The sequence below is a fragment of the Psychrobacillus mangrovi genome, from assembly GCF_037104765.1.
In the GTDB taxonomy this organism is placed as follows: domain Bacteria; phylum Bacillota; class Bacilli; order Bacillales_A; family Planococcaceae; genus Psychrobacillus; species Psychrobacillus mangrovi.
The window spans coordinates 1-57,671 of the sequence record NZ_JBAWSY010000020.1 but is presented as its reverse complement, the minus strand read 5'-3'; the positions used below and the strand labels follow the sequence as shown (position 1 = coordinate 57,671).

The 57,671-nt window shown below is 36.7% G+C and carries 52 protein-coding genes, 1 pseudogene and 3 riboswitches (1 of these 56 running past the window's edge); of the genes and pseudogenes, 40 read left to right on the top strand and 13 right to left on the bottom strand.

Features of this window, described 5'->3' with window-relative positions; translation table 11 throughout:
• Positions 1 to 181, bottom strand: the 5' end (the start) of a protein-coding gene (locus WAX74_RS17895; protein WP_336499034.1) for a hypothetical protein. 566 nt of this gene lie to the left of the window's left edge; the window shows 181 of its 747 coding nt (coding positions 1-181); the start codon lies at positions 179 to 181; its stop codon lies off the left edge, out of view.
• 427 nt (positions 182 to 608) lie between these two features.
• Here WAX74_RS17895 and WAX74_RS17890 point away from each other — a divergent pair, with 427 nt between their 5' ends.
• The 6 genes from WAX74_RS17890 (at position 609) to WAX74_RS17865 (ending at position 4,843) form a co-directional block, all read left to right on the top strand.
• Positions 609 to 1,088, top strand: coding sequence for a PTS sugar transporter subunit IIA (locus WAX74_RS17890; protein WP_336499033.1), 480 nt, complete (start codon positions 609 to 611; stop codon positions 1,086 to 1,088).
• Between the two features lie 110 nt (positions 1,089 to 1,198).
• A complete protein-coding gene (gene nagE, locus WAX74_RS17885) occupies positions 1,199 to 2,641 on the top strand; it encodes an N-acetylglucosamine-specific PTS transporter subunit IIBC (RefSeq protein WP_336499032.1) in 1,443 nt (480 codons plus the stop codon).
• 110 nt (positions 2,642 to 2,751) lie between these two features.
• Positions 2,752 to 3,912 carry an N-acetylglucosamine-6-phosphate deacetylase gene (nagA, locus tag WAX74_RS17880; RefSeq protein ID WP_336499031.1) on the top strand — a complete coding sequence of 387 codons (1,161 nt, stop codon included), beginning with the start codon at positions 2,752 to 2,754 and terminating at the stop codon, positions 3,910 to 3,912.
• Between the two features lie 3 nt (positions 3,913 to 3,915).
• The gene (locus tag WAX74_RS17875; protein ID WP_336499030.1) at positions 3,916 to 4,191 is read left to right on the top strand and encodes an HPr family phosphocarrier protein; all 276 of its coding nucleotides are present in this window, start codon (positions 3,916 to 3,918) and stop codon (positions 4,189 to 4,191) included.
• 68 nt (positions 4,192 to 4,259) lie between these two features.
• Positions 4,260 to 4,574, top strand: a complete 315-nt coding sequence (locus tag WAX74_RS17870) for a hypothetical protein (RefSeq protein ID WP_336499029.1) — start codon at positions 4,260 to 4,262, stop codon at positions 4,572 to 4,574.
• 128 nt (positions 4,575 to 4,702) lie between these two features.
• Positions 4,703 to 4,843, top strand: a complete 141-nt coding sequence (locus tag WAX74_RS17865; RefSeq protein WP_336499028.1) for a hypothetical protein — start codon at positions 4,703 to 4,705, stop codon at positions 4,841 to 4,843.
• Positions 4,844 to 4,941: 98 nt separating this feature from the next.
• Here the strand turns inward: WAX74_RS17865 and WAX74_RS17860 are convergent, their stop codons facing one another.
• The 4 genes from WAX74_RS17860 to speD form a co-directional block, all read right to left on the bottom strand.
• A complete protein-coding gene (locus WAX74_RS17860; protein ID WP_336499027.1) occupies positions 4,942 to 5,910 on the bottom strand; it encodes an NAD(P)-dependent alcohol dehydrogenase in 969 nt (322 codons plus the stop codon).
• A 233-nt stretch (positions 5,911 to 6,143) separates the two neighbouring features.
• Positions 6,144 to 6,383 (bottom strand): helix-turn-helix transcriptional regulator, encoded by a 240-nt coding sequence (locus WAX74_RS17855; RefSeq protein ID WP_336499026.1) that lies wholly within the window; start codon positions 6,381 to 6,383, stop codon positions 6,144 to 6,146.
• A 1-nt stretch (position 6,384) separates the two neighbouring features.
• Positions 6,385 to 6,831, bottom strand: coding sequence for a hypothetical protein (locus WAX74_RS17850; RefSeq protein WP_336499025.1), 447 nt, complete (start codon positions 6,829 to 6,831; stop codon positions 6,385 to 6,387).
• 367 nt (positions 6,832 to 7,198) lie between these two features.
• Positions 7,199 to 8,014 carry an adenosylmethionine decarboxylase gene (speD, locus tag WAX74_RS17845; RefSeq protein ID WP_336499024.1) on the bottom strand — a complete coding sequence of 272 codons (816 nt, stop codon included), beginning with the start codon at positions 8,012 to 8,014 and terminating at the stop codon, positions 7,199 to 7,201.
• Positions 8,015 to 8,361: 347 nt separating this feature from the next.
• On the opposite strand from speD, the gene kynU reads away from it, so the two are divergent.
• The 4 genes from kynU to WAX74_RS17825 all read left to right on the top strand — a co-directional run bounded on the left by kynU (position 8,362) and on the right by WAX74_RS17825 (position 11,835).
• The gene (gene kynU / locus WAX74_RS17840; protein WP_336499023.1) at positions 8,362 to 9,633 is read left to right on the top strand and encodes a kynureninase; all 1,272 of its coding nucleotides are present in this window, start codon (positions 8,362 to 8,364) and stop codon (positions 9,631 to 9,633) included.
• Positions 9,634 to 9,647: 14 nt separating this feature from the next.
• Complete coding sequence (gene kynA / locus WAX74_RS17835) at positions 9,648 to 10,502, top strand: tryptophan 2,3-dioxygenase (protein ID WP_336499022.1); 855 nt, start codon at positions 9,648 to 9,650, stop codon at positions 10,500 to 10,502.
• A 12-nt stretch (positions 10,503 to 10,514) separates the two neighbouring features.
• Positions 10,515 to 11,141: an arylformamidase gene (gene kynB, locus WAX74_RS17830; protein ID WP_336499021.1), complete on the top strand. Its 627-nt coding sequence runs from the start codon at positions 10,515 to 10,517 to the stop codon at positions 11,139 to 11,141.
• A gap of 409 nt (positions 11,142 to 11,550) precedes the next feature.
• Entirely contained in the window at positions 11,551 to 11,835 is a 285-nt protein-coding gene (locus WAX74_RS17825) for a DNA-binding protein (protein ID WP_336499020.1), read from the top strand.
• A 10-nt stretch (positions 11,836 to 11,845) separates the two neighbouring features.
• On the opposite strand, the gene WAX74_RS17820 is transcribed toward WAX74_RS17825, so the two are convergent.
• Entirely contained in the window at positions 11,846 to 12,583 is a 738-nt protein-coding gene (locus tag WAX74_RS17820) for a class I SAM-dependent methyltransferase (protein ID WP_336499019.1), read from the bottom strand.
• A gap of 24 nt (positions 12,584 to 12,607) precedes the next feature.
• Positions 12,608 to 13,033 carry a 3-hydroxyacyl-ACP dehydratase FabZ gene (gene fabZ / locus WAX74_RS17815; protein WP_336499018.1) on the bottom strand — a complete coding sequence of 142 codons (426 nt, stop codon included), beginning with the start codon at positions 13,031 to 13,033 and terminating at the stop codon, positions 12,608 to 12,610.
• Positions 13,034 to 13,218: 185 nt separating this feature from the next.
• Here fabZ and WAX74_RS17810 point away from each other — a divergent pair, with 185 nt between their 5' ends.
• The 4 genes from WAX74_RS17810 (at position 13,219) to metH (ending at position 21,340) form a co-directional block, all read left to right on the top strand.
• Positions 13,219 to 14,604, top strand: a complete 1,386-nt coding sequence (locus WAX74_RS17810) for a protoporphyrinogen oxidase (protein ID WP_336499017.1) — start codon at positions 13,219 to 13,221, stop codon at positions 14,602 to 14,604.
• Positions 14,605 to 14,732: 128 nt separating this feature from the next.
• On the top strand, positions 14,733 to 15,686 hold the full coding sequence (locus WAX74_RS17805) for a nuclease-related domain-containing protein (RefSeq protein WP_336499016.1): 954 nt from the start codon (positions 14,733 to 14,735) through the stop codon (positions 15,684 to 15,686).
• A gap of 197 nt (positions 15,687 to 15,883) precedes the next feature.
• Positions 15,884 to 15,988, top strand: a riboswitch (SAM riboswitch).
• A gap of 74 nt (positions 15,989 to 16,062) precedes the next feature.
• Positions 16,063 to 17,922 carry a bifunctional homocysteine S-methyltransferase/methylenetetrahydrofolate reductase gene (locus tag WAX74_RS17800; protein ID WP_336499015.1) on the top strand — a complete coding sequence of 620 codons (1,860 nt, stop codon included), beginning with the start codon at positions 16,063 to 16,065 and terminating at the stop codon, positions 17,920 to 17,922.
• Entirely contained in the window at positions 17,903 to 21,340 is a 3,438-nt protein-coding gene (metH, locus tag WAX74_RS17795; RefSeq protein ID WP_336499014.1) for a methionine synthase, read from the top strand. Before WAX74_RS17800 ends, metH begins: the two co-directional genes overlap by 20 nt.
• Positions 21,341 to 21,712: 372 nt before the next feature.
• On the opposite strand, the gene WAX74_RS17790 is transcribed toward metH, so the two are convergent.
• Positions 21,713 to 22,477, bottom strand: coding sequence for a DUF817 domain-containing protein (locus tag WAX74_RS17790; protein ID WP_336499037.1), 765 nt, complete (start codon positions 22,475 to 22,477; stop codon positions 21,713 to 21,715).
• Between the two features lie 206 nt (positions 22,478 to 22,683).
• Here WAX74_RS17790 and WAX74_RS17785 point away from each other — a divergent pair, with 206 nt between their 5' ends.
• The 10 genes and pseudogenes from WAX74_RS17785 (at position 22,684) to WAX74_RS17740 (ending at position 28,757) form a co-directional block, all read left to right on the top strand.
• Positions 22,684 to 23,007, top strand: a complete 324-nt coding sequence (locus tag WAX74_RS17785; RefSeq protein WP_336499013.1) for a hypothetical protein — start codon at positions 22,684 to 22,686, stop codon at positions 23,005 to 23,007.
• 25 nt (positions 23,008 to 23,032) lie between these two features.
• Entirely contained in the window at positions 23,033 to 23,203 is a 171-nt protein-coding gene (locus WAX74_RS17780) for a hypothetical protein (protein ID WP_336499012.1), read from the top strand.
• Positions 23,204 to 23,207: 4 nt separating this feature from the next.
• Positions 23,208 to 23,978, top strand: coding sequence for a class I SAM-dependent methyltransferase (locus WAX74_RS17775; RefSeq protein ID WP_336499011.1), 771 nt, complete (start codon positions 23,208 to 23,210; stop codon positions 23,976 to 23,978).
• A gap of 16 nt (positions 23,979 to 23,994) precedes the next feature.
• Positions 23,995 to 24,442, top strand: a pseudogene (locus WAX74_RS17770) (NUDIX hydrolase).
• Between the two features lie 21 nt (positions 24,443 to 24,463).
• Positions 24,464 to 24,892: a GNAT family N-acetyltransferase gene (locus WAX74_RS17765; protein ID WP_336499010.1), complete on the top strand. Its 429-nt coding sequence runs from the start codon at positions 24,464 to 24,466 to the stop codon at positions 24,890 to 24,892.
• A gap of 45 nt (positions 24,893 to 24,937) precedes the next feature.
• The gene (locus WAX74_RS17760; RefSeq protein WP_336499009.1) at positions 24,938 to 25,666 is read left to right on the top strand and encodes a class I SAM-dependent methyltransferase; all 729 of its coding nucleotides are present in this window, start codon (positions 24,938 to 24,940) and stop codon (positions 25,664 to 25,666) included.
• Positions 25,667 to 25,700: 34 nt separating this feature from the next.
• Positions 25,701 to 25,901, top strand: coding sequence for a hypothetical protein (locus tag WAX74_RS17755; protein ID WP_336499008.1), 201 nt, complete (start codon positions 25,701 to 25,703; stop codon positions 25,899 to 25,901).
• A 56-nt stretch (positions 25,902 to 25,957) separates the two neighbouring features.
• Positions 25,958 to 27,196, top strand: coding sequence for a M20 family metallo-hydrolase (locus WAX74_RS17750; RefSeq protein ID WP_336499007.1), 1,239 nt, complete (start codon positions 25,958 to 25,960; stop codon positions 27,194 to 27,196).
• A gap of 102 nt (positions 27,197 to 27,298) precedes the next feature.
• Positions 27,299 to 27,922, top strand: coding sequence for a TetR/AcrR family transcriptional regulator (locus tag WAX74_RS17745; protein WP_336499006.1), 624 nt, complete (start codon positions 27,299 to 27,301; stop codon positions 27,920 to 27,922).
• Between the two features lie 328 nt (positions 27,923 to 28,250).
• Positions 28,251 to 28,757, top strand: a complete 507-nt coding sequence (locus WAX74_RS17740) for a GNAT family N-acetyltransferase (protein ID WP_336499005.1) — start codon at positions 28,251 to 28,253, stop codon at positions 28,755 to 28,757.
• 44 nt (positions 28,758 to 28,801) lie between these two features.
• Here the strand turns inward: WAX74_RS17740 and WAX74_RS17735 are convergent, their stop codons facing one another.
• From WAX74_RS17735 to WAX74_RS17720, 4 genes are all read right to left on the bottom strand, one after another.
• Positions 28,802 to 29,008 (bottom strand): twin-arginine translocase TatA/TatE family subunit, encoded by a 207-nt coding sequence (locus WAX74_RS17735; RefSeq protein ID WP_336499004.1) that lies wholly within the window; start codon positions 29,006 to 29,008, stop codon positions 28,802 to 28,804.
• Positions 29,009 to 29,166: 158 nt separating this feature from the next.
• Positions 29,167 to 30,891, bottom strand: a complete 1,725-nt coding sequence (locus WAX74_RS17730) for a GMC family oxidoreductase (RefSeq protein ID WP_336499003.1) — start codon at positions 30,889 to 30,891, stop codon at positions 29,167 to 29,169.
• A gap of 18 nt (positions 30,892 to 30,909) precedes the next feature.
• Positions 30,910 to 31,659, bottom strand: a complete 750-nt coding sequence (locus WAX74_RS17725; RefSeq protein ID WP_336499002.1) for a gluconate 2-dehydrogenase subunit 3 family protein — start codon at positions 31,657 to 31,659, stop codon at positions 30,910 to 30,912.
• Between the two features lie 31 nt (positions 31,660 to 31,690).
• Complete coding sequence (locus tag WAX74_RS17720; RefSeq protein WP_336499001.1) at positions 31,691 to 31,948, bottom strand: hypothetical protein; 258 nt, start codon at positions 31,946 to 31,948, stop codon at positions 31,691 to 31,693.
• Between the two features lie 375 nt (positions 31,949 to 32,323).
• On the opposite strand from WAX74_RS17720, the gene WAX74_RS17715 reads away from it, so the two are divergent.
• The 4 genes from WAX74_RS17715 (at position 32,324) to WAX74_RS17700 (ending at position 37,665) form a co-directional block, all read left to right on the top strand.
• Positions 32,324 to 32,914, top strand: a complete 591-nt coding sequence (locus WAX74_RS17715) for a hypothetical protein (protein ID WP_336499000.1) — start codon at positions 32,324 to 32,326, stop codon at positions 32,912 to 32,914.
• Between the two features lie 128 nt (positions 32,915 to 33,042).
• Positions 33,043 to 34,590: a catalase gene (locus WAX74_RS17710; RefSeq protein ID WP_336499036.1), complete on the top strand. Its 1,548-nt coding sequence runs from the start codon at positions 33,043 to 33,045 to the stop codon at positions 34,588 to 34,590.
• 151 nt (positions 34,591 to 34,741) lie between these two features.
• On the top strand, positions 34,742 to 35,683 hold the full coding sequence (locus tag WAX74_RS17705) for an ATP-grasp domain-containing protein (RefSeq protein WP_336498999.1): 942 nt from the start codon (positions 34,742 to 34,744) through the stop codon (positions 35,681 to 35,683).
• Positions 35,684 to 36,303: 620 nt separating this feature from the next.
• Positions 36,304 to 37,665: an FAD-containing oxidoreductase gene (locus tag WAX74_RS17700; protein WP_336498998.1), complete on the top strand. Its 1,362-nt coding sequence runs from the start codon at positions 36,304 to 36,306 to the stop codon at positions 37,663 to 37,665.
• Positions 37,666 to 37,948: 283 nt separating this feature from the next.
• On the opposite strand, the gene WAX74_RS17695 is transcribed toward WAX74_RS17700, so the two are convergent.
• The gene (locus WAX74_RS17695) at positions 37,949 to 38,734 is read right to left on the bottom strand and encodes an SDR family oxidoreductase (RefSeq protein ID WP_336498997.1); all 786 of its coding nucleotides are present in this window, start codon (positions 38,732 to 38,734) and stop codon (positions 37,949 to 37,951) included.
• A gap of 183 nt (positions 38,735 to 38,917) precedes the next feature.
• Here WAX74_RS17695 and WAX74_RS17690 point away from each other — a divergent pair, with 183 nt between their 5' ends.
• The 12 genes from WAX74_RS17690 to WAX74_RS17635 all read left to right on the top strand — a co-directional run bounded on the left by WAX74_RS17690 (position 38,918) and on the right by WAX74_RS17635 (position 57,245).
• A complete protein-coding gene (locus WAX74_RS17690; RefSeq protein WP_336498996.1) occupies positions 38,918 to 39,442 on the top strand; it encodes a Rossmann-fold NAD(P)-binding domain-containing protein in 525 nt (174 codons plus the stop codon).
• Positions 39,443 to 39,859: 417 nt separating this feature from the next.
• A complete protein-coding gene (locus tag WAX74_RS17685; protein WP_336498995.1) occupies positions 39,860 to 40,612 on the top strand; it encodes an exodeoxyribonuclease III in 753 nt (250 codons plus the stop codon).
• A 100-nt stretch (positions 40,613 to 40,712) separates the two neighbouring features.
• Entirely contained in the window at positions 40,713 to 41,993 is a 1,281-nt protein-coding gene (locus WAX74_RS17680) for an aminotransferase class I/II-fold pyridoxal phosphate-dependent enzyme (protein ID WP_336498994.1), read from the top strand.
• Between the two features lie 139 nt (positions 41,994 to 42,132).
• Complete coding sequence (locus WAX74_RS17675; protein WP_336498993.1) at positions 42,133 to 44,352, top strand: outer membrane protein assembly factor BamB family protein; 2,220 nt, start codon at positions 42,133 to 42,135, stop codon at positions 44,350 to 44,352.
• A 269-nt stretch (positions 44,353 to 44,621) separates the two neighbouring features.
• Positions 44,622 to 46,808, top strand: coding sequence for an outer membrane protein assembly factor BamB family protein (locus tag WAX74_RS17670; RefSeq protein ID WP_336498992.1), 2,187 nt, complete (start codon positions 44,622 to 44,624; stop codon positions 46,806 to 46,808).
• Between the two features lie 126 nt (positions 46,809 to 46,934).
• Entirely contained in the window at positions 46,935 to 48,413 is a 1,479-nt protein-coding gene (locus WAX74_RS17665) for a nicotinate phosphoribosyltransferase (RefSeq protein WP_336498991.1), read from the top strand.
• Between the two features lie 5 nt (positions 48,414 to 48,418).
• A complete protein-coding gene (nadE, locus tag WAX74_RS17660; RefSeq protein WP_336498990.1) occupies positions 48,419 to 49,246 on the top strand; it encodes an ammonia-dependent NAD(+) synthetase in 828 nt (275 codons plus the stop codon).
• Between the two features lie 146 nt (positions 49,247 to 49,392).
• Positions 49,393 to 50,343, top strand: a complete 951-nt coding sequence (locus WAX74_RS17655) for an AAA family ATPase (RefSeq protein WP_336498989.1) — start codon at positions 49,393 to 49,395, stop codon at positions 50,341 to 50,343.
• Positions 50,340 to 51,545 (top strand): DUF58 domain-containing protein, encoded by a 1,206-nt coding sequence (locus WAX74_RS17650; RefSeq protein ID WP_336498988.1) that lies wholly within the window; start codon positions 50,340 to 50,342, stop codon positions 51,543 to 51,545. Before WAX74_RS17655 ends, WAX74_RS17650 begins: the two co-directional genes overlap by 4 nt.
• Positions 51,542 to 53,746: a DUF4129 domain-containing transglutaminase family protein gene (locus WAX74_RS17645; RefSeq protein ID WP_336498987.1), complete on the top strand. Its 2,205-nt coding sequence runs from the start codon at positions 51,542 to 51,544 to the stop codon at positions 53,744 to 53,746. The genes WAX74_RS17650 and WAX74_RS17645 overlap by 4 nt, the downstream gene beginning before the upstream one ends.
• Before the next feature lie 34 nt (positions 53,747 to 53,780).
• A riboswitch (purine riboswitch) is annotated at positions 53,781 to 53,882 on the top strand.
• A 139-nt stretch (positions 53,883 to 54,021) separates the two neighbouring features.
• On the top strand, positions 54,022 to 55,575 hold the full coding sequence (guaA, locus tag WAX74_RS17640) for a glutamine-hydrolyzing GMP synthase (RefSeq protein WP_336498986.1): 1,554 nt from the start codon (positions 54,022 to 54,024) through the stop codon (positions 55,573 to 55,575).
• Positions 55,576 to 55,720: 145 nt separating this feature from the next.
• A riboswitch (purine riboswitch) is annotated at positions 55,721 to 55,822 on the top strand.
• Between the two features lie 91 nt (positions 55,823 to 55,913).
• The gene (locus WAX74_RS17635) at positions 55,914 to 57,245 is read left to right on the top strand and encodes an NCS2 family permease (RefSeq protein ID WP_336498985.1); all 1,332 of its coding nucleotides are present in this window, start codon (positions 55,914 to 55,916) and stop codon (positions 57,243 to 57,245) included.
• Positions 57,246 to 57,671 lie beyond the last annotated feature (426 nt).

Below are 57,671 nucleotides of genomic sequence, written 5' to 3'. Positions count from 1 at the left end.
CGGTAGTTAATCCAAAAGCAAAAAATGAAATAATCATAACTAATACAGAAATACCACTAAATATAAGCATTTTTTTACCTTTTGTCCCGTTTTTCTTAATAAACGAAACTAACGAAATTATTCCGAATATAAAAATTGCAAAAAGACTAACTATCGATATTACTAAAAATAAACTATCCACTCATATCCTCCTATCTCGTTTCACCTAATTGTACGATAGTTATTTCTGCTTTTGTCACGGGAATTAATGGAAATTTAAATATCAAAAGTAATATAAATTCAATTTTACAAAGTAATAATCTGACGTTAAATAAAAGAACTAATAATTTTTAAGAGCTACTTGGTTTACTATTCAATTTACTGACTCTATCCAGTCTACTTTTTATAACTAGGTTACAGGGTTATTCTCACTAGTATCATATTATTTACGTATTCGTTTAACAGAATGAAAAAAGATTTAATCTATATTTAGGTATGGTGGTAAATTGATAAGAATTTTTTTCTTTTCTATTTACCCCATGCTTTTTTATGTTCTGCTTAGCAAGTCCAGACAATATATATTAGGAATACGATTTTTTTGAGTCTTCATTACAAAGGAGCCAATGCAAATGCTGTCCAAATTTTTTAAATCAAAACTACTAATTTATGCACCACTAAATGGAAAAATAATTCCTATCGAAGAAGTTCCAGATCCTGTCTTTAATCAAAAAATGATGGGGAATGGGGTTGCAATCATACCATTTGGAGGTAAGGTTCACTCTCCAATAGAAGGTACTGTAGTTCTTCTATCCGATACCAAACATGCAATCGGTCTTCGTTCAAAGAATGGAACGGAGATATTGATTCATATTGGTTTGGAGACGGTTTCACTCAGAGGAAGTGGTTTTACGGTATTAGTTACAAAGGGTGAATCTGTTTCTGTCGGGCAACCACTAGTTGAAGTTGATTGGGATTATCTACGCGAACACGGCAAAAGTATTGTTACTCCAATTGTTATTACTAATAGTACAGAAAGAGTTATACAATACGAAGATTCAAAAGAAGGTATTGTCGGTGAAACACTATTGATGACTGCATTTCCTAAATAAAGAAGGAGGGGCCAAAGCTAAAGATAGAAATGATAATTATGTGTAGACTGCAATCATTTTATTTTTATACTTTTATTATCCTAAAAATATGAAAAGAGGATGGGCATATTATGATGAAATATCTTCAAAAGCTCGGACGCTCTTTAATGCTACCGGTAGCTGTATTGCCAGCAGCTGCAATTTTAATGGGTATTGGTTATTGGATTGACCCTACAGGTTGGGGTTCTGGAAATGTATTAGCTGCTTTTCTAATTAAAGCAGGGGCTTCTATTCTTGATCATATTCCAATCCTATTTGCGGTTGGTGTTGCATTTGGAATGGCGAAGGAAAGAGACGGCTCTGCAGCAATAAGTGGCTTAGTTGCTTTTCTTGTTGTAACGACAATGTTATCAACTAATTCAGTTGCTTTGTTGCAAGGTGTAGATGCTGCTAATGTAAACTCGGCTTTTGTGAAAATTGATAATGCCTTTATAGGTATCATTTCTGGACTTGTAGCTGCCGCGATGTTTAATCGCTTCAGTCATGTGAAACTACCTGATTTTTTAGCGTTCTTTAGTGGAAAGCGGCTTGTTCCGATTGTGTCTGCGGTAGCGATGTTAGTTGTTTCTGTAGCATTATTCTTTATTTGGCCAATAGTATATGGCTGGTTAGTTTCGTTTGGTGAGTCAATTAGTAGCCTAGGAGCGACTGGAGCAGGTATATATGGCTTCTTTAATCGTCTCTTAATACCAACTGGCTTGCATCATGCGTTAAATGCAGTATTTTGGTTTGATACGATTGGTATTAACGATATAGGGAAGTTCTGGGATGGTTCGGGTGTTAAAGGTGTAACTGGGATGTACCAGGCTGGGTTCTTCCCGATAATGATGTTTGGTTTACCTGCGGCTGCCCTAGCGATGTATCATACGGCGAAGACAAAAAGAAAAAAACAAGTGGCTTCCCTAATGCTTGCAGCGGGCTTTGCATCCTTTTTTACAGGTGTTACAGAACCTATTGAATTTGCATTTATGTTCTTGGCACCAGCACTTTATGTAGTGCATGCAGCGTTAACTGGTCTGTCCTTGTTCATTGCAGCATCGTTCCAGTGGACAGCCGGATTTGGATTTAGTGCAGGATTTATTGACTTTTTCTTGAGTCTTCGTATACCAATTGCAAATTTACCTTTAATGTTAGTTGTTCAAGGACTGGTTTTTGCGGTTATTTACTATTTCTTGTTCCGATTCTTAATTGTGAAATTTGACTTGAAAACACCAGGTAGAGAAGAGGATGACGAAGAAATAGAGGAAGTCGTTGATAGCTCATCTAGTAGTAAATTCTCCATCTTGGCATCTATTATATACGATGGCTTGGGTGGAGATGAAAACGTATCCTCTGTTGACTACTGTGCAACTCGATTACGTGTTGAAGTATTAGACATGGCTTTGGTAGATCAAAAGAAAATAAAAGATACTGGTGTTCATGGTATCAACGTTGTTGGTCCAACAAGTATTCAAGTAATCGTCGGAACAAGCGTACAATTTGTAGCAGATGAGATAGATAAAATTCGTGAATAGATAACTTTACTCAAGCTGTTTAAAGGAGATTATTCCTTCATTAAACAGCTTTTTTCTCCTAATCATTTAGTATAATTGGTATACATAATAATACTAAGGAGAAGTGAATCATGCCAAAAACTATACTAATTTCCAACGTAACAATCGTAAATCATGATAAAGAAGTAGTTGCGGACTTATTTCTTAGTGATGGAAAGATTGAAAAAATAGGAACACGTTTATCAAACGAAGCAGATATTCATATAAACGGAGCTTCTAAAGGGTGGATTGTATTTCCGGGTTTTATAGATATGCATATTCACGGGTCCGCTGGTTTTGATGCGATGGACGCAACAGAGGAAGCGCTAAGAGGGATGGCACGTTCGTTAGTAAAAGAAGGGACCACAAGTTTTTTACCTACTACGATGACACAAACAACTAAAGCGATAGAAACTGCACTGACAAATATCGCAAGTTTTGAAAGTAGGGCAGATGAAGCTGAAGTTCTCGGGATACATGTGGAAGGCCCATATATTTCTCCTAAACGAGCTGGGGCACAACCGATGGAATTTATTTTAGAACCCACTCTTGAGCAGTTTAATCATTGGCAGCAACTAAGTAACAACTGTATCAAGCAAATTACGATTGCTCCTGAAGTAACAGGTGGTTTTGAATTTGTGGAGGCAATTAGTAATCAGGGTATCGTTGTTTCCATCGGACATTCCGATGCATCTTCCGAAGACGTAGAAAAGGCGGTAAAACTAGGTGTAAAACAAGCAACTCATTTATATAATCAAATGCGCCCATTTCACCACCGTGAACCTGGAGTGGTAGGAAGTGTATTGATTACGGATGAAATAAAAACAGAGCTTATTGTTGATTTTATTCATTGCCATCCGAATGCAGTAAAGTTGGCATACCGATTAAAAGGAGGCTACGGAATTATTCTAATCACAGATGCTATGCGAGCAAAAGGTTTGCCTAATGGAAGCTATGATTTAGGAGGACAAACGGTAAGTGTAACGGAGAAGGGAGCACATCTTCCGAACGGAGCATTAGCTGGCAGTATGCTGACGATGGATCAAGCAATTCGTAATTTTCGACAGGCCACAAATTGTTCTTTAATGGAGCTAGTCTCCATGTCTTCTACAAATGCTGCGAAACAATTAAAGCTTTCCAATAAAGGATCTATTGCGGAAGGTTTAGACGCAGACTTAGTAATTCTAAACAAGGATTTACATGTTCAATTAACAATTTGCAGAGGTCAAATCGTATTCGAAAAGGAGACTTGATAAATGGAAAAAATATTTAAAATCACTACTCCTGAAGGTTTACACGCTAGACCTTCCACTTTATTAGTTTCAGCGGTTACACCTTTTAATTCGGAGGTACAGCTTACGTATAATGGAAAATCGGTAAACTTAAAATCCATTATGGGGGTGATGGCTCAGTCCGTTACTACAGGATCGATTGTCACTATTGCAGCTGAAGGGGAAGATGCGGAGGAACTGTTAAGTAAGGTGAAAGAGGTTATTATCTCGAAAGGACTTGGAGAGGAAGTTTTAAAGTAAGAGAGATCTGTCTTTGTGACAGGTCTTTTATTTTGTTTTAAACACTACAATAATTTATCGGAGGTAGCATGAGAATTTTTATTGGTGTGATAACAATTATATTTGGTGTTTTCTTCGTGAGTTTATCTATTAATTCTTTCGGAAAAATAGGCAATATTATATTGCATTTATATGGAATTGCTTTATGTATATTGAGTGCCTTAGTACTTAGTAACAAGAAAGATGGTAGAATACATACAAGATTTTTAGGAATAGCAATTGCCATGATTTTTTTTGGAATTGCCTTTATATTAAATCCTGGAAGTGGAGCAAGAATCTTTGGATTTATTACTATTATTATGGGTGCTATTTTTTACATAATTGACTATGTTGAAAGAATATAAGCATTTTTAATTTCAGTATTGTTTTTAAATAGATACAGTAGACCATTCAGTGATGGTGAAAAAATAACTTTTGTATAATCAAATTCATCCAGGATAAACTATTTTTTAAAGAAAGGATGAATAGTGAAATGAACGAAAGTAAATTTGCAGAACTAGATCGTGAGCAGTTGCAGGAACTGAATGAACTGGAAGAAAAACTTGGAGTTACGCTAATTGCGTATGACACCGCAACGACAGGTAATTCCTCTTCAAGTCAGCAGTATAATTAATAAAAATAATCTTTTAAACTATGTTTATGAATCTCAACCTCAAGCAGCTTGCAGCCAGTAAATATTTTGCTTCAGCTGCTAGGAGGTTGGACTCCTCATTACATTGTAATGACTATTTTTCCTTGATTGTGACCTTCTTCAAAATACCTGAAAGCCTCTGGAACCTCACTCAGCTTATAACTTCTTTCAATTACAGGTTTAACTTTACCGGCCTCTATTAGATCTTTGATAAAAATCAAATCTTTTTGATTTGCTCTTTGTAAAAAGCTACCCATCTTTTTACTTCCCGTCATTGAAAAGAAAGGTCCTAAAACCATAGCTTGAGTGAATTGGGCACCGGAACCTCCGACCATAACATAATTTCCATTCGGACTAAGAGCACGTTTATAGGCTGAAATAGGTTGATACCCGTTCACAGCAAGAATTAGGTCATAATGTTGCGTATTTTTGGTGAAGTCTTCCTTAGTATAATCAATGACATAGTCTGCACCAATTGACTTTACAATGTTTAAATTTCTCGTGCTGCATACCCCAGTTACCTCAGCCCCAAATGATTTGGCAATCTGGACAGCAAAAGTCCCTACACCACCAGAGGCACCATTAATCAAAACTTTTTGTCCTGATTCAATACTGCCTTTATTTCGTAAACTTTGAAGAGCGGTGGTCGCTGCCATAGGCACTGCAGCAGCTTCCTCAAATGAAAGATTAGACGGTTTTAGTACTAATACGTCTTCAGGGACTGCGACATACTCAGCGAAAGCTCCCCAACCACATCCGGATAGGTCTCCAAACACTTCATCGCCTGGTTTAAATTGCTTAACATTTTTGCCAACCGATTCTATCCGCCCTGCAATGTCACCTCCAGGTATGGAGTATTTTGGTTTCAAAATACCAAACGCAAAGCGGGCAAGAAACGGTTCCCCTTTTAATAGAACCAGGTTTCCATAATTCAAGGATGCTGCATGAACTTTTACCAGAACTTGATTATCGTCCGGAATCGGCGTTTCCACCTCTTTTAATTTTAGAATGTCAGGTGAACCATATTTGTTAGAAATTATAGCCTTCATAACTATTCCTCCTTTCTTAATTTTATGAGAGTACTGGTTTTTTTAGGTTTTTATTTCTTATAAATAAAAGACAAAATATCAACCTAAACTAAGCAGCAAGTAATGCAAAGTTCTTATTTACCTGTTTTAACAAAGCATAAAGTGACCAGGCTACCAAAACATCTAGAATTGAAGTAACCCAAATCCTGCTAATCTAGCATGAGAAAGTAATGATTTTTCTAATATTCCATTAGTCAATTCAATTCCTCCGGATTATTATTCTTTAAATCAAAAGAGAATACTTCCTCCAACGGTAAGTTGAAGACAAAAGCAATACGAAAAGCTAATTCCAAAGAAGGGGAGTAATTCCCTTTTTCAATGGCAAAGATGGTTTGTCGTGTTACGCCTACTTTATCTGCTAGTTGTTGTTGCGTCATTTCACCATGGTTAAAACGCAAGCTCCGAATGTTATTATTAATTAAACATTTTCCCATCTTAGAATCCTCTCCGATATAGATATATCTCCGTGATCAGTCCAACTATTTCAGAGATAACTCCTGAAAGGATAAGTATTATGAACATAACATACGGTGACACATCCATGACCAATGATCCCATTGCTAGAAAAAAGCCCCCTACAAACACATAATGAGAGATTGTTGTCGCTTTCAGTTTTATTAATTTGTCTAGTTCATCAGAAAAAGCAGGCTCTTTTTCATTCGTAGTTATTCGATAGATGATATTGAAAATTATATAAATGATGATTTTTACTGCGATTGATACTGCGATCAAAATGACGATGAAGGTACCCCAAAAACTGAAAACATCTGTTGTATGAAACTTTCCTTCTTGGTACATATGAAACACATACATGGAATAGAGCGAAAAAATTAATAAAGTGCTAATTAAAGAGACGATATTTTTCTTTTCTTGATAGGACATTAACACTCCTCCTTATTACTGAAAATTTTAAAAAGTAAAACTTCTTATACGTAGTGTATTGTTTACTTTACAATATGTATACTATATTTTACATATGATGCAAAAATTTTTTATTATTACTTCCTGCTTATACAACTAGAAAAACAATTACTCGCTGTATAAAGTAAAGTATCCAAGACCTTCTTACTTCTGTTGAAATAGAGAGCAAGTCATTTAGCATCGGTAATCTCATTAGCTGGATTAACGAATGTGCTATTAAACGTAATACAGGAAAGCTGGTAGTTATTTTTTTGGTTTATTTCCATTCTTAATCAATGATAAATAATTGAAGCAAATAAAAAAGGACCAAAAATTTGGTCCTACACATTTATTCTTCTCTTGCCATGTTTTTAGCGTAAAAAATCTCATCCATTTCTGTTTTTAACTTCTTCGTAATGGATATTTTTTCTTCATCGGTTAACTCGTCTTCTGTATAACCGAATAGGTAGTTGTTTAAATCAAACTTTTTGAGTTTACATTTTGTATGAAAAATATTTTCCTGGTATACATTTACATCGATCATTTGATAATACTCTTGTAAGCCAATCGGAATATAGTTTTGAATGGAATTAATGTCATGATCGATAAATAACTTATGACCCGTTACATCTCTAGTAAAGCCTCGTACACGATAATCCATTACCATAACATCTGTCTCAAATGAATGAATCAAATAATTCAACGCTTTCAAAGGAGAAATTTCTCCACAGGTGGAAATATCAATATCCGCACGGAATGTACTAATCCCTTCATCCGGGTGATATTCAGGATAAGTATGTACGGTTATATGACTTTTATCTAGATGGCCAACTAATGTTTCAGGTAGCGGGCCTGGTGATTCTTTAAATGAATCGACTGGAGAATCATCAACAGGTCCTTCCGAAACCAAAATGGTTACACTTGCTCCCTGTGGTTCATAATCTTGCTGTGCAATATTTAAAATATTTGCCTCAATAATATCCGACACTTTGGTTAATATTTTAGTTAAACGTTCCGCATTATATTGTTCATCGATATAGTCAATATAAGCCTCTCGTTCTTCTTTCGTTCTTGTGTAGCAAATATCGTACATATTAAAACTTAAGGTTTTTGTCAGGTTGTTAAAACCATGTAATTCAATCCTTTGTTTAGGAGTTAAACTCATTATTTTGAACTCCTCTCTTTGACTTAAATTTCAGGACTAGTTGAAACAATATATAAAGTATGTGTTAAAACTAGTATTACATTCCCTATAGCTTTATTTTTCCACAAAAACCTTTTCTGAAACATACAATTTACACCTTTTCTCTATAATGAAAAGTGTAAAGAATTAGAAGATGCAAGGATTCATTATGTACAAAGGATATCGGATAAAAAATTATACCTACATAAATTTTTACATATTAGACCGCGTTGAAAGATTATGTCTTGTTTCATTGACACTACTTATCTTAATGCCTATGATTTATTTAAATAGAAAGAAAATTTAGATAAGGGAAGGTGCTTCATCGAATGGATATTGCATTGCATTATGCGAAGAAATTAGATAATCAGGATATTTTAAATCGCTATCGAGATGAATTTTATTTGCTGCCAGATATCATGTATATGGATGGGAATTCTTTGGGGTTATTGTCTAAAAGAGCGGAGCTGTCACTTTTATCGATACTTGATTCATGGAAGAAATACGGGATTGATGGGTGGACACAAGGTGAGCATCCTTGGTATTACTTTTCGGAAACGTTAAGTGAGATGTGTGCACCGCTTGTTGGTGCGATGAAAGAAGAAGTTATGATTACAGGTTCAACTACTACGAATTTACATCAGTTAGTTGCAAGTTTTTATCGCCCCGAAGGAAAACGGACTAAAATATTGGTGGATGAATTGAACTTTCCTTCTGATTTGTACGCCATAAGTAGTCAGCTGTTGTTACATGGATATAACCCAGAAGAACATATGAAGTTCGTAAAAAGCCGTGACGGGAATACTCTAATAGAAGAAGACATAATAGAATCGATGACCGACGATATAGCTCTAATCGTGTTACCGAGTGTGCTGTATCGGAGTGGACAAATATTAAATTTGAAAGCGCTTACTAAAGCTGCGCACGAAAGAAATATCATTATTGGATTTGATTTGTGTCATTCTATTGGGTCCATCCCTCACTATGTGGATGATTGGAACGTAGATTTTGCATTTTGGTGTAATTATAAGCATCTTAACGGAGGTCCTGGTGCAGTTGGTGGATTATTCGTCAATCGGAAGCATTTTGGACAAAAGCCTGGACTCGCTGGTTGGTTCGGGTCTCATAAAGAGAAGCAGTTTGACTTGGAAACTGAAATGTCACCAGCACCAGATGCAGGTGCATATCAAATCGGTACGCCGAATATATTAAGTGCTGCGCCATTATATGGTTCGTTACAAATGTTTGCGGAGGTGGGCATTGAAGCTATTCGTGAGAAATCATTAAAGTTAACAGACTACATGATGTATTTAATAAAGGAAGAGTTGAGGGATTTTCATTTTAAAATTGCCAATCCAGTTGACCATGAGGAGCGGGGAGGACATATTTATCTTGTTCATGAAGAGGCTGCTCGCATTTGCAAGGCATTGAAGGAACACCAAGTTATTCCTGATTTTCGCTCGCCAAATGGCATCCGTTTGGCACCTGTTGCATTGTATAACTCATTTGAAGATGTGTGGAATACTGTGCAGATTTTGAAAAAGATTATGACAGAAGAAACGTATAAAAAATACGAAAACAAGCGAGATGTGGTTGCATAAAAAGGAGGGCTTATATGTCGGAGGATATTTCGAAGCTGCATGAAAAGCTGAAAGATGAAAAAGGGATTCATACGGATTTTCATGATGATATGACCTATGGGGATTATTTGCAACTTGATAATATTTTATCTAGTCAAAAACGCTTGTCAGGTCATCATGATGAAATGTTATTTATCATTATTCATCAAGTAAGTGAGCTTTGGATGAAGTTAATCTTGCATGAATTGACTAGTGCTATTCAAGCGATCCAAGAAGACAAAATGCAAGCTGCTTTTAAAATGCTAGCCCGTGTGACAAAAATCCAAACACAGATTATTCAAGCTTGGGATGTACTCTCAACATTAACTCCAGCAGAGTATTTAGAGTTTCGCGATAAACTTGGCAAATCATCTGGCTTTCAATCCTTTCAATACCGACAAATTGAATTTGCCCTCGGTTATAAAACAAAGTTTATTCTTAAGATTTATGAGAAGGATTCACGATTATACGAAGAGCTCGAAAAAGCATATCATGCACCAAGCATTTATGATGTAGCAATTCAAGCATTAGCCAAAGCAGGGTTTAAATTGAACCCGACCACTGTGAATCGAGATTATTCCGTTACATATGGAGGTGACGAGACAGTCGCAGAGGCATGGAAAGAAGTCTATCAAAACGTGGATCAGTATTGGGATTTGTACCAACTAGCAGAAAAACTCGTAGATGTGGAGGATTGGCTCCAGCAATGGCGTTTCCGCCATATGAAAACTGTCGAACGTATTATTGGTTTTAAAACTGGAACGGGCGGATCTTCGGGAGTAAATTATTTACGTAAAGTGTTGGATCATCGTTTTTTCCCAGAGCTCTGGGATTTAAGAACAAGTTTATAAGGGGGGATGTTAATGGAGAAACGGTGGATAGACATCTCACAGTCGTTTTCAAATAAAATTGGTACTTGGCCTGGTGATACACCTTTTCATTTTGAACTAGCTTATTCGAAAGAACAGACCGGTTCAGTTAATATTGGTCGTTTTACAACTAGTGTACATACCGGGACACATGCGGATGCACCATTTCACTTTGACAATGACGGAGCAACGATTGAGCAGTTAGACATCAATATTTATATTGGTCGAGCTAAAGTAATTGATGTCTCTGGATTGGAATCAATTGGTCGAGATGAATTGCGATCATTTGAGCTAGAAGGGGCGGAACGCTTACTTTTAAAAACCATCCAACATGTTAATGTGGAGCAATTCCCAACTAAGATTTCGGTATTAAAAGAGGATATTGCCGCATTTTTGCAGGAGAAAGGAATTTTCTTAATTGGCGTTGACCGTCCTTCAGTAGATGCATTGGACGATAAAGAATTACCAGCGCACCATGCACTTTATCGACACGGTGTTCATATTTTAGAAAATTTATTTTTACAAGAGGTCATCCCAGGGGATTATGAATTGATTGCCTTACCTCTTAAGATTGTTGGGGCAGATGGCAGTCCATTGCGTGCAGTGCTAAGACAGGTTTAATGAAGAGAAGGATAGAAATACTCTATCCTTTTCGATTTTACAAAATTGCGAATATCGCTAGAAATATACATATAATTGCTAAAATGAATAGAATAAAAGAATTGAATTTACTTCTTCTCAATTTAAAACCGTAAGCTCCAAAAAAGATAGCAGCAGCTAACTTTGATAAGCTTTCATAATAAACATTATACGAAAAGAATGAACTACTAAAAATAATGGTACTTAGCAATGTGACAGAGATCAATAACTTGAACCACATTGGCTCACTTAGGAATTGTTTTATCACGAATTTTAACCATCCAATAATTGTCTTCCCCCTCTCATTCTCTACTAATATTAATATATTAATGAAACTTAACTCTTATCCCTTCGTATGACATTTATAGATTTTTGAAGGAGGTAATAAAGAATGGATATAAGTTTTTTCTGGCTAGGTATTGGCCTTGCGGCGATGGGTTATTTTATAGGCGATGGATTAAAGAACTTTAACAACCCGAAAGGAAGTTCTTCTGGATACCCCACTCTCATTAGGGAAAAAGATTTACCAGTGTACCTTGGATTGAGTAAGGAAGAAATACAGGAATTACTTAGAAAATATCCCGATGCACCAAAAGTAGAGTTAAACGGTACTACCTATTATCCGTATCATCAATTATTAGATTGGCTGTCATCAAACGATATTTATAAAAGCTAGAGTGTGTTTTTTAAACACACTCATATACATGAAAAGGGCTTCCTAATCCATAGCCGTCCTTTACTTCGTGAAGAACAATTTGATTAAATCCGTTCGACATAAGAATATCTTCAAATTCCCCAGGTTTGTAAAGACGAATTGGGAAATCCATTAGCTCTGTTTTTTCTATCTGTGCATCTTTTACTAATTGGTATTTCAACTTATTAATTAATAACTTATTTTCCTGATCATAATGTGATTTCTTATATTCAACTATAACTCCATTGTTAAATTTTTTGCGATTCGTTTCCTTCCATTCAGGTATTCCTTTTATTTCACCACTTTTTGTCATGATCGTTAAAAGTAATCTGCCGTCTTCTTTTAAAATAGATTTCATATTTGCAAGACTATCGGCTACTAAATAATCAGGCAGAAGGGAAAACGAACCAAAAGGAATGATGATTAAATCATATTTGTTAGGACTTTCAAATACCTCTATTTTTCCAAGAGATACTGGAGGATTCAGATTTAACTTTCTACCTTTTTCCTTACAAACTTTCAGCATTTCTTCTGAGATATCAAATCCTTCTATATCGATCCCTTTTTGCAGAAAAGGAAGTAGCATTCTACCATTACCACACATTGGTTCTAATACTTTCATGTTTTTATCCTTCACAAATGAAAGATAAAATTCGAGTTCTTTCCCGTCAGCATAAGACTTATCACTCTCGTAAATTTGTGTGCAAAGCTCTCCGTAATATTCGTTCAAATAAATTTCCCCTTTTACAACTACTTAATTACCGAATGCAAAGATTAACTCTGTTTCACATACTAATTCACCATCGACTGTAGCAATTCCTTTTCCCTTGCCAATGGGACCTTTTAATCGAGTAATTTCTACTTCCAATCTAAGCTGGTCTCCAGTTTTTACTTGCTTTTTAAAGCGGCAATTATCAATGCCTGCTAAAAGCCCTAATCTTCCTTCATTTCCTTCTTTCGTTAGCATGACTATTGCACTTACTTGTGCTAAAGCCTCTACTATTAACACTCCTGGCATTACTGGATAATTTGGAAAGTGGCCATTGAAAAATTCTTCATTTGCAGTGATATTTTTAATACCTATTGCTTTTCTTCCTTCTTCCACCTCCAATATTGTATCAACTAAAAGAAAAGGATAGCGATGTCTAATAATATTCATTACTTTTGCTGTTTCTAACATAATAAAACCTCCATTCAAAACTATTTTATCACCTGATATTAGTAGTTAGTACTATTTATATTAATTTTGACGAAAAGGTAAACTTTTAATGGAATAGTGGAAGAATAGTGAGGTTAGTCATACCAGTTGTTTTGAAAAGAGATTATACTAGGAGTACGAGTAATTTCGAACTAGGAGTGAATATTTTGAAAAGAGTAGTTGTGGTTGGTGGAGGAATTACAGGACTTTCTACGTTGCATTATTTACAAAGACTTAAAATAGAAAAAGCATTAAATGTGGATTTGATTCTTGTGGAAGCGAATGAATATTTAGGCGGTAAAATTCATTCTGTAAAAAATGATAGCTTTATCATGGAAACAGGCGCTGATTCAATCGTTGCCCGAAATGAAGGGGTAATGCCTTTTGTTGAGGAGTTAAAATTACAAGACAAGCTTGTTTATAATGAAACTGGTATTTCGTATATTTACACGAATAATGAGCTTCATGCAATTCCAGCTGATACGGTATTCGGAATTCCAACAAGTGAGGAGTCTTTGGAGAGTAGTACGTTAGTGTCGGATGAGGGTAAAGAAGAGGCATTGAAAGATTTTGATTTTCCTAATGAAAGCTTTACGAAAGAGAGTTCGGTTGGTACATTTCTTGAGCATTTTTTAGGGAAAGAGTTAGTGGAGAAACAAATAGCACCCGTGTTGTCTGGAGTTTATTCGGGGAAACTAGAGGATCTCACTATAGCTTCCACACTACCTTATTTGATTGACTATAAAAACGAGTACGGCAGCATCATTAAAGGGTTAGGAGCTCATAAAGAAAAGTTCGAAGCAGCGGCAAATAAAAAATTCATCTCCTTTAAAGGGGGTCTTTCTGCATTAATCAATCGCTTGGAGGAAGAATTGAGCGAATGTACTATTATAAAGGGAGTACATACAGAGAAAGTTATGAAAACAGAAGCGGGTTATGATGTTTTATTGGCAAATGGAGAAACTATTGAAGCTGATTTTGTAGTACTAACGACTCCGCATAATGTGACGCAGAACATACTGCAAGATAAAGACTTAGATGTGGATTTTAATAAATTGAAGAATTCATCATTAATTAGTATTTATCTTGGTTTTGATATTCTCGATGAGCAGTTACCTGCTGATGGTACTGGTTTTATTGTTTCGGAAAATAGTGACGTGAAATGTAATGCATGCACATGGACGAGCCGGAAATGGAAGCATACATCTTCGAGTGGAAACTTGCTCGTTCGAATGTTTTACAAAAGCACCAATCAAGCGTTCGAGAGTATGAAGCATATGAGTGAGGAAGAGTTGGTGGAAGTAGCTTTACAAGATATTGATAAGAGCCTGAAGCTTAACGGCAAACCTAAAGTAGTAGAGGTAACTAAATGGAATGAACAAATGCCAAATTATCATTTAGAGCATGGCGAAGCGATAAAGTCATTGAATCAGAAATTAGAATCTATGCTTCCGAATGTATTGCTTGCTGGATGCTCCTATTATGGAGTTGGAATTGGTGCATGTATTAAAAATGGTAAGGAAACGGCGGAAATGATTGCAGCTAGAATTTAATTTAAGAAGTAACTTTTGGACCAAAATTCGATTTTGGTCCTCTTTTAATTGTAGGAATGAAATTGTTGCTGTTTTAGTGAAATTTACATGTTTTGTATATGTGATACGATGCGATTGGGGGTGTTAAAATGATAGTCAAAACGCGTTCGCATGAACATAGCATTATTGGTCTACAGATATTGAATAGAAGGTTGCCAGATACACACGAGATGAAGGAGTTGATTCATTCGAAAATGCAAATGGCAAAGGCAGGCGTATATGGAGAGGTACGAATGGATTGGGTGTTTCAGAAGTATTCATTTCCATTTGAGTATGTGGTGCTACATGATGTGAGTTTAGAATCGTACGGGAAATTTCAAATAGATACAGTATTTCTAACTCAGTACTTTGCTGTGGTTTTGGAGAGTAAAAATATTGGTGGTAGTTTACGTTTTAAGCAGAATCCTTCTCAGCTTATGCGAGAGAATGAAGAGGGAAAAGTGGATGTGTTTGAGAGTCCAGAGGTTCAGATTGAACGAAATATATATTTGCTCGAAGATTGGCTGAGATTGCAAGGAGTGAAAATTCCTGTGTATGGTGTAATCGTGTTGACGAATTCAAGGGTGAAGGTTGTAGAGCCTTCGGTAAAATATCCCGCGGTTCTTCATTCGACGATTCCAGTATTTTTGCGGAATATGGTTCGGGAAAATGTGTATTTAACAGTAGATGAAATACGCGAGGTGGCTGAGAAAATAATTGCCAGTCATCAAACATACTTGCCATTTCCAATGTGCGGTCGCTGGGGCATTAATCCACATGAATTGCTGACAGGGGTCTTTTGTGAAAAGTGTGAGACGCATGGGATGGTTAAAAAGAAAAACGGTTGGAACTGTTTTCGGTGTGGCCACGTAGATCGCTTGGCGCATGAGAAGGCGATTCGTGAGTGGTTTATGCTAATTGGGGATAGTATTAATAATCGGCAATGTAGATATTTTCTCAGATTGGATTCTTTTCAGGCCGCATCCCGCATATTAAATTCTATGGGGCTAACGAGAGAGGGCTCATCTAAACGCAACACAATTTATAAGTGGAATTGGTCATAAATTGATGAATCGGATGATAAAGTGTGATAATCGGATAATAAGTCGGGATTATCGGATAATAACTCAAGAAAATCGGATAATAATCACCAAAAATCGGATAATAAAAACACTCTAAATATGTAGAAAATTCAATCTACGTCTTGACGCTTTAGTTGAATAAAGGTACGATAAGTCTAACTTAAAAATTGAATACTGAATTCTTATCAAGAGAAGCTGAGGGACTGGCCCTTTGAAGCTTCAGCAACCAGCCGTTTGGTCAGGTGCTAATTCCAGCAGATGCTTAAGTGTCTGATAGATGAGAAGGGACGAATTTTACATACTCGTAAAGCCTTCTTTTCATGGAAGGCTTTTTTTATTTGAGAGAGGATGATTGCGAATGGGTTTATTAGAGAAGCTTCAAACGAATGTGTTGACTGCTGATGGAGCGATGGGGACACTGCTTTATTCATATGGAATCGATTATTGTAATGAGGAACTAAATATCCAGAAGCCAGAGATCATTGAGAAGATTCACCAGGACTATATAGTTGCAGGTGCGGATATTATTCAGACGAATACGTATGGTGCGAACGCGATCAAATTGGCACGATACGGACTAGAGAATCAAATGAAAGAAATCAATGAAGCGGCGATTCAAATCGCAAAAAGAGTAGCTGCGCCAGCTGGACAATTCGTACTTGGTACGATTGGTGGAATTCGCGGTATTCGAAAGAGTGATGCGACCATTGATGAAATTATTGCGACGGTCAATCAACAAGCCACCCAACTACTATCAGGAAATCCGGATGGATTATTATTAGAAACTTACTATGATTTTGAGGAGCTTTCAGCAACGATTACGCATCTACGAAAGTTGACGGATACACCGATTATTGCGCAAGTATCGATGCATGATCCAGGCATCTTGCAAAACGGTATATCGCTAAATGACGCATTACATCATCTTGAAGCATTAGGGGCAAATATTGTAGGTGTCAATTGCCGACTTGGTCCTCATCATACGATTCAAGCGTTCGAAGGTGTTACTTTACCTGAAAAAGCATTTCTTTCGGCTTATCCTAATGCGAGTTTACTCGATGTGGAGGATGGTCGTATAGTTTACGAATCTGAGGCAGATTATTTTGGAAAAGCTGCTCTATACCTCCGTGAAGCAGGAGTTCGATTAATAGGCGGTTGCTGTGGTACAACACCAAAACATATTGAAGCCGTGAAAAAAAGAATTGGAACCCTACCTCCAATTACAGATAAAATCGTAACACCTAGAAAGCCGATAATCATTCAAGAAGCAGAACCAACTATTAATCAGCCGCTTCATGAAAAAGCAAAAACCGAAAGAACAATCATCGTGGAACTGGATACGCCACGCCATTTAGATACAACCACTTTTATGGAAGGCGCAGAACAGCTCAATGCAGCTGGAATTGATGCAGTGACGATGGCAGATAACTCACTTGCTTCTCCTCGTATTAGCAATATGGCGATGGGCTCGATGTTAAAATTACAAAACAATATTCGTCCACTGGCTCATATTACTTGTCGTGACCGGAATTTAATTGGCTTGCAATCACATTTAATGGGTCTCGATGCACTTGGAATTCATGATATATTGGCTGTTACCGGAGATCCAACTAAAATTGGAGATTTTCCAGGTGCAACAAGTGTTTATGATGTATCAAGCTTAGAGTTACTACAATTAATTAAACAGCTAAATGAAGGTATTTCATTCTCAGGAAAATCGCTTCGAAAAAAAGCCAATTTCTCTGTGGCAGCTGCCTTTAATCCAAATGTTCGGGTACTCGATCGCGCAGTAAAACGATTAGAGAAGAAAATCGAGTGTGGAGCTGATTATTTCATTACCCAACCTGTTTATTCGAAAGAAAAAATTGAAGAAATATATGAAGCGACAAAACATTTATCAACCCCAATTTTCCTTGGGATTATGCCACTGACAAATAGTCGTAATTCCGAATTCCTGCACAATGAAGTGCCAGGTATTAAATTATCAGACGAAGTACTAGAACGTATGCGTGCTTGTGGAGAAGATAAAGAGCGCTCTACTGCGGAAGGTATACAAATTGCTAAAGAGCTTATTGACACTGCTGCGGAATTATTTAATGGTATTTACATTATTACCCCGTTTTTCCGAGTAGATATGTCACTAGAATTAATTCGCCATATTAAAGAGATTGACGCAAAGAAAGCGAGAGAAAACAGCTATGTCAAAGCATCTAATTGAACAGGAACTTCAAAAAAGAATTCTTATTATTGATGGCGCAATGGGGACGATGATCCAAAATGCGAATCTCACTCCAGAAGATTTTGGTGGGGAAGAATACGAGGGGTGTAACGAGTATTTAAACGTTGTCAAACCAACTGTTATTGAACAAATTCATCGGGAATATCTAGAAGCCGGAGCAGATATCATCTGCACGAATACATTTGGTGGCACACCTGTCGTATTGAATGAATATGATCTTGGTGACCAAGCGCATGAAATTAATATACGTGCAGTACAGCTTGCGAAGAAGGTTGCAATTGAATTATCTACTCCCGACTGGCCGAGATTTGTGGCTGGTGCAATTGGACCGACAACAAAGACATTGTCTGTTACAGGTGGAATAACCTTCGATGAGTTAACAAATGACTTTTACATACAAGCAAAGGCATTGGTCGAAGGTGGCTCCGATGTTATCCTGTTGGAAACAAGTCAGGATATGCTAAACGTAAAGGCTGCAACCATTGGAATAAAGCAAGCATTTACAGAAACGGGTAAGGACCTTCCTATAATGATTTCTGGAACAATCGAGCCTATGGGAACGACGCTTGCGGGTCAAAGTATTGAAGCGTTTTATATTTCGATTGAACATATTAAACCACTCTCTGTGGGGCTTAACTGTGCAACTGGGCCAGAATTTATGACAGATCATATTCGCTCCCTTTCGGAGTTATCAGTTGGCTATGTTAGCTGTTACCCAAATGCAGGCTTACCGGATGAAGAAGGACATTACCATGAATCACCTGAATCGTTATCGAAAAAGTTAAAGGGTTTTGCAGAAAAAGGATGGCTAAATGTAGTAGGTGGATGTTGTGGAACTACTCCTGCCCATATTCAAGCAGTTCGCGAAGCGGTAAAAGATATTGCACCTCGGAAGCCAGCTGAAACAGGCCATGGTCATGTGGTTTCAGGGATTGAACCGTTACTATATGACGAAACAATGCGTCCACTCCTAATAGGTGAAAGAACAAATGTGATTGGGTCACGAAAATTTAAAAGACTTATTGTGGATGAAAAATTTGAAGAAGCTTCAGAAATTGCGCGTGCACAAGTAAAAGGTGGCGCTCACGTTATCGATATTTGTCTTGCTAACCCTGACAGAGATGAATTAGCTGATATGACCAACTTCATGAAGGAAGTTGTGAAAAAAGTGAAAGTGCCGCTTGTCATTGATTCGACGGATGAAAATGTCATTGAAGAGGCATTGAAATATTCGCAAGGTAAAACAATCATCAACTCCATCAATTTAGAAGATGGCGAAGAACGATTTGACGCAGTTATGCCGCTTGTCAAAAAATATGGAGCAGCTGTAGTAGTAGGAACGATTGATGAAGTGGGAATGGCGGTTACCCGTGAACGGAAGCTGGAAATTGCGGAACGTTCGTATGATTTGCTCGTAAATAAATGGGGACTTGCGCCTGAAGATATTATTTTTGATCCGCTCGTTTTCCCGGTAGGTACAGGAGATCAGCAATATATTGGCTCAGCAGTGGAAACAATTGAAGGAATTCGATTAATTAAAGAAAAGATGCCTCGTTCCTTAACTATTTTAGGAGTAAGTAACGTGTCGTTTGGTCTTCCACCAGTAGGGAGAGAAGTTCTCAATGCTGTTTATTTGTATCACTGCACACAAGCAGGTCTTGATTATGCGATTGTAAACACGGAAAAGCTAGAGCGATATGCATCTATTCCTGAACAGGAAATTGCGATGGCCAACGAGCTTTTATTTACAACAACTGATAAAACATTAGCTGATTTTACTGACTTTTATCGAGACAAAAAGAAAGAAAAAACCGAAGAGGATATCCCGAAAACGGTACCCGAACGTCTTGCTTATTATATTGTGGAAGGTACGAAAGAAGGGCTTATTCCAGATTTGGAAGAGGCACTTAAAATGTATGACAACCCCTTAGATGTTATAAACGGACCACTGATGGAAGGTATGTCCGAAGTAGGGAGACTTTTTAATGACAATCAATTAATTGTTGCGGAAGTTCTCCAAAGTGCTGGTGTAATGAAAGCGTCTGTTGCTTATCTGGAACAGTTCATGGAAAAGAAGGAAGATGACTCTGGTAAAGGGAAAATTGTTCTTGCGACTGTAAAAGGTGACGTACATGACATTGGGAAAAACTTGGTCGATATTATTTTAAGTAATAACGGTTATAAAGTAATTGACGTTGGAATAAAAGTAACACCTGCCACTTTAATAGAAGTTATTCGAAAAGAAAAGCCAGATATCGTAGGTTTATCAGGTCTTCTCGTAAAGTCAGCTCAACAAATGGTCATTACCGCACAAGACTTTAAAGAAGCAGGTATTGAAGTTCCAATGCTTGTAGGTGGAGCAGCGTTATCTCGACGATTTACAGAGACAAAAATTTCCGCTGAGTACGATGGGCCAGTCCTTTATGCAAAAGACGCGATGCAAGGTTTAGATCTCGCAAACCGTCTACAAAGTGAGGAAGATAAATCTGTTTTGCTAGAAGAATTAATAACTCAACAAGAAAAGCGGAAAGTAGCAGAAGCAGCTCGAGCTTCCAAACAAGCTGTAGCCGTGTTAACGAAACCAGTTAAAACAGTACGTGAAGATGTTCAAGTATACAAGCCAAAAGACTTACGTCGTCACGTTTTGAAAGACTATTCTGTATCTCACTTATATCCATACGTTAATATGCGGACACTTATCGGCCATCATTTAGGCTTAAAAGGGTATAGTGATAAATTATTGGAACAAGGCGACGAACGTGCGGTGGAATTACATGAACTAGTAACCGAGTTTCTAGGAGCTGGCATTCTAAAACCATCTGGTATGTATCAATTTTTCCCTGCTCAATCGGATGGAGACGATGTAGTGATCTATGATCCAACTGATAGCAAAACAGAAATAGAACGATATACTTTCCCGCGTCAATCTGTCGAACCATATCTTTGTTTAGCGGACTATTTAAAATCCGTAGAAAGTGGAGAAATGGATTATGTTGCATTTATGCTTGTTACTGCAGGACACGGCGTTCGTGGAGCAGCTAATATACTGAAAGAACAAGGAAAGTTTCTAGAAAGTCATGCATTGCAGGCAACTGCTCTTGAACTGGCAGAAGGGTTTGCTGAACGGATTCACCAGGAAATCCGAGATCAATGGGGCTTCCCGGATGCAACTGATTTCACAATGCGCGACCGATTCGCAGCGAAATACCAAGGCCAACGATTTTCATTCGGCTACCCAGCTTGTCCAAATTTAGAAGACCAAGCAAAATTGTTTGGACTGCTTAAACCAGAGGACATCGGTGTGCAATTAACCGAAGAATTCATGATGGAGCCAGAAGCATCGGTCTCTGCCATCGTATTTGCACATCCAGATGCTAGATATTTTGTAGTGGACTAAAATGAAACACCGCCAACTGATGGCGGTGTTTCTGCTTGACGACAAAAGTATTTTTATAAACGGCTATGAATAATGAAAAATATTTCTAAAGAGGTTTCTTTATCTAATTAAAAGTAAAGATAGTAGATATCTATATTAAATTGTTTATAAGGCAAGGACCACTACGAAGACTCCTTTGGGAACAGCTTGAGCAGAAGACCCCGCAGGAACGCAGTGACGAGGAGGCTGAAGCCAAGCCCAAGGAAAGCGAAGTGGTGGTCCTTGCCGAATTTAACATACAACTTTATGCACCCAAAATTGAGTTTGTCTACAGTTTCAAACACCGCCAACTGATGGCGGTGTTTTTTTGAGTAAAAATGCGAAACGCTCATTCTACTTAACAAGTTCCGCAGAACTTTTCACCCTCTTCAATTGTGCCACGATAATGACGCTTATAATGACAAGTAAAAACCAGGAGCTGATTTTTCCAATGTGGACAAGGGACCATGTAGCTTCTTGGTTTGGATATTGCCATGCCCCAAAGAATGTAGTGATATTTTCAGCAATCCAAATAAAGAAACCAATTAAAATGAAGGAGAGAATCATAGGCATTTTATAGATTTTATCGTTGATTTGAAAAGTGACGATCGTTCGTAAGAAAATAATAAAGAGTAGCCCCTTCAACCACCAGCGAATGTCATAGGTAAAGTGATGAGCAAAGAAATTAAGATAAATAAGAATGCTTATACCGACTGCCCAAAAGGACCTTGGCCAATGATAAATATGCAAATCTAAATGACGCCAGCTTTGACAAATGTAACTCGCGACGCTCGCATACATGAAACCACTATATAGCGGGACACCAAAAATCTTACTATATGCTGCCTCTGGATAACTCCAAGAACCCATATGGACCTTATATAATTCCAGTGCTAGACCTATTACATGAAATAAACATATGACTTTGAACTCATCGATTGTTTCTAATTTAGAGACAAGCATGAAGACTTGGGCTGCAATACAAATAATTAAAATTAAATCATATCTTGGTAAAAATGGAGTATTTACATATTTCGAAAAGGCAAGAGCGGCAAATATGATTACCGGAAAAACACAAGAAATTGCTTGTAAATAAACAAATCGTAAAAAGTTTTTCATAAGCCTAACCTCGGCTTTCTTCAAAAATTTGTATTGCTTACCATATGGACGAAAAGCATATTCACAAGTTTCTTGCTCAACACTGTATATAGACAATTACTTATATTACCTAGACACTTTAACCCAACTAGCATAATGTATAGAGATTTTATTTTATCATTAGGAGTGAAGTGGAATGTATATGCCATTTGGAGATGGCTATAGAGATGAAAGTCCGCGTCGAGACCGAGACCGATATCCTAGATACCCAAGATATCCTAGATATCCACAGTATCGGTATCCAAGATATCCGTATTATCCATATTATCCATACTATCCTTATTATCCGTACTATCCATATTATCCTTATTATCCAGGATATGGCTATCCAAGATATTAAGGAAGATACGGTTATTGAGAACTTTCTTCATCAATTTAATTTTCAGTTGAGAGAGGGGAATATCCCCTTTCTTTTTAAAAGCTTAATGAGAATGGACAACCTAGAAAGCAGGTATTTTAGGAAGGATGTCGAAGTAGTTATACCAAGATAGGAATCTATCCGATGGGGTGAATATTATGCTGTTTTTATTGTTACCAATAATTTTCGTAATGATTGGCTTGTATTGTGTCACATTAGCTCTTTGGGAGTTAAGAGTAGGTGCTGATCGAAAAAAGTATATAACCTATATGTTCACAGGTTTAGTATTAATCTTAATAGTTCCAAAATTATTAGTAGGGGAAATTTAATATAATGGTATTAGACAATTTCGAAGAATATGATAATCCTATTTTGTATGATCTTGAAAATAGTGCCTATGTAGATGATGTGAAATTCTTATCAAAATGGGCAGCTAAAACTGAAGGAATATTAATAGATTTGGCTTGTGGAACGGGCAGGGCCACGATTCCATTGGCTATGGAAGGATATAAATTAATTGGGGTAGACCTACATAGCGGCATGCTAGCCGAAGCAAAAAAGAAGGCATCTGATTTTCATTTGGAAATTGATTGGATAGAACAAGATTGTACCAAATTAGATTTGAAGGTCAAAAGTAACTTGATATTCACTGTTGGAAATTCCTTTCAACATTTTCTTGAAAATGAAGATCAAGATGGATTACTGAGATCTGTGAATAATCATTTAGAAAACGATGGAATCTTTATATTTGGCACCAGATTTCCGAATGCAGAGGAATTGTTACAACCAAGTACAGAAGAATATTGGAAAACTTATATCGATAAGGAAACTTGCCATAAAGTAGAAGTTTACACGATTAGTAGATATGAGTCATTGAACCAAGTGCAATACTATACAACGATAAGAAAGTATAAAAATCAAAACGGAGAACTAGTGAAAGAAGTAAAAACAAATATTAGTTTACGGTATGTGTTTCCAAAAGAAATGGAGCGACTATTATCTTCAAATGGATTCGAAATACTTCATGTATACAATGATTGGAATGAAACACCGTTGACAGATGATAGCGATCAAATGATTTATGTTTGCCGAAAAACAAAATAAGGCTATGGAGGTTATTATGGGTTATATCGAGGATTTACGTAATACTGTTGGGAATCAACCTCTGATATTAGTTGGAGTTGCTGTTGCAGTCATTAATGAACAAGGTGAATTTTTATTGCAAAAACGAAGTGATGGATTATGGGGTGTTCCTGGAGGTTTTATCGAATTGGGGGAATCAACTGAGGAAGCGGAAGAAGAGAAGTCTTGGAAGAAACGGGATTAGAAATAGGCAAGCTTGACTTAGTTGGTGTGTTTTCAGGAAAACAGTATTTTGTTCAATTACCAAATGGCGATAATTCTATCCTGTTACAATCGCTTATGTAACAAAGGAAATTAAAGGTGGAATTCTGAAGGCAGATGGGGAAGAAACAACAGATGCACAATTTTTTCAAGTAAAGGAATTGCCTGAGAAGCTTAATCCGCTTATTAAAAATCTTATTAAACAACATTCACTATCCCTCTAGAGCAGGAAGGAATGATATTTCATGCAAGAAAATATTCAAGAACTTACAAACAAAGAACAATGGTTAGAAGGCTTTCCTGTTATGAAACAGTTAAGAACAGAGTTAACGGAGGATACATATTTAGAGTTATTTAAAGAAATGAAGAAGGACGGGTATATGATGTATGCTCTTTACGAGAATAACCAGATTGTTTCATTGGCTGGTTTTAGTTGGAGAACAAATTTTTATAGTAAACGCCATATTTTCATTTATGATCTCGTAACAGATCATGCACATCGGTCATTCGGGTATGGAGAGAAATTATTAAATTTTATACATACCTGGGCTAAGGAAAATGGAGCTGAATATGTAGCATTAGAATCTGGCGTTCAGCGAGAAAATGCACACCGTTTTTATGAAGACAAATTTGACTATGAAAAATGGTGCTATTCATTTAGAAAATCTTTGTAACCAAAAGAGGTGGAAATCATCGAAGCGAAATCTAAAATTTTGAACATGAATAAGGATAGTTGGGAGAAATCAGCGGACCGATTTTTTGGAAGAACAGCTCTTCCCGAGTATGGACCCTTTTCAATAAACGAGGAACAGCACAAATTATTTGGTGATATTTCGAACCAAAAGGTATTAGATATTGGGTGTGGTAGTGGTCATTCATTACAATATATGGGTAACCGAGGAGCAGAGGAACTATGGGGATTAGACCTTTCTACAAAACAAATAGAAACAGCAAATAAAGTGCTGTCTAATCAACAGGTCAAAGTAACGTTATTCGAGTCTCCTATGGAGAAGAACCCCGGACTACCAAGCAATTACTTCGATATTGTCTATTCTATCTATGCGTTAGGATGGACAGTTGATCTACAGCTCACACTGATAAATATCCATAATTACTTAAAGCCAGGTGGGTTATTTATCTTTAGTTGGGAGCACCCTATCCACGATCGAGTGTCTTATAAGGAGTCTTCATTTATCTTCAATAAATCTTACAATATAGAGGGTCCAGAATACAATAAAGCGTGGCATAACGAGGTTATTATCCATCATCGCAAATTAAGTACATATATAAATACACTCATTGAATGTGGCTTTACCATTGAAAAAGTAATAGATGAAGTTATTTTTTCTGACAACAACATCTCAGAAAATCCTTCCAAATGGTATTCAACGCAAAAAGCACAATTATTGCCTGCAACGTTTATAATAAAAGCATACAAAAAAGCTTAAGTAAGTTGAAGACGCGGATTGGGAAGGTGAAGTGATGAAAAAATTTTGGGCAAGGTATAAACATTGGCTATTTTATAGCTTTGTAGTGATCGGTATAATAATTAGTTTTTCTAAATTTACATATTCCGTACAAGCTATTATTGCAACAGTCTTTGGTATAGTTGGTTTATTGGGAGTAACGTATCTTACTTTTCAAATAGAGGCTCAGAAAAGAAAGGAAAGTAAAAATAATTAAGCTTGGAGCCAATATGCCTTCCATGCTTGAACTTAACAATAGAGGGGGATTGTTGTATGGATAGTAAAAAGAGATATGAGTTGTTATTTAACAATATTAACCAATATAACTCCGGAGATACAGGTATCACAAGAATAGCATATACAAACGAAGAGCAAACCTGTACTCACGCGTTTATGCGAATGTGTATGGCAGAGCATTTAGATATTAGAATGGATTCGTGTGGAAATGTTATTGCACGAAGGCAAGGAAAAGTAGATGGGCTTCCTCCTGTAGTGATGGGATCCCATCTGGACACGGTATACCAAGGCGGTAAGTATGATGGAGTAGTTGGGGTTACGGCTGCTCTTGAAGTAATTAGACGTTTAAATGAGAAAGAAATTTTGACGGATCATCCGATTGAAATTATTTCCTTTGCGTGTGAAGAATCTGCTCGTTTTGGTGTTTCTACTATAGGTAGTAAAGCGATGGCTGGTCAATTTGACAAAAATAGATATCGGCATATAAAGGACAAAGATGGAATCACTATGGAGAAGGCATTTGCTTTGTGTGCATTGGATTATAATAGTGTGGACCAAGCAAGTAGAGTAAACGAACAGTTTAAAGCATTTTTTGAGTTACATATAGAGCAAGGTCCAGTCTTGATAAATAACAAAAAGAAAATTGGTATTGTTACAGGAATAGCGGCTCCTGTGAGGCTTCATGTGAAGATTAAGGGGACTGCTTCCCATTCAGGAACTACTCCTATGAATATGAGAAAAGATGCTCTTCTAGGTGCATCAGAAATTTCATTGGCTCTTGAAAAAGCTGCAAAAGACGAGGAGCAATTTGGAACTGTAGCCACAATCGGTGTTTTAAATGTACACAATAGTGCTATGAACGTAGTGCCAGGAGACGTAGAATTGAAAATTGATATAAGATCTACTTCTCTTCCGTCAAGAGAAAGAGTACTTGTTCGATTACACGAAACAATAGGACATATTAAAGAAAATAGAATGTTGGATATAGAAAGCGTTGAAATTAGCTCTGAAAAACCAGTATTACTATCAGAGGAAATAAATGATGTGCTTATAAACATTTGTGAAGAGAAGAAGTTCTCTAGCCAAATTATGCAAAGTGGAGCAGGCCATGATGCAATGAATATGGCTAAACTATGCCCGACAGGACTTATATTTATTCCTTCTTTCGATGGACTTAGTCACCATCCAAATGAGTATACACCCATTGATGATATTATGATTGGTATCGATTTATTGGAAGAAGTGATTCTACATTATTCTAAAAGTAATGAATAAATGCCAATGGAAATGAAAATTTCCTTGGCATTTTTCTATTTCTTTAGACGCATCTTCCTGCAGGACGATTGAATTATAACAATAGATAATCTATCCTATAGTATGAATTGGTTAGTTAGGGGGGGTTTTATGAGTTCTGTAAACGAAAAAAGCGGGGATAGAAGAATTAGGAGAACGAAAAGAATTTTTAAGACACATTTTATTAGTTTGATTAGGGAAAAAGGATATAAAAATGTAACGGTCACTGATATAGTAGGACGTGCAGATTATAATAGAAGCACTTTTTATTTGTATTTTAAAGATAAAGAGGATTTGGCTGAAGAATTGGTAACAGAAGTTTTAGATGAACTAAACAAATCATTTCGTCGTCCCTTTGAAGATACAATGATCGTAGATTATAAATTAATTTTGCCAACTTCGAATACTTTTTTTCAACATATATATGAGCATAAATATTTCTATGGACTGTTAAAACTGGAGGATACAATTCCAGGTTTTCGAGAGAAGTTTTTAAACAAGTTTAAAGAAATATTTTATGCAATAACCTATATTAACAATGAAAACAAAGAAATAAATTTAGATCATTTTAATACATACAAAATGTACGGTTCTTACGGCGTTTTATTGGAATGGATTGAGGGTGGTTGCATAAAATCGCCAGAGGAAATAGCCGAAAACCTTCTAGAAATTTTTAAGACAAAAGAAATTTTATTTAAGCTTAAATAAAATATAGATTTAAAGACTAAAGGTAGTTGGCTATTAGTCATGCTCATAATGTTGATCTTTATTATTATCTTTATTAATTCAAGATTTTTTTTCCTGAGGTAAATAGAAAATAATAAGGTTGCATTTTATTGGTTTGGAGAAGCGTCCGCTCGACTCCTGCGGGAAAGCGAGTGGTAAGCTTCGGAAAACCTGATCTATCCTATATAGAAATAAATTCGAATTTGTCTACAGTCTGATTTTATTTAAGTGAAAGGTGCATTTATGCAAGAGGAATTTATGCATTTTTTCTTGAACAAATAATATTGTTTCTTATAAAGGTGTGATAAAAATGGATAATTTCATACTAAGTACAAAAAGATTGGTATTAAGAAAAATGAATAAAGTAGATGCTGAGCGTTTATTGGAAATATTCTCAGACCCAGAAGCTATGAGATATTATCCAACTATAAAAAACGAACAACAGACGATTGAGTGGATTGATTGGACTTTAGATAACTACACAAAGCATGGTGTAGGGCTTTGGATTGTAGAGGATAAAGTAACTGGGGAGTTTCTAGGACAATGTGGAATAGTCCCGCAAGAAGTAGATGGTGTAATTGAAATGGAGATTGGATATCTATTTGTTAGACGTGTATGGGGAAAAGGATATGCTACTGAAGCGGCATTAGCTTGTAAAAATTACGGCTTTAACCAATTGAAATTAAATAAGATGGTCTCCTTAATAGATAAAAATAATATTCCTTCCATAAAAGTGGCTGAAAGAATTGGTATGCATGTGGAAAAAATCATTCATAAATGGGGTAAAGGTGTTTGTGTTTACGCTATATCCAATTGAAGAAAAAAACCAGCTAATCATTGAAAAATAGCTGGTTTTTAATATTATAATTTTTTCTCTACTTCAGTTTCTTTCGCTTCTAACTTGTTATCATCTTTTTCTTCATCATTTATAATATCTCGAGTCGAGGTTTTAAATTCTTTTAATGTTTGTCCAACTGCTCTACCTAATTGAGGTAATTTCGATGGGCCGAAGATGACAAGAGCTATAATCAAAACGAGAATTAAACCCGGTATTCCTATATTTGGCATGGAATTTCCTCCTTCTATTAATGGAATCCCTTTTAATATAACATACTTAGCAAGAAAAATGAGAAAGAGAGCCTCTTAATCATAGTGATAAAGGTGACTTCTATCTACACCAAAATCTATACAGAAAAACGTTGACTAATTCTGATAGAGAATTGTATTTATTTTGCAGTATTTAATTGACCTCCACCGTTTTTCAAGAATTGAATAATTCCTTCAGAAGCACGATAAGTAAGCGCTCCTACTGTTGGAGTTGGGTTTGTAGGTCCAAAGTGAGGAAAAGCGGAAGCTCCACAAACGAACAAGTTATCTACATCCCACATTTGTAAGTAGTTATTGACTGCAGAGTTGTCAGGATTGTCACCCATAATTACACCTCCAGCATCATGTTGGAAAGTAAATCGTCCTCCGAAGTGCTCGGACATTGGGATTGTATCGATAATGTCAGCACCCATTTCTTTCACTACTTCTGCGCATTTTTCCACTAAAAATTCATTTCTTTTATGATCGTGCTCTGTGTAATCGAAAGTTACACGAATTAATGGATCCCCGTTGTCATCTTTGTAGGTTGGATCCAAATCGAGATAATGATTTTTATGAGGCAAGATTGCTCTTTGAGAAACGACCATTAAATTACGGTAAAAATAGTGTAAGGAATTCTTTTTGAATTCTTTCCCCCACATAGGTGTACCCATTGGAACTAGATTATTAGCAATAGGTTCATTGCCCATTAAGTGCATTTCAATTTGTCCACCATGGATGAAATCAAAATTGCTATGGTCAAAATTATCAGCATTAAAGTCGTTATATGCAGAACCTAGTGATCCTGTACCGATGTAACTATTAAACTTCTTCTCTTCAAAATAACCAATTGCGCCTGTGATCGTATGATGGTCTGTATAATTCTTACCGATAACTCCTTCACCGGTTTTTGGATTATACTGTTTTCCGATTCCAGACAACAATAGTAAACGAACATTATTGAAAATATAGCTTGTTAATACGACAACATCTGCTGGTTGCTCAAATTCCTCACCAGTTCTTGTGTCTTTGTATAATACACCAGTAGCTTTTTTTCCATCATATAAAACACGTGTTACTAAAGAATTCGTACGAAGTTCAAAGTTACCAGTTTTTTTCGCAGTTGGTATAACCGTTACGATTGGGTCCGCCTTTGCTCCATATTCACAACCGTAGTTACCACAAAATGCACAGTATTGACATGCGTTTAATGTTTCTCCATCTGGATTTGTATAGGCTTCGGAAACGTTTGCCGTTGGAACTACGAATGGATGATAACCAAGTTTTTCAGCTGCTTCATGGAACATCTTCATTTGTGTTAATTTCTTTAATGGAGGTGTTGGGTAATCGATGGAACGAGGTCCAGCTAGTGGATCGACTTCTCCAGAAATACCAGCCATTTGTTCAAATTTAGAATAATATGGTTCAATCTCATCATACGTAAGACCCCAGTCTTGAATTGTAACCCCTTCAGGGATTTTACTTTCGCCATATTTCTCAATTGTTTTACTACGAATTTCAAAATCATAAGGGAAGTAACGATACGTTTGTCCACCCCAGTGTGCACCACCACCACCAGTACCAGTACCAACTACAAGTGCATTTTCGTCACGAACGGGCTTTGCTTCTTCATCTAATGTATTTCGGAAAGTAATCGTATCTTTTGTTAATTTTTGCATTAATTCTTTATGGATATTATATTTTAATTCATCGTGTCCATGTAAATAATCTTCAATTGTTCTTTCTACACCGCGTTCTAATCCAACTACTTTGTAGCCGGCTTTTGTTAGTTCCGCAGCAATGATACCACCTGTCCAACCCATACCTGTTGTAACTACGTCAACTTTAGGTAATTTTGTAACCATTACTAAACCTCCTAGTTATTAATGTTTTGTATGTCCACCTAAGCTAATAGGTTCAATTGAAACGAATTCATCTTTATCTAAATAAGCAGTGTAAGACATTTGTGCGCCAGGAAATTCTTTCATTTTCCAACCAGCCATGTTTTTGTTGCCCCCGTAAAGTGGATCTGAAAAGCAACCTTGTAATGTAAGAGTTCTTAGCAAGCCAAAGAAAGCAGCAGAGCTTACTAACTCCATCTCTACTTTTCCGGCTTCAAAAGTAGTTAATATAGCAATTTGTTGTTCTTGTGTTAAATCCTTAAATACTGTACCGTCATGTTCTTTTTCGGCAACTTCATTTAGTTTTCGGACACCTTGTAACAGTATTTCGCTCTTGTTAAGAGGTGTATCTCCCTTTTGAAAAGGACCTTTTCGATAATCATCTGCATTACTTCCCCAAGGACTAGCTAATTGCTTGTCGATAAAGTAAGGAGCACCTAATGCAATGGCACCTGGACCATGTTCATCTTCTGGATATATAATTTCAGTGGCTGCACTAAGCGCATCAAAATCTTTTTGACGTACGAAAAACTGACGAGTATCACTGTAATCGACAACTGTATGAGTTTTTCCGTCAACTGCTTTCGTAGTATTCTCTTGTTTTCCAATCACTAGGCTTCCAATAGCCCCCCCTAGTACAAGTCCGCCAACTGTTAATCCAGAATTTTTCATGAAGGTACGTCTGGAAGATCGTTTATTTAAAATAGGATTTTTCTTTTCATGTTCTGACATAATTTAACCCTCCTAATAGTTTTTAAGTTTATTAGTGTACAATGGCGTGCCAATTATAAACTAATGAAAATAAAGCAGTACACACTAGTAAAGAAGCAAGGAAGTATGTATATTTTTTACCTGACCAACAAAGGACAATAATGAATAACCCAATTCCTGCTCCTAATAATGAAAACCAAGGATACTCACTTTGATGAAAATAAAGAAAAAGGGCAAAATCCGCTACTATAAATAAAGCGAAGAATACTTGGTTTAATAGCGATAATTCTTCTCTGTTATATTGAGTCACATTTTTTCTCCTTTACATTAAGTTAGAAACTTTAATAACAAACAAAGAAAGTTTATCAATCTTTTGACATAGCCACAATCATTAAAACGATACTAACTGACTATTCAATCGACAACTCGTGTAGGTATGTAGTATAAAAAGTAAATTTAAAATATTTAAAATAATAATACTAAATACATATATTTAGTTATTAAAATTTAGTCATTAGACCTAAAATTAAGTGATCCTTTCGTTTAGTGTTATAACCAATAAAAAATATACGTCTGAAGTCGTATATACTTTCCTTCCTAAGCCCGTATGGAAAATATTGCTCTTGTTGGATGATTAGAAAAGAAGATTCGGGGGCAAAATGTTTCCTGTGAACGGGGTGTGGAAATGGAGAAGAACATTTACATTATGTTAAGTAATACTGGAACATTGTTTTCAAAGGCTATAGGTGTGTATACGAGAAAAGAATTAAATCATACGTCTATTTCTTTTGATGAAGAGCTAAACGAAATTTATAGTTTTGGTAGGAAAAATAAAAATAATCCATTTATCGGAGGATTTATTAAAGAGGACGCTTCTAATGGGCTATTTAAGCATGCAACATGTGCAATCTATAAATGCCAGGTGACCTCCCAAGAGTATAATCGAATGCGAAATAAAATTCGCGAAATAGAACGAGAAAAAGAGATGTATAAATATAATTTGATCGGATTATTTGGTGTGGCGATGCAACTAAAATTAGAACGAGAGCATGCCTTTTTCTGCTCACAATTTGTCGCAACTATTTTGAGTGAGTGTGAATCTACAAAGTTACATGTTCCTCCTTGCTTAGTTCAACCTCACCATTTTGAACAGCTTCCAAGCTTAGACCTTATATATAAGGGTGAACTACAAACGTATGTATCTAGCAAAAGAGGCATAGAAGAATTACTGCAAGTTAATGCTTGGGAAAAGTATGCATTTTTCATGCAACATTAATCTTTAATGGGAATATTTACTTCAAAATCGGGAAAGTATATAGAAGTATGAAAACTATATAACTTAAAGGAGGATGAAGTGTGGAAAAAGATCAATCTAACTTTGAAACGAATATTGAGGAAGAGGATATGCTGACGAATAGACAAGGGCATCCAATTACCAACAATCAAAACATTAGAACAGTAGGAAATAGAGGCCCAGCAACACTCGAAAATTATGATTTCATTGAAAAGATTAGTCATTTTGATAGAGAGCGTATTCCAGAACGTGTCGTACATGCTCGCGGTGCTGGAGCTCATGGTTATTTTGAGGCCTATGGCAAGGCTGGTGAAGAAAAGATTTCCAAATATACACGTGCCAAATTGTTTCAAGAAAATGGGAAGCAGACACCAGTTTTCGTTCGATTTTCATCCGTGATTCATGGCGGACATTCTCCAGAAACGTTACGAGATCCTCGTGGTTTTGCAGTAAAGTTCTACACGGAAGATGGGAACTGGGATTTGGTAGGGAACAATTTAAAAATTTTCTTTATTCGAGATGCGATGAAGTTCCCAGACATGATCCATGCTTTTAAGCCAGACCCGATTACAAATATTCAAGATTCCGAGCGCTTCTTTGATTTTTGTGCCAGCTCTCCAGAATCATTTCATATGGTTACTTTTGTTTATTCGCCATGGGGAATTCCTGCAAACTACCGAATGATGCAAGGTTCAGGGGTGAATACGTACAAATGGGTGAATAAGGAAGGCAAAGCTGTCCTAGTAAAATACCACTGGGAACCAAAGCAAGGAATTCGAAATTTGACACAAAAAGAAGCGGAAGAAATACAGGCAAAAAACTTTAATCACGCGACGCAGGATTTATACGATGCGATTGAAAAAGGAGATTTTCCTGAGTGGGAATTACTTGTACAAATAATGAGTGATGATGACCACCCTGAATTAGATTTTGATCCGCTTGATGATACGAAGCTTTGGCCAGAGGATCAATTTCCTTGGAAGGCTGTAGGGAAAATGGTGTTGAATAGAAATCCAGAAGACTATTTTAATGAAGTCGAACAAGTGGCTTTTGGAACAGGAGTCTTAGTAGATGGACTTGATTTTTCCGATGATAAAATGCTTCAAGGAAGAACGTTTTCTTATTCCGACACACAAAGACATCGTGTAGGAGCAAACTATCTGCAATTACCAATCAATGCACCGAAAAAACGTGTAGCAACCAATCAAAGTGGAGGACAAATGGCTTACAGATTGGATAGAGGACCTTTCCAAAATCCGCATATCAATTATGAGCCTTCTATTTTAGATGGTTTGCAAGAAGCAGAGCAATTAGGTGAAGAATACACACCTATGATTAAAGGGAATTTAGTACGTCAATCAATTGATCGGCAAAGCAATACAAAGCAAGCTGGAGAAACATATCGTAATTTTGAGCAATGGGAAAAAACAGAGCTTATTTCTAATCTCGTAAATGACCTAGCTAACTGTGATAAAAGAATCCAGGAAAAAATGATTGCCCTTGCGGAAGAAGCGGACAAAGATTATGGGTATCATTTAAGAGAAGGTTTGAAGAACGCACCAAAAGGCGGTTCGACTAATAAACCTCTTGGTAATATTGACGGTGATGAAGCCCCAGATAATGCAATTCAGCAGAGTAACGAAGCAGAACCATATTAAAAAGATAGCCTCACTTTCTAAGAAATTGGAGAGTGAGGATTTTTTATTGGAATGAACAAATTGACTTTATGAGATTGAAATAGTATAAATACTATAAGTTTAATAGGTATTGATTTTTATTCAAAGAAACTAATATAAAGGAGTAAAACTTATGTCAAAAATATATATTATCCATGAAAATGATGAGTGGACGGTTCATTTAACGAAACGATTAGAAGAATTGAATCTTCCTTATGAGTCTTGGCATTTGGATCAAGGAATTGTAGATTTAACAACGGCACCACCTGAAGGTGTATTTTATAATAGAATGAGTGCTTCTTCTCATACGAGAGGTCATAGATATGCCCCTGAGCTAGCAGGTAGTGTACTTGCTTGGCTAGAGTTCCATGGACGTACTGTATTTAATGGAACAAAGGCATTAAGCTTAGAGTTGAGTAAAATCAATCAGTACACAGCTCTTGAAGCAAGTGGCATCAAGACACCTAAAACAATCGCTGCAGTAGGAGCAAATCAAATTATTTTAGCTGCACAAAAACTTGGAAAGACGCCATTTATAACAAAGCATAATCGTGCAGGTAAAGGACTAGGTGTTCAGTTATTTCAAACGGTTGAAGCTTTGGCAGAGTATGTAAACGGTTCATTGTTTGAAGAACCGGTGGACGGAATTACGCTCATTCAAGAGTATATCCAATCTCCAGATTCCTATATTACTAGAGCAGAGTTTGTTGCTAGAAAATATGTATATGCTGTGAGAGTAGATACTTCAGAAGGGTTCGAGCTTTGTCCAGCAGATTCTTGCCAAATCGGAGATGCATTCTGTCCGGTTGGAGAAGAGCCAGCAATGAAATTTGAAATTAAAGAAGATATAGACGCTTCTTGGATAGAGCGATACGAATCATTCCTCCAAGCAAATAAAATTGATGTAGCCGGAATAGAATTTATTCGTGATGCAAATGGTGTAATGTACACATATGATGTGAATACGAACACAAACTACAATGCCGATGCCGAAGCAAAAGAACAGAAATACGGCATGTTAGAACTTGCTAAATTCTTAGGAGCAGCACTAGAAAAAACAAAAGTGAACGCTTAATAATATAAGAACTACTTTCATTAAATTGGAGGTAGTCTTTTTTATTTGGAAAATCTATGAGGTATCTCAGAAAATCTCGGGTGGATCTCAGAAAATCTCGGAGAATCTCAGAAAATCCCGGGCGGATCTCAGAAAATCTCGGGAATCTCAGAAAATCTCGGAGTATCTCAGAAAATCTCGAGAATCTCAGAAAATCTCGGGTGGATCTCAGAAAATCTCGGGTGGATCTCAGAAAATCTCGGGTGGATCTCAGAAAATCTCGGGTGGATCTCAGAAAATCTCGGGTGGATCTCAGAAAATCTCGAGGGATCTCAGAAAATCCCGGGTGGATCTCAGAAAATCTCGAGGAATCTCAGAAAATCCAGGGTGGATCTCAGAAAATCTCGGGTGGATCTCAGAAAATCTCGAGGAATCTCAGAAAATCCAGGGTGGATCTCAGAAAATCTCAGGGAATCTCAGAAAATCCCGGGTGGATCTCAGAAAATCTTGGAGAATCTCAGAAAATCTCGAGGGATCTCAGAAAATCCCTGGTGTATCTCAGAAAATCCCTAATAAGAAAGGGGCTCTTTTTCGTTTAAATGCTTGCTAAAAAGGAAACAGATAAGGTGGGAGGTTTTAATGTGAAAAATTATGATGCAGTCATTATAGGGTTTGGGAAAGGAGGAAAAACACTCGCTTCTGAGCTTTCAAAACATGGGAAGAAGGTTGCGGTAATTGAAAAGTCTCCGAAAATGTATGGAGGGACTTGTATTAATATTGCTTGCATTCCAACCAAATCATTAGTTCATTCTGCTGACAAAAAACAGTATTCCACTGCTTCTAAAGAGGAATTTTATACAAAGGCTATTGCTCAAAAGGACGAGCTTACCTCTTTCTTAAGAAATAAGAATTTTCATATGTTAGATGATCAAGAAAATATTACTGTTATAACTGGGGAAGCAACTTTCCTAAGTGATAATAAAGTCCAAGTAAAAACCTCAGAGGAGCAGTTTGAGGTAACGGCCAAGCAATTCTTCCTAAACACAGGTGCTAGACCAAACATTCCACCTATTAATGGATTGGAAGAGGCATATCATATATATGATTCGACAACACTCCAAGAGCGTGAAGAGCTACCAGAAAAACTAATCATAATTGGCGGAGGCTATATTGGATTAGAATTTGCTTCGATGTATGCAAACTTTGGTTCTGAGGTAACGATAATCGATGGGAATGAGGAATTCCTGCCGAAAGAAGATCGTGATATTGCAGAAGAAGCAAAGAAAATATTAGAAATGAAAAACATAAAAATCGTTACGAAAAGCAAAGTAGAATCAGTAAAAAATGAGGAAGATGGTGTAGTTGTAACTTATACAGAAAATAACAATAGTACGAAAGTATTTGGAAACGTAGTATTGCTTGCAACAGGAAGAAAACCAAATATAGAAAACTTAGGACTAGAGAATACTACAGTTAAAGTTAATGACCGAGGAGCGGTAGTTGTGGATGATGCTTTAAAAACAACAGCGAATAATATTTGGGCATTGGGTGATGTAAATGGTGGTCCTCAATTTACATATATTTCTTTAGACGATTATCGAATTGTAAAAAATCAACTTTTTGGTGGCGGATCTTATACGAAAAAAAAACGTGGTAATATTCCGTACTCTGTATTCATAGATCCAGTATTATCTCATATAGGTTTGAATGAAAACATGGCAAAGGAAAAGGGGATTGCCTATAAAGTTGTTTCCATGCCAGCTGCTGGAATTCCAAGAGCACGTATTGTAGAACAAACAAACGGGCTTTTAAAGGCACTAATTGATCCTGAATCAAATGAAATATTAGGATGTACGCTGTTTTGTGTAGAGTCAAGTGAGATGATCAATATTGTCAAGCTAGCAATGGAAGCGAAATTGCCTTACACTTTTTTACGAGATATGGTTTTTACTCATCCAACTATGAGTGAATCGCTTAATGATTTGTTTTCAAAGGTGGAATAACGACCAAGCATTGACTCCCTTTCTAACTTCTATAAAATAGGAATATAAAGGGAGTGTTGTTAGATGGGGTTACTTGCTTTCGTTGCTATTTCACTAGCTATCTTATTCGGGTTATTTATATTAGCTATTGCAGTTTTTGTTTTATTAAAAATGTCTAAAAAGTAAAAAGGATGAGCCACTTTTCGATGGTTCATCCTTTTCAAATTTTGGTGGCAGAGGAACTGCCTCCTCGTAAATCATTATTTGCTTGCCACGGCTAAGCAGGTAACTTACGCTTTTCTTATTAGTATTTATATGATTGTCCGCCGTCGATTGGAACAACAGCGGCATTGATGAAGTTAGCTTGATTTGATAATAGGAATGCTACTAAATATGCTACTTCTTCCGGTTTACCAAATCGTTTCATTGGGTTAGGTTGAACGAATTCTTTACCGACTTCTTCCCAATTTTCTCCGCCGATTTGTTTTAATGACCCCTCTACCATTGGCGTCATAATTGCACCTGGTGCAATTGCTTTAATGCTTACTCCAAATTGCCCATATTCAATTGCAGAGTTTCTTGTTAAGCCTACAACACCATGTTTACTTGCTGAGTATCCTGATTGATTACCTACTCCACGGATACCACCGACTGAAGCAGTATTTACTACAGAACCTGAACCTTGTTTTTTCATAACTGCTAATACATATTTTAACCCGTAAAACACTCCGTTTAAATTAATACTAACGACTTTATTGAATTCGTCACTACCGAAATCCTCTGTGAGATTTTGTTTTCCTTCGATTCCAGCATTGTTAAAGAACCCGTCTATACGGCTAAATTTATTAACAGTTTCCTCTACATAATTTTTAACTGCAGCTTCGTCTGCGACGTTTGCAGTAACTAAAAGTATTTCTGCTTCTGGAACTGCTGCTAAAATTACTTTTTTAGTTTCCTCTAGTGATTCACTATTCAAATCAACGAGTGAAAGTTTCGCTCCCTCTTTTGCGACTTGTAAAGCAGCTGCTCGTCCTAGGCCAGATCCTGCACCTGTGATTAATACTACTTGATCATCAAAACGGTTACTCATAATTATTCTTCCTCTCTGTATTTGTTTTGAATTCATATATTTCGAACTCAAAATAAATATATGCCTTTTATTTTTATAAATCAATTTCTTTGCTCAGTTATTGTGCTGCTATTTTTTGTGTATATACTTTTCTAATGTAAGCTAATAACCAGGATTTAAAATAGTGATAAGGGGAGAACGAGGATGAAGCATATTTGTATAATCGGTGGTACGGGAATGCTAGGGGACGTTACAAAGTGGTATGCGGATAAAAACTTTATTGTCTCAGTAGTAGCGAGGAATGGGGAAAAATTAAATCAATTGAAATTATCTTGTTCGAAGCCAGACAATATTAAAGAGAGTTTAGTAGATTACCGAGATTCTAATACATTAGAAGAATCATTGAAAAAGAATATCTACAAATACGGTCCATTTTCAGAGATGGTAATTTGGATGCATGAAGATGGATTATCTTCACTTGAAACAATTTATAAATTACTTGAAGAACAAAGTGTAATTTGGCAGATAATAGGCAGTCAACGAGATACTCAACAATTTCGGACTCAATATCAACCATCAACCGAGGTTGTTTATAATCTTATTCAGTTAGGATTTCAAACAGAAAATAATAGTAGGAGATGGTTGACGAATTCCGAAATTGCGAATGGTGTTATTCAATCAATCCAATCGGGACGTTCATATAATTTAATTGGGGAACTATCTTTTTAATAGGGTCGACTATTTTACATACCTACAATTCAAACAGTATAATAGTTTTAAATAGACAAAGTAACCTGGTCAACAGATCGGGTCTCAGATTGTAGACAAAAGAAAAGAAATTTGGCAAATTGGTCTAGTTCATTATTTTGACTTTTAGTATCAAGAAAAGATTATTCTTCCTGAGTATATATAAAATAATAAGGTAGCATTTTATCGGTTTGGAGATGCGTCCGTTTGACTCCAGCGGGAAAAGCGAGACAGTCGAGACCCTGCAGGAGCATAGCGACGAAGCGGCTCAGCGCTCGCCCGCGGAAAGCGAGCGGTAAGCATCGGAAAACCTTACTATCCTAAATAAAAATATTCGAGTTTGTCTATAGTCTGTAACCTGGTCAACAGATCAGGTTTTTATTTTTGGAGGAAATAGAAATGAAATTAGTTTCATGGAATGTGAATGGAATACGTGCATGTGTACAAAAAGGCTTTTTAGATTATTTTAATGAAGTGAATGCAGATATCTTTTGTTTACAGGAGACGAAGCTGCAAGCAGGTCAGATAGAGTTGCAGTTAGATGGTTATGAACAATATTGGAATTATGCTATAAAAAAAGGTTATTCAGGAACAGCTGTGTTTACGAAGGTAAAACCAATCTCAGTTAAGTATGGAGTAGGAGATCTTGTAACAGAAGATGAGGGAAGAATAATCACTTTGGAGTTTGATGATTTCTTTTTAGTCAATGTTTACACACCAAATGCAAAACGAGACTTAACAAGACTACCTTACCGACTTGATTGGGAAGATGAGATGCGAGCCTATTTGAAAAAGTTGGATACATTAAAACCAGTTATAATGTGCGGAGATTTAAATGTAGCACATGAGGATATAGATCTAAAAAATGCTAAATCTAATAGAGGGAATTCAGGTTTTACTCTAGAAGAACGTGGGAAAATGACGGATTTACTTGCAGAGGGCTTTTTAGATACTTTCCGTTATTTTTATCCAAATCAAGAAGGTGCTTATTCGTGGTGGTCATACATGAATAAAGTAAGAGAGCGTAATATTGGCTGGAGGATTGATTATTTTATTGCTTCCAAAAGATTGGAGCCAAGATTAAAGGGGGCATCGATTGATGCTCATACACTAGGCAGTGATCATTGTCCCGTTATTTTAGAAATTGTTTAGCTTAGAAGAGAAATATTCAATATATTATGAGAAAGGGTATAATACTTTAGCGAAATAGAGTACAATATTTTTAAATCAAATATTATGGAGGTTCCTATAGATGAATGCTTTAGCCGTACAATTAAACGAGAAAATGCAAAAAGAAAATCCTGCGATTTATGAAATGTTATCCGACTTAGGAAAGAACTTATATTACCCAAAAGGTATTTTAAGCCAAAGTGCGGAAGCTGGAAAAAAAGCGCATCGCTTTAATGCAACAATCGGGATAGCTACGGAAAATGGAGAACCAATGCATTTTCGTCATATACAAGGGAAGCTTGATTATAACCCTAAAGATATATATCCTTATGCACCACCACAAGGTAAAGAGGCACTTCGTTCAGTATGGAAAGAAAAGCTACTGGTTGATAATCCATCCATGCAAGGTAAATCATTTGGTACGCCAATTGTAACGAGTGCACTTACACATGGTCTAAGTATTGCAGCTGATTTGTTTATGGATGCTGGTGATGTACTGGTTACACCTGAGCAGTACTGGGGTAACTATAATACCGTTTTTCAAATTAGAAGAGGTGGCCGTGTAGAAACATTCCCTTTATTCAATGATAATGGTGGATTCCATGTGGAAGCTTTCCGTAAGACACTAGCTAACCAAAAGGAAAAAGCAATTGTGCTTTTGAATTTCCCAAATAATCCAACAGGCTATACACCATCTGTAGAGGATGCAGAAGCAATTGTTCAAGTATTAAAAGATGTTGCTGAATCTGGAACAAAGCTAGTCGTATTATTGGATGATGCGTATTTCGGATTGTTCTATGAGGATTCGATTAAAGAATCACTATTCGGCTTATTAGCTGGGGTGCATTCAAATATTTTACCGATTAAAATTGATGGTGCAACAAAAGAAAACTATGTTTGGGGATTCCGAGTAGGTTTTATAACGTACGCTGCTACACCAGATGTATTGGATGCCTTAGAACAGAAAACAAAAGGAATTATTCGAGGAACTGTTTCAAGTGGTGCTCATATTTCACAAACGGTTCTTTTGGAATCACTTCAATCAGAAGAATTTTTAAAAGAAAAAGAAGAGAAGTTTCAAATCATGCAAGGAAGAGCAGTGAAAACAAAACAAGTACTTGCTAATGAAAAGTTTGCACCTTATTGGTCATACTATCCGTTTAACTCAGGTTACTTTATGTGCTTGAAATTAAATAACCTTGATGCTGAAACGTTAAGACTTCATTTGTTGGACCAGTATGGAGTGGGTGTGATTGCAAGCAATACAACAGATATTCGTGTAGCATTTTCATGTGTAGAGGAATCAGATATCGAAGAATTATTTGATTTAATCTATGCAGGATGCGTAGACTTAACTAAATAAGAAACGACATATATATAACTGCTCATGAGTTCAATCTCATGGGCAGTTTTTTTATTTATAGTATGAAAGCGTTAACATTTATCTTGAACTTGAAACATAAACTATTGAATAGGAATTTAATAGATTAAGGGGGAATGAGATGCGAAGCAGAGGGTTATCAGTATGGGCAAAAATCTTTATAGGTTCATTAATTGTTTTTGTAGTTTTATTAATGATATATCTAGTAGCAGCTTATGAGAACTTGGATAAAGAGAACGAAGAAGTTCCGTATGCCGGCATAACAGTAAAAGAAGGACCAGTAAAAGAAGAACCAGTGAAAGAAGAACCAGATAAAGAAACCAAAATAGTACCAAGTCCATCTAATCCAGATATAAAAGTGGATTATGCATCAACAGAATGGACGACACATGGTGGCGATTATTACAATAGACGTTATTCGACGTTAAATCAGATTACTACAGAAAATATCGGTGATTTAAAACCTACTTGGGTTAGTAGCTTAGGTGGATCAGGAGCAGAGGGGAAACACTCTGGTGAAGCAACTCCAATAGTAGTGGATGGTGTGATGTATATTGCAACAGGGGCAAACGACGTTTTCGCTATTGATGCGAAAACAGGAGAACAAGTTTGGGCATATAAGCCTGATATTCCACAGGAGATGGATACAGTTTGTTGTGGATGGACAACACGCGGCGTTGCAGTAGGAGATGGAAAAGTATATGTAGGATTATTAGATGCACGACTTATTGCTCTTGATCAAAAAACAGGTGAATTACTATGGGAAACAGTAGTAGCAGAGTGGGAGGAAGGATACACGGTAACGAGTGCACCGCTTTACTATAATGGTAAGGTTTATACTGGTGTATCTGGCGGAGAATATGGTATTCGTGGTCGCGTGATGGCATATGATTCGGATTTAGGATTTGAAGTTTGGAGATTCTATACAATTCCTGGGCCTGGAGACATTCATGGCGATACATGGCCTTCCGATAATGATGCTTGGATAACAGGTGGTGCTCCAGTATGGAATACACCGGCAGTAGATCCAGAGCTTGGTTATATATATTTTGCAACAGGAAATGCTGCGCCAGATATAGACGGTAGCAACCGAGAAGGGGATAATCTATACAATAACTCGGTAGTAGCATTGAATGCGGAAAACGGAGATTATGTATGGCACTTCCAAGAAGTACATCATGATATTTGGGATATGGACCCAGCAAATCCAGTCATTTTATACGATGTTGAAATGGATGGGAAAATGCGCAAAGGTCTTGGCCAAGCAGGTAAAACCGGTTGGATTTATTTCTTAGATCGTACGGATGGAACACCATTAGTAGGAATCGAAGAAAAACCAGTACCACAAGATGAACGTCAAAAAACATCTCCAACTCAACCGTTTCCAATAGGAGACGCATTTGTTCCACAAGGTGTAACAGAGGAAGATGTGAAAAAGGATTTAGGACCTGAATTTACAGGTGAGATTGGAGATATTTTTACACCATTTTGGGATGTACCAATTACCCTTAAACCAGGGACATTTGGGGGAGCAAACTGGCCACCTTCTGCATACAATCCTGATACCGAGTATTACTATGTTCTAGGCGCTGATAATTACTTCTCTTTTGAAAGAAGAGAGTTAATGGAATTTCAAGAAGGTGATATGTATTTAGGAAGTATTTTTGGCCCTGTATTAGATGCTCCAGCAAGAGGAACGGTTACTGCAATTGATGTTAAAACGAATAAAATTGCTTGGCAACATAATTGGGATTCAATTGCATACAGCGGAGTCTTAACAACTGCAGGAAATCTTGTTTTTGTAGGACATAATGATGGTCGTCTCATAGCGTACGATGCAAAAACAGGAGAACAGGTTTGGGAGTACATGATGGATGCAGGTGCCAACGCTCCGTCAGTCACATATGAAATTGATGGAGAGCAATATATCTCCATTTATGCAGCAGGAAACGCACTTGCAGGATCAAAACATGGAGATAAAATATACACATTTAAGTTAGGTGGAACTTTACCTGAAGGGCAAGTAGTTGATGCTTCCATTAAAGCTTCTACATCGACAACAGATGATACAACAGAAGGTGAAACAGTAAGTGCAAACCCTGATAAAGGAATATCTGTTTATGATGCAAACTGTTTAGCATGTCATGGTAATCAAGGGGCAAATGGACATAATGGTCCAAATCTACAAAATAGCAAAGTTGCAGAAAATAGAGAGCAAGTTATAGAACGGCTCACTAATGGTGGATCTTCAATGCCATCATTCAAGGATACATTAACTGCTGAAGAAATGGAGGCAGTTGCAGATTATGTAGTATCTGTAATATCTCCGCAAGGTAACTAAATACCATATAAAAATTGTCCAAGAGATCAACTCTTGGGCATTTTTTTATTTTCTTAAGTTGATAAATATTTACATGTGTTGTTTCTGCTAAAACTCGTAGCAGAAACTTTTTTATGAGTATCAAGAAATTATAAATATACTATCATTTGGAAATGAAGACGTTAACATTTATTTTGAATTCGAAAGAAAATATATTGTATTAAGTATTTAGTAGCAGTATAATAGTTTTGCAATTGTTACAAATAAGTGTATAAAAAGGGGAAAAGGTAATGAAAAAAGGAACATCTATATGGGCACAAATATTTATAGGTTCAGTGATTGCCCTTGTGGTAATCTTTGGTCTTTATCTAGTATCAGATAAAGAGGAAGAAGTTGCAGACACAGGTGTGTCGGTAAAACAAGAGACAAAAGAAGAACCAGTGACAGAAACAAAAGTAGCAGGAAAAGTAGCACCAAGTCCTTCCAATCCAGATGAAAAGGTAGATTACGCTTCTACTGAATGGGCTACTCATGGTGGAGATTACTACAATCGACGTTATTCAATGCTAAATAAAATTACAACAGAAAATATAGGGGATTTAAAACCTACTTGGGTTAGCAGCCTAGGCTCTGGTGCTGATGGTAAATACTCAGGTGAAGCTACTCCATTAGTAGTGGATGGAGTGATGTATGTTGCTACTGGTGCGAATGATATTTTCGCTTTAGATGCAAAAACAGGTGAACAGATTTGGGCTTATACACCTGATATTGAGCAAGAGATGGACACGGTTTGTTGTGGATGGACAACCCGCGGTGTAGCAGTCGGGGATGGTAAAGTGTATGCCGGACTTCTCGATGCCCGTTTAATCGCACTTGACCAAAAAACAGGTGAATTATTATGGGAAACAAAAGTAGCCGAGTGGGAAGAAGGGTACACTATTACAAGTGCTCCTTTATACTACAACGGTAAAGTTTATACGGGAGTAGCTGGAGGGGAGTATGGTATTCGCGGACGAGTAATGGCATATGATTCTGACTTAGGTTCTGAAGTATGGCGTTTCTATACTATTCCTGGACCAGGAGATGTAGATGGGGATACATGGCCTTCTGATAATGATGCCTGGTTAACTGGTGGTGGTCCAGTTTGGAATACCCCTGCGGTAGATCCAGAGCTTGGCTATATCTATTTTGCAACAGGTAATACAGCTCCTGACTTAGACGGTAGTAACCGTGAAGGTGATAATTTATATGCAAACTCCGTTGTAGCGGTGAACGCTGAAAATGGGGATTATGTATGGCATTTCCAAGAAGTACATCATGATATTTGGGATATGGACCCAGCAAACCCAGTTATTTTATACGATGTTGAAATGGATGGGAAAATGCGTAAAGGACTTGGACAAGCAGGTAAAACCGGATGGGTTTATTTCTTAGACCGTACAGATGGAACTCCACTTGTTGGGATTGAAGAAAAAGAAGTTCCACAATTAGCAGAACAAAAAACATCACCAACACAACCTTTTCCAGTTGGAGATGCATTTGTTCCACAAGGTGTATTCCAAGATGATATCGATCGTGATTTAGGTGAAGAATTTGAAGGGAAAGTCGGCGATATTTTTACGCCATTCTGGGAGGAACCAATTACACTTAAACCTGGTCCTCAAGGCGGAGCAAACTGGCCTCCATCTGCCTACAATCCCGATACAGAGTACTATTATGTGTTAGGGAATGATACGTACTTCTCATTTGCAAGACAAGAAGACGAAGCATTTGAAGAAGGATCCATGTATATTGGTAGTATTATGCAACCAGTTTCCAATGCACCACAACGCGGAACAATAACAGCACTTGATGTGAAAACGAATAAAATTGCTTGGCAAGTTGATTGGGATCAGGTTGCTTACAGTGGTATATTAACTACAGCAGGAAATCTTGTATTTGTTGGTCATAATGATGGTCGTCTAATTGCATTTGATGCAAAAACAGGTGATCAGGTTTGGGAGTATATGATGGATGCTGGTGCTAATGCTCCTGCTGTCACATATGAAATTGATGGGGAACAATATTTAGCAATATATGCTGCAGGTAATGCACTAGCTGGAACAAAACATGGTGACAAAGTTTATACATTTAAATTAGGTGGTACATTACCAGAGGGTCAAGTAATTGATGCTTCAGCTAAAAAAGATCCTAAAACAGAAAAGGCAGAAGCAACTGAGGGCGAAACTGTGAGTGCAAATCTTGGACTTACTACTTATACTAATAGTTGTATAGCTTGTCATGGAGACCAAGGAGCAAATGGCCATAATGGACCAAATCTTCAAGACAGTAAAGTTGCGGAAAATAGAGAAGATGTTCTTGAGCGAATAACAAATGGTGGTAATTCAATGCCGGCATTTAAAGATACACTTACTCAGGAAGAGATTGACGCAGTTGCAGACTACATTGTAACAATTGTTTCTCCGATGGGTAAATAATAACTATATAAACTAGGACCAGTCATCTTTTGATGGCTGGTCTTTTTATAGTGCTTAAATATCCAAGATTAAGGGTAAATAGTGTATACTGTGTTCATAAGTTATGTTATGGAGAAGGGGATACTCATGAATAAAAATTATCCAGACGACGGTTTAGCATTACATACTGATTTATACCAAATTAATATGACCGAATCCTATTGGGCAGATAATATGCATGAAAGAAAAGCAGTGTTTGAATTATTCTTTAGAAAGCTACCATTCGGAAATGGGTATGCAATATTTGCAGGATTAGAAAGATGCCTAAATTATTTGCGCGACTTTCATTTTACAGAAAGTGATTTAGCTTATTTACATGATGAACTCGGATACAGAGAGGATTTTATCGAGTATTTACGCACTCTTCGATTTACTGGCGATGTGTATTCAATGGTAGAAGGCGAGCTTGTATTTCCAAATGAGCCTATCATGCGTATAGAATCTACTTTGGCAGAAGCACAGCTAGTGGAAACTGCACTATTAAATATTGTTAATTATCAAACGCTAATTGCAACAAAAGCTTCACGAATCAAACAAGTAGTGAAAGATGAAATTGCTATGGAATTCGGTACTAGAAGAGCTCAGGAAATGGATGCGGCGATTTGGGGAACACGAGCTGCTTATATTGGTGGAATTGAGTCGACTAGTAATGTTCGTGCTGGAAAAATGTTCGGTATTCCTGTCTCGGGCACACATGCGCATTCTCTTGTACAAGCTTATAAAAGTGAATATGAGGCTTTCCATTCGTATGCAAAGCGCCATAAAGATTGTGTTTTCTTAGTGGATACCTATAATACATTGAAAACCGGCGTTCCAACTGCTATTAAAGTAGCGAAAGAACTTGGTGATAAAATTAATTTTATAGGGATTCGTTTGGATTCTGGGGATATCTCCTTCCTTTCAAAAGAATCTAGAAAAATGCTAGATGCTGCTGGGTTTCCAAATGCAAAAATTATTGTATCGAATGATTTAGATGAATATACAATTTTAAACTTAAAAGCACAAGGAGCAAAAGTGGATAGCTGGGGTATTGGGACAAAGCTTATTACAGCCTACGATCAGCCTGCACTAGGAGCTGTCTACAAAATTGTATCTATTGAAGATGATCATGGAGTTATGCAGGATACGATCAAAATTTCATCGACAACCGAAAAAGTAACAACTCCAGGACAAAAAAAGCTATACCGAATTATTGATAAAGAAAACGGTAAAGCAGAAGGTGACTATATTACGATGCATGATGAAGATCCAACCCATGAGAAACGATTAAAAATGTTCCACCCGGTTCACACTTTTGTATCGAAGTTTGTAACGAACTTTGAAGCAAAGGATTTACATGTAAAAGTGATTGAGAAGGGTCAAGTTATTTATAATATCCCGGAATTGAATGATGTACGCAAATACGCACATGACAATTTAGATTTACTTTGGGATGAGTATAAACGGTCCCTTAATCCAGAAGAATATCCAGTCGATTTAAGTCAGAAGTGTTGGGACAATAAAATGCGTAATATTCAAGAAGTCAAAGAAATGGAACACAACTTTATTTTACAAAATGGAGGTTGATATAGATGACAACAATGCAACAAGAAATTATTGAAGCGTTGAAGGTTAAACCGAACATTGATGTGGAAGAGGAAATTCGTGCAAGTATTGATTTCATGAAAGATTATTTAAAGAAGCATTCGTTTTTAAAAAGTATGGTATTAGGTATATCGGGTGGACAAGATTCTACGTTAGTCGGAAAACTTGCACAGCTTGCGGTCAATGAGTTGAACGAAGAAGTGGGAGAAGATAAATATTCTTTCGTCGCTGTTAGTTTGCCATTTGGTGTGCAATTTGATGAAGTGGAGCGTCAAGATGCACTGGAGTTTATTCAACCATCCAAACGTATTACTATTAATATAAAAGAGGCAGTAGAAGCCAGTGCACGAGCGCTTACAGAAGCGGGAATAACCCTTTCCGATTTTGCTAAAGGAAATGAAAAAGCTAGAGAACGAATGAAAGCACAATATTCAATTGCTGCAATGTACAATGGTATTGTGTTAGGTACAGACCATGCAGCTGAAGCTGTCACTGGCTTTTATACAAAATACGGCGATGGTGGTGTAGATTTAACTCCTATTTTCCGTTTGAATAAAAGGCAAGGAAGACAATTGCTGAAACATTTGGGTTGTCCCGAACATTTATATTTAAAAGTGCCAACAGCTGACTTAGAAGAAAATAGACCCGCTATTCCTGATGAAGTCGCTTTAGGTGTTACGTATGAAGAAATCGATAATTATTTAGAGGGTAAAGAAGTATCGAAAGAAGCAGCAGATGTAATAGAAGGCTATTACAAGCGCTCCATGCATAAACGTAATATGCCTATAACTGTTTTTGATGATTTTTGGAAATAATAAATGAAGCCGAGCTACTCTTAGGAGATAGTTCGGCTTTTTACGTTCTTTTTAATTTGTATTATTTTGTAATTTTAGGTATGCTAATTATATATTTTATTAATTTTCTAACTAATCTATCAATAGCGGACTCTGGGGGAAATCAGATGAATGAACTAGTTCAGATTCAAGATATTATTGCAAATATAGAAAGAGTAATGATCGGAAAGAAGAACATAGCAGAGTTAGCTGTAGTTGCATTACTAGCAGATGGACATATATTACTAGAAGATGTGCCTGGGGTAGGAAAAACAATGATGGTGCGTGCTCTTGCAAAATCGATTGGTGCTGATTTTAAACGAATCCAATTTACGCCGGATTTATTGCCATCAGATGTAGTCGGAGTGTCTATCTATAATCCAAAGGAAATGGAATTTGAATTTAGACCCGGTCCAATATTAGGTAATATCGTTTTGGCCGATGAAATAAACAGAACTTCACCAAAAACACAGTCTGCCCTTTTAGAAGGAATGGAGGAAGCGTCTGTTACGATTGATGGTATTACAATGCCGATACCAAAGCCTTTTTTCGTAATGGCAACGCAAAACCCGATTGAGCATGAAGGGACTTATCCACTTCCAGAGGCACAGTTAGATCGTTTTCTCATGAAGTTGAAGATGGGCTATCCGCATCCGAGTGAAGAAATAGAAGTTTTAAATAGATTAGAGAAAAGAATGCCGATTGATGAGTTAGATTCCGTTGTATCTTTGGAAGAGTTGATATTCCTTCAAAAGAAAGTAAAAGACGTCAAAGTAGATGACACGATGAAGGGATATATTGTCGATTTAGCTAGTCGGACGAGAGAGGATACATATATTTATCTTGGTGTCAGTCCAAGGGGGTCTATCGCTTTAATGAGAGCATCTCAAGCATTTGCGATGCTCAAAGGTAGAGATTATGTAATTCCAGATGATATACAATATCTAGCTCCATTCGTATTTTGTCACCGAATTATTTTAAGACCTGAAGCCCGCTATGATGGTATTTCTACAGAAGAGGTACTTTCTCGTATTATTAAAAAAACTCCAGTTCCTATTAAGAGGAAAGTAAGTCAATGATGAGAGGCTTAAAGCAACTAAAGAAGCTAAAAGGTGTTATTAGTGTATTCATCCTTCTAGTTGCTAGTTTTGTATATGCTATGTTTCAAGGAGGATTTGTTAGTTGGTTTCTTTTTTACCTCGTCGTACCTCTATCTATCTACTCTTTACTTTTATTCATTTATCCAATTTCTAAAATAAAAGTAGAAAGAAAGATTGAGACCCGAGAAATATATAGTGGAGGGAAGTTTTCTGCCACGATTCTTGTTAAAAGAAATAATCGTTTTCCGCTTATGTATACATCATTTGAGGAAAAGGTTAGTGACAGTTTGCAGCAGTCAACGCAATGGAAACAAATTACATTTTGGGGAATGAAAAAAGAATATAAGTGGACGTATGAAATAGAACAAATACCGCGAGGCGAGCATGAACTCGAAGGAGTAATTATTAGTGTTAGTGATTTATTTGGTTGGGAAAAGAAAGAAGTGTTTATTCCTAATAAGAAAACAATCTTAGTTTTTCCTAACTTAACGGATATGGTTTATATTCCAATAGAATCGAGATACGATCAAGGAGCTGCAGCGTCGAGAATACAAGCAATGAAAGATACTTCTATGGCTACAGGGGTGCGTTCGTATCAACCTGGGGATCGTGTTTCCTGGATTCATTGGAAATCGTTTGCTCGGACACAAACTTTAAAGACGAAAGAATTTGAAGATCGACAATCGCAGGACTTGTTTGTTCTGATGGATCGAAATCCCTCTGCGTTATTTGAGGATATTGTAGATTTGACTGCTTCTATAATGCAATCAATTGTGCGAAGTCAGGCATCTACTGCGTTCCTTTCCATTGGGGACACAAGATTTTATATACCTACCGTTCAAAGTGAGGAGCAGCTTCACAGGGTGCTATATCATTTAACGAAGGTTCATGCAGATTTGAAGAAACCAATAGAGCAAATGATTTTAAACGACTTAGCAATAGGACAAGCAACCTCCCTCTTATATATAACGAGCAATCTGACGTATGAATGGATAGACAGTATTCAAAAAACAGCAACTAATTTACGCGTTTGTACTTGCTTTCTAGTAAAAGGAAAAGAGCTTAAGTTAAAACGAGAAGAGAGTTCATTGCATCAATACGCTGCTAGCAGGGGAATTGCCGTTCAAGTTATTACGAAGGAGCGATTTGCCCAAGCGTTTTTGGAGGTGAATCGTTCGTGAACGGAAGACTACAAACTTCATTTTTATCATTTGTTATCTACTTTTTTGTTTTTATACTATTAGTTGAATGGCTGAAACCAGTAATAGAGTTGACTGATACGGATCATTTAAAATTGTTTAGTTTATTTTTAGCTCTATCGTTTTTATTTTATTATGTAAAATTAAATTGGAAATTTACTATTCCGATTAAAATACTATTTATTAGTTGGGTGCTTGTTGCTATTCATACGGACCTATCCTTTTTCTCTAGCGATTCACTATCTTATTTAGTTAATACTTTACAGGAAAATGTGAAGTTCTTAATCTTTCAGCAATGGCAAGAAGTGACAGACTCTTTTCGTACGTTATTATTTTTTATCCTTTTGTGGATGACAACTTATTTATTGAATTATTGGATTCGTATAAGGAAAAATATACTATTATTTTTTGTATTAACGGTATTATTTATTACTATTCTTGATACGTTTACATCATATAATGGTGAAAAAAGTATCGCTATTGTATTAATAAGTGGATTCATAATTAGTGGCTTATTATATGCTCAAAAAGTAATGACTGAAAATAAAGTACAAGCATCAAGTAAATTTCTCTTTTCTACAGTAGTCACTCTTTTTGGGTTGATGGCAGTTAGCGGAGCCATCGCATATGCTTTGCCAAAAGCCGGACCTAGTTGGCCAGATCCAGTACCATTTTTAACTTCATCTAATCCTTTGGCAGAAGGAAAGGAGAGTGGAAAAGGGGGGATTGTTACCCGGAAAGTAGGTTATGGTGAAAACGATGAGAAGTTAGGTGGAGCTTTTCTTAGTGATGATACGCCAGTATTTACTGCGGTTGTTCCAAGAAAACAATATTGGAAAATTGAGACGAAGGATACGTATACTTCTAAAGGATGGGTTCAATCAGAGGGCGAACCTCAGATTACTAGTTATGAGGTAGGGACACCAATTGTTTTGGATATTCCGCCAGGCAGTCAGGAAAAAAATGCATTGGCAAATATAGAAATGAACCAAACATTTAATTTTGATTTTATCATGCAATCTTATGGGTTAACGAATGTAAGCACAGAAGAACCCGTCACGCTTTCTCTCGATGAAGCAAACCAAAAAATAACAAGCTATAGCAATGGAAATTTATCTCCTCTTGTAAGTTATGACCTTTTGTATAGTGAACCTGTTTATAGCTTGAAGGCTCTTCGAGGACAGACAGAAGAAAGCTTGAATGGCTTAACAAGTGATTTTGATCGATATTTACAATTACCGGATACGCTTCCTACTAGAGTAAGGGATTTAGCTGTTTCCATAACGGAAAACAATAACAGCTTGTATGACAAAGCTAAATCCATCGAACGATACTTTAGTAGAAATGGTTTTCGCTACAGTCAGACATTATCGGCAATCCCTACTGGAGATACAGATTATGTGGATCAGTTTTTGTTTGATACAAAGATAGGGTATTGTGATAATTTTTCTACTTCGATGGTTGTTATGTTAAGGTCGTTGGGTATTCCTGCAAGATGGGTTAAAGGTTTTACTGCTGGTGAAATTGTTGGAAATAATAATGGCGTACCAGTTTATGAGATAACAAATAATAATGCGCACTCCTGGGTAGAAGCGTATTTTCCAGAGGTAGGCTGGATGAATTTTGAACCGACTATCGGTTTTTCAAATAGTCCTAATTTGGAGTTTGATTTGGATATTAGCACGAGTGAAGACGATATACCAGTTCCTCCTGCAGAACAAAAGCCAGAGAAAGAAGAGACTGATAAAGAAAAGACAGAAGTTTCTAAAGCCTTTACAGAAGTAATGAAAGATGGACTAAAATGGATATCTGAAAGAAAAGCGCTCATTTTCTGGTCATTGTTTGGAGTCTTAATATTGAGTTTACTAGCATATCAATACAGAAGAAAATGGATTTCCAAAGTGCTCATACCTGCTTATCGTATGCGAAAAAATGATTGGGATACATTTGAAAAAATGTACCATTCACTACTAAAACAACTCAGCTCTTATGGACTTGATAAAGACCAAGGGCAAACGCTGAGCGATTATGCGAAGAGCATAGATACCTACTTCGGAGGTAGTCACATGAGGAAGCTGACCCAGACGTATGAAAAAGGTTTTTATGGAGATAATCAAGATGAGGTTGATTACAATTTAATGAGAGAAAGTTGGGAAAATTTAATCAATCAGTTAAGCGGTTGATTTTAGGCGCTACAACCTGTAAACTGAAGTCAAATTAAATTGCCCAAGTTGCCCTCGTATATGTCCGATAATATGGTTCGGATGTTTCTACCAAGTTACCGATAATAACTTGACTATGAAGGTGGATGCAGTCATGTCTTTTTGACACTTTTGCATTCACCTTTTTGATGTAGAGAACATAAGCGCGTAGAAAGAGGTTATACTTTCTTATGCGCTTTTTTTATTCAGCAATTAGGATGCAAACTTGAAATACTTAAAAGAAGAGGTGTATGCAAATGTCTTCAACTCCATTGTTGAAAGAACAAGAAAAAATTGTCGTGCTAGATTTTGGTAGTCAATACAATCAATTGATTACGCGTCGTATTCGTGAATTTGGAGTGTATAGTGAGCTTCACCCACATACTGTTACTGCAGAAGATTTAAAGAAAATGAATGCAACAGGAATTATTTTCTCTGGTGGGCCAAATTCCGTTTATGATGAAAATGCATTTCATATTGACCCAGCGATTTATGAAATCGGCGTGCCAATTTTAGGTATTTGTTACGGAATGCAATTAATGTCTCAACATTTTGGTGGGAAAGTAGAAAAAGCTTCTCATCGTGAATATGGTAGAGCAGAAATTAATGTGAAAAATGCTACTGCATTATTTGGACAACTTCCAACAGACCAAATTGTTTGGATGAGCCACGGAGACCATGTAACTGTTGCTCCGGAAGGCTTTGAAGTAATAGCAACAAGCCCTGCATGTGAAGTAGCTGCAATGGCGAATGAAGAGAAAAATTTATACGCTGTACAATTCCATCCTGAAGTAAGACATTCTATTTACGGTATCGAATTACTTCGTCAATTCGTATTTGATGTTTGTCATGCAAAAGGCGATTGGTCAATGGAAAGCTTTATTGAAATGGAAATCGAAAAAATTCGTCAAGAAGTAGGCGACAAAAAGGTTCTTTGTGCCCTAAGTGGTGGAGTAGATTCTTCTGTAGTTGCTGTTTTGATTCATAAGGCTATTGGTGACCAATTGACTTGTATGTTCGTGGATCATAACCTACTTCGTAAAGATGAAGCAGAAGGTGTTATGCAAACTTTTTCAGAAGGCTTCCATATGAATGTTATTAAAATTGATGCTCGCGAACGTTTCATGAGCAAGCTTGCTGGCGTTTCTGACCCTGAGAAGAAACGTAAAATTATTGGTAATGAATTTATCTACGTATTTGATGACGAGGCTTCTAAGTTAAAAGGAATGGATTTCCTTGCACAAGGAACTTTATATACAGACATTATTGAAAGCGGAACAGCTACTGCACAAACAATTAAGTCTCACCACAATGTAGGTGGACTTCCAGAAGATATGCAGTTCAAACTTATCGAGCCTTTAAAAACATTATTTAAAGATGAAGTACGTGCACTTGGTACAGAGCTTGGTTTACCAGATGAAATCGTTTGGCGTCAACCATTCCCAGGTCCAGGTTTAGCAATTCGTGTACTTGGCGAAGTAACAGAAGAGAAATTAGAAATCGTTCGTGAATCAGATGCAATTCTTCGTGAGGAAATTGCCAAAGCTGGTTTAGAACGCGACATTTGGCAATACTTTACCGTGCTACCTGATATCCGCAGTGTTGGGGTAATGGGTGATGCACGTACGTACGATTACGCAATCGGTATTCGTGCAGTAACTTCTATTGACGGAATGACTTCTGACTGGGCACGTATCCCTTGGGACGTATTAGAAAAAATTAGCGTACGTTTAGTAAATGAAGTTCCACACATTAACCGCGTACTGTATGATGTTACGAGCAAGCCACCAGCAACTATTGAGTGGGAATAGTAATAAAAAGTCTAAAATCCAATTCGTGGATTTTAGATTTTTTTTATATATGATGAAATTTTCAGAATAACGAACTATAAGTGATTTTTTTAAAACAATGTTCGGATTTGGTATTGATTTTTAAATTTAATAGTGTTATATTACTATCATAATTTGAATATGTCGTCGTATAACGTTGGGAATAAGGCCCAAAAGTCTCTACCGAATCACCGTAAATGATTCGACTACGATTAGTTTGAAAGATTTATACTTTCACTGATTAAAGACTTTAAAGCATACGACCGTTTAATAGGTCGTATGCTTTTTCTCGTTATCGAGACAAAAAAATGGAGGATCTCATGAAAAAGTATTTTCAATTTGAAGAACTAGGGACAAACTATCGCAACGAGATTATTGGTGGTTTAACAACATTTCTAGCGATGGCATATATCCTAGTAGTAAACCCTATGACTCTATCACTTGAGACAGTAAAAGGTTTACCAGATTTTATGTATATGGATAAAGGATCGGTATTTACAGCTACAGCTATCGCAGCTGCTATCGGATCGATCTTGATGGGTGCTATAGCAAGGTATCCGATTGCCCTTGCTCCTGGTATGGGTCTTAATGCATTTTTTGCTTACACTGTAGTATTAACTTATGAAATCCCTTGGCAAGTTGCCTTGACAGGCGTTTTATTTTCAGGAATCATTTTTATTCTTCTTTCATTATCAGGAATTCGAGAAACAATTATCAATGCTATACCAGCAGAGTTAAAATATGCAGTTGGAGCAGGTATTGGTTTATTTATTACATTCGTTGGTTTACAAAATTCTAAAATTATCGTTTCGAATCCAGCAACAGTAGTAGGACTAGGTGACTTTTCGGATCCTAATATTCTATTAACAATCTTTGGACTTGTTATTACAGTTATTATGATGGTGAAAGGAATTAAAGGTGGAATTTTTTACGGAATGTTGATTACAGCTATCGCAGGAATGATTTTCAGCCTTGTGCAGATTCCTGATGCAATAGTCGGAAGCGTACCAAGTATGGCCCCAACATTCGGTGTTGCCCTTGATGCGATCTTCAATGATCCTGCAACTTTATTAACAACTCAATTTTTAGTTGTAGTACTAACATTTTTATTTGTAGACTTTTTTGATACTGCAGGTACGTTAATTTCAGTTGCTAACCAAGCTGGATTAATGAAGGGTGATAAATTGCCCCGTGCAGGAAAAGCCTTGTTAGCAGATTCCGTTGCAACAGTTGCAGGAGCTATATCAGGTACTTCTACTACAACTTCTTATGTAGAATCTACTGCTGGTGTGGCAGCTGGTGCAAGAACTGGATTCGCGGCAATAGTTACAGGTGTTTTATTCCTTTTATCATTGTTTTTCTACCCCGTATTAAGTGTAGTCACTTCTTATGTAACTGCACCAGCTTTGATCATAGTTGGGGTTTTGATGGTATCGTCATTAGGACAAATTGATTGGAAACGATTTGAAGTTGCTGTTCCGGCATTTTTCGTAATCCTTGCAATGCCATTAACTTATTCAATTGCTACTGGTATTGCTATAGGATTTCTCTTCTATCCTATTACAATGATTGTTGCGGGCAGAATAAAAGAAATACATCCAATTATGTATGGTTTATGGGTAGTGTTCCTTTGTTACTTTATATTCTTATAATCTATTCTTAAGTAGGAGAGGCAAAGTGCCTCTCTTCTTTTTTTTTTTATAAAGTTTTTTGTGTAACTAATGTTACTAAATATATAGAAGGATTTTAAAACTCTATTGAAAATAAACTCTCGACCTTTGGAAATAAAGGGATTTCAAGATACGACAATATATCCGAAAATATAGTTGAATATTTCAGAATAAAATGTTATTATGTTTTTACATCTTTTTATGTTTTTTGGTGTTGACGAAGCATGTAAAAGGGTGTTAAGATACAAAGGTCGCCAAAACAAAACGGCAACATAAACAAAATGAACATTGAAAACTGAACATGCAAAACGTTAAGACATATAGCTTGATAGACTAGCTTCGGTTAGTCAGATAGCAAACAATTTTGACATCATTTAATGATGATGCCAGCAAAACAAAATGAGCTTT

What these genes read in the sequence shown, in the direction of transcription:
- WAX74_RS17725 (WP_336499002.1), bottom strand. Translation starts at nt 31,659, where the DNA reads ATGTCAGAACATGAAAAGAAAAATCCTATTTTAAATAAACGATCTTCC.
- nagA (WP_336499031.1), top strand. Translation starts at nt 2,752, where the DNA reads ATGCCAAAAACTATACTAATTTCCAACGTAACAATCGTAAATCATGAT.
- WAX74_RS17800 (WP_336499015.1), top strand. Translation starts at nt 16,063, where the DNA reads ATGGGTTTATTAGAGAAGCTTCAAACGAATGTGTTGACTGCTGATGGA.
- fabZ (WP_336499018.1), bottom strand. Translation starts at nt 13,033, where the DNA reads ATGTTAGAAACAGCAAAAGTAATGAATATTATTAGACATCGCTATCCT.
- WAX74_RS17805 (WP_336499016.1), top strand. Translation starts at nt 14,733, where the DNA reads ATGATAGTCAAAACGCGTTCGCATGAACATAGCATTATTGGTCTACAG.
- WAX74_RS17760 (WP_336499009.1), top strand. Translation starts at nt 24,938, where the DNA reads ATGAATAAGGATAGTTGGGAGAAATCAGCGGACCGATTTTTTGGAAGA.
- WAX74_RS17785 (WP_336499013.1), top strand. Translation starts at nt 22,684, where the DNA reads ATGAAAGTCCGCGTCGAGACCGAGACCGATATCCTAGATACCCAAGAT.
- WAX74_RS17730 (WP_336499003.1), bottom strand. Translation starts at nt 30,891, where the DNA reads ATGGTTACAAAATTACCTAAAGTTGACGTAGTTACAACAGGTATGGGT.
- kynA (WP_336499022.1), top strand. Translation starts at nt 9,648, where the DNA reads ATGTCGGAGGATATTTCGAAGCTGCATGAAAAGCTGAAAGATGAAAAA.
- WAX74_RS17860 (WP_336499027.1), bottom strand. Translation starts at nt 5,910, where the DNA reads ATGAAGGCTATAATTTCTAACAAATATGGTTCACCTGACATTCTAAAA.
- WAX74_RS17695 (WP_336498997.1), bottom strand. Translation starts at nt 38,734, where the DNA reads ATGAGTAACCGTTTTGATGATCAAGTAGTATTAATCACAGGTGCAGGA.
- speD (WP_336499024.1), bottom strand. Translation starts at nt 8,014, where the DNA reads ATGAGTTTAACTCCTAAACAAAGGATTGAATTACATGGTTTTAACAAC.
- WAX74_RS17780 (WP_336499012.1), top strand. Translation starts at nt 23,033, where the DNA reads ATGCTGTTTTTATTGTTACCAATAATTTTCGTAATGATTGGCTTGTAT.
- metH (WP_336499014.1), top strand. Translation starts at nt 17,903, where the DNA reads ATGTCAAAGCATCTAATTGAACAGGAACTTCAAAAAAGAATTCTTATT.
- WAX74_RS17745 (WP_336499006.1), top strand. Translation starts at nt 27,299, where the DNA reads ATGAATTGGTTAGTTAGGGGGGGTTTTATGAGTTCTGTAAACGAAAAA.
- nadE (WP_336498990.1), top strand. Translation starts at nt 48,419, where the DNA reads ATGACAACAATGCAACAAGAAATTATTGAAGCGTTGAAGGTTAAACCG.
- WAX74_RS17890 (WP_336499033.1), top strand. Translation starts at nt 609, where the DNA reads ATGCTGTCCAAATTTTTTAAATCAAAACTACTAATTTATGCACCACTA.
- WAX74_RS17685 (WP_336498995.1), top strand. Translation starts at nt 39,860, where the DNA reads ATGAAATTAGTTTCATGGAATGTGAATGGAATACGTGCATGTGTACAA.
- WAX74_RS17865 (WP_336499028.1), top strand. Translation starts at nt 4,703, where the DNA reads ATGAACGAAAGTAAATTTGCAGAACTAGATCGTGAGCAGTTGCAGGAA.
- WAX74_RS17715 (WP_336499000.1), top strand. Translation starts at nt 32,324, where the DNA reads ATGGAGAAGAACATTTACATTATGTTAAGTAATACTGGAACATTGTTT.
- WAX74_RS17670 (WP_336498992.1), top strand. Translation starts at nt 44,622, where the DNA reads ATGAAAAAAGGAACATCTATATGGGCACAAATATTTATAGGTTCAGTG.
- WAX74_RS17650 (WP_336498988.1), top strand. Translation starts at nt 50,340, where the DNA reads ATGATGAGAGGCTTAAAGCAACTAAAGAAGCTAAAAGGTGTTATTAGT.
- WAX74_RS17850 (WP_336499025.1), bottom strand. Translation starts at nt 6,831, where the DNA reads ATGTCCTATCAAGAAAAGAAAAATATCGTCTCTTTAATTAGCACTTTA.
- WAX74_RS17790 (WP_336499037.1), bottom strand. Translation starts at nt 22,477, where the DNA reads ATGAAAAACTTTTTACGATTTGTTTATTTACAAGCAATTTCTTGTGTT.
- WAX74_RS17680 (WP_336498994.1), top strand. Translation starts at nt 40,713, where the DNA reads ATGAATGCTTTAGCCGTACAATTAAACGAGAAAATGCAAAAAGAAAAT.
- WAX74_RS17765 (WP_336499010.1), top strand. Translation starts at nt 24,464, where the DNA reads ATGCAAGAAAATATTCAAGAACTTACAAACAAAGAACAATGGTTAGAA.
- WAX74_RS17755 (WP_336499008.1), top strand. Translation starts at nt 25,701, where the DNA reads ATGAAAAAATTTTGGGCAAGGTATAAACATTGGCTATTTTATAGCTTT.
- WAX74_RS17750 (WP_336499007.1), top strand. Translation starts at nt 25,958, where the DNA reads ATGGATAGTAAAAAGAGATATGAGTTGTTATTTAACAATATTAACCAA.
- WAX74_RS17635 (WP_336498985.1), top strand. Translation starts at nt 55,914, where the DNA reads ATGAAAAAGTATTTTCAATTTGAAGAACTAGGGACAAACTATCGCAAC.
- WAX74_RS17740 (WP_336499005.1), top strand. Translation starts at nt 28,251, where the DNA reads ATGGATAATTTCATACTAAGTACAAAAAGATTGGTATTAAGAAAAATG.
- kynB (WP_336499021.1), top strand. Translation starts at nt 10,515, where the DNA reads ATGGAGAAACGGTGGATAGACATCTCACAGTCGTTTTCAAATAAAATT.
- WAX74_RS17855 (WP_336499026.1), bottom strand. Translation starts at nt 6,383, where the DNA reads ATGGGAAAATGTTTAATTAATAATAACATTCGGAGCTTGCGTTTTAAC.
- WAX74_RS17710 (WP_336499036.1), top strand. Translation starts at nt 33,043, where the DNA reads ATGCTGACGAATAGACAAGGGCATCCAATTACCAACAATCAAAACATT.
- WAX74_RS17825 (WP_336499020.1), top strand. Translation starts at nt 11,551, where the DNA reads ATGGATATAAGTTTTTTCTGGCTAGGTATTGGCCTTGCGGCGATGGGT.
- WAX74_RS17775 (WP_336499011.1), top strand. Translation starts at nt 23,208, where the DNA reads ATGGTATTAGACAATTTCGAAGAATATGATAATCCTATTTTGTATGAT.
- WAX74_RS17675 (WP_336498993.1), top strand. Translation starts at nt 42,133, where the DNA reads ATGCGAAGCAGAGGGTTATCAGTATGGGCAAAAATCTTTATAGGTTCA.
- WAX74_RS17735 (WP_336499004.1), bottom strand. Translation starts at nt 29,008, where the DNA reads ATGCCAAATATAGGAATACCGGGTTTAATTCTCGTTTTGATTATAGCT.
- WAX74_RS17875 (WP_336499030.1), top strand. Translation starts at nt 3,916, where the DNA reads ATGGAAAAAATATTTAAAATCACTACTCCTGAAGGTTTACACGCTAGA.
- guaA (WP_336498986.1), top strand. Translation starts at nt 54,022, where the DNA reads ATGTCTTCAACTCCATTGTTGAAAGAACAAGAAAAAATTGTCGTGCTA.
- nagE (WP_336499032.1), top strand. Translation starts at nt 1,199, where the DNA reads ATGATGAAATATCTTCAAAAGCTCGGACGCTCTTTAATGCTACCGGTA.
- WAX74_RS17690 (WP_336498996.1), top strand. Translation starts at nt 38,918, where the DNA reads ATGAAGCATATTTGTATAATCGGTGGTACGGGAATGCTAGGGGACGTT.
- WAX74_RS17665 (WP_336498991.1), top strand. Translation starts at nt 46,935, where the DNA reads ATGAATAAAAATTATCCAGACGACGGTTTAGCATTACATACTGATTTA.
- WAX74_RS17705 (WP_336498999.1), top strand. Translation starts at nt 34,742, where the DNA reads ATGTCAAAAATATATATTATCCATGAAAATGATGAGTGGACGGTTCAT.
- WAX74_RS17655 (WP_336498989.1), top strand. Translation starts at nt 49,393, where the DNA reads ATGAATGAACTAGTTCAGATTCAAGATATTATTGCAAATATAGAAAGA.
- kynU (WP_336499023.1), top strand. Translation starts at nt 8,362, where the DNA reads ATGGATATTGCATTGCATTATGCGAAGAAATTAGATAATCAGGATATT.
- WAX74_RS17870 (WP_336499029.1), top strand. Translation starts at nt 4,260, where the DNA reads ATGAGAATTTTTATTGGTGTGATAACAATTATATTTGGTGTTTTCTTC.